Below are 54,355 nucleotides of genomic sequence, written 5' to 3'. Positions count from 1 at the left end.
CGCGGAGCGGCTGCAATAGCTCGACCTGTACAGCAGCGAAGTACCGTGACCGTGGCTGTCGTTGGTGCCCTTGTGCCTGACCGGCATGTGCCCCAGCTGGGGGAGTCTGGCAGCAAACCACGGTGAAACCTGGGCGTGTCGGGTCACGAGGAGCGATCCTCCTCCTTGCGCCTTCTCACCGTGCAGAGGTGAGTAGCCCGGTGATCAGAGTTGCTGTAGAACTGTGCCCGCTCGGTTGGCTGATGTGGGTGGGGTATGAGGCTGAAGGTCATTCGGACGGCTGTGAGAGCGTTGCGGCGCAGACCCACTCTGCTGTGCTTCCCTGTCCTCAGCACGGTTGCGGTCGGGCTCGTGGCACTGGTCGCGTGGGTCTTGCCGCTGCGCAGCGTCTGGGAGCGGGCGAGGCACGACCAGGCGCCGACGGCTGGGCAGTACGCAATGCTGCTCCTGGTGGTGGTGTTGGCGTCATGCGTAAGCACCTACTTCAGCGCGGCGCTGCTCCATTCCGTGCATGCCCTGCTGAGCGGCGAGCGACCTGCGGTCCGTGCTTCTCTCGGCGCGGTTCTGCGGCTGCTTCCGACACTGGTGGGCTGGAGCCTGCTCGGCAGCAGCCTGGGCTTGCTGCTGCGCATTCTCGAATCCACGGCAGGGCTGTCGTGGATCTTCGAAATGGCTGGACTCTCCTGGACGTTGCTGACCTTCTTCGTTCTTCCGGTGATCGTCGTGGAACGGAGTGGCCTGTTGACCAGTTTGCGACGATCGCTGGCTCTGGGGCGCCGAGAGCTCGGATCCTGGATCTCCGGGGGCATTCGGTTGTTCATCACGACCCTGCTGGTGCTGGCCGCCGGTGTGGTCGTCATGATCTATGCGGTCGAGTCGGACAGCGTCGCCGTTATGCTCGCGTCGGCAGGCGCAGTGCTGCTGCTGTGGCTGTTGACTGGCATCGTCGTCTCCGCTGCCACGGGCATCTATCGGATGGCGCTCTATCACCGCGCCGTCAGGGCCGGCCGGGCGGGCTGAGGTTCTCCGTTGCTCCGCCGAAGGGGAGGAAGACGGTTCGGGAGGTGAGGAGCCAGGTGGTGTCGGTCCGGCGGAAGGTGTCCTCGTAGTGGCCGACGTTGGTGGGGAGTCTGGGGGGCAGCATGCCGTCGGTGTGGCCGTCGACGCGGTATGTGGCGAAGTACGAGGTCGCGCTTGCCTGTTCGGGGGTGTGCACGGTGACCAGGATGTTGGTCGTCATCCGGCGCGAGAGGCGGTCTGCGGGTCGGGAGCCGAAGTACCTGCGCAGGGCGTCCCGGCCCTCGATCCGGCGGTTGTCGTAGGGCCATTCCCAGACGCCGTCCGGGGTGAACAGGTCGGCCACCGTGCTCGGGTCGCCCAGGTCGAGCCGTCGGAGGAACTCCACGAGCAGTCGCTCGCAGTCACGTTCGGCGAGGAGGCGTTCCATCGGATCGAGCGACTCGGTGTCCATCGCCCATTCCTAGCAGCGTGCCCCACCCGGCTGCGAACGCATTTCAGTGGGTCGGGGGCTGCGGGGTGACCAGGGGGATGAAGATGTCGTCGACGATCTGCCGCAGGACGTGGTCGGGGACCGGTTTGAGGGTCATCATCGCCTCGTTACGGAACAGGTCGAAGGGGAGGTCGACGATCCGGGGGGTGAGTCGGGCCGGGTCGATCTCGCCGCGTTCGACGGCCCGGTCGACGACCTGTCGGACGGCGGAGCCGCGTTGGCTCAGGAACGTCTCGCGCAGTTCGGACGGGGTGGGGCCGGTCTGGTTGTAGTAGCTGCCGAGCATGCTGCTGACCAGGGCCGCCATCGGGTTGCGGGCGTTGTTGGCCTGGCCGAGCAGCGCGAGCAGGTCGCTGCGGAGGGTGCCGGTGTCGGGGACGACGGGCGTGTCCGCGGCGCCGCGGTGGCGGACGGTGTCGCGCAGCAGGTCCTCACGCGTCTTCCAGCGGCGGTAGAGCACGGGCTTGCTGGTCCGGGCCCGGGCGGCGACGGTGTCGATGGTGAAGTGCTCGTAGCCCTCGGCGGTCAGCTGCTCCCACGCCGCGTCGAGGATCGCCCGTTCCAGCTCGGGGCCGCGACGGCGGGTCTGCACGGTGGCGCCGGCCTGCTCGTCGCCGTTCTCCTGGATCTCGCCCATGCCGGTATCTTCGCCGCCCTGCGGACCTGGGTTCAAACCGCCTGCCCTTCCGCTTCGGCGGAAGGGAGCGCGAGCGCGGGGACGAGAGCCGCGACCGTGATGCCGGTGGCCCACCAGAAGGCGCCCTGGAAGGCGCTGGTGGCGCCGTGGACGAGCAGGGACTGGAGGGCGACGGCGACGATGGCGATGCCGAAGGAAGTGCCGACCTGCTGGGCGATGCGGGTGTTCATGGTGGCGTGCGGGATGCCCGCCGGCGGGACGTCCCGGTAGGCGACCGCCATCGGCGGGATGAGCACGGTGCCGATTCCGAGGCCGCGGATCAGCAGTGCGGCGGCGAGCAGCCACTGGCTGGTGTGCGGACCGGCGAGTGCGAACGGCACCGTCGCCGCGGCTGCCACCAGGAAGCTGGAGACGGTGACCGGGCGGGCGCCGAAGCGGGTGACGAGCGTGCCGACGGTGAGGCGGGCGGCGAGCGAACCGATGCCCTGGGGGATGAGCAGCAGCCCGGCGTGCAGCACGCTCTCGCCGCGCAACTGCTGGTAGTAGAGCGGCAGCAGGAACATGCCGGCGTACAGGGCGGCGCCGGCGGTGAACAGGACCGCGGAGGCGCTCCCGAGCGAACGCAGCCGCAGCAGCCGGACGTCGACCACCGACGGCCGGTCGCCGGGCCGTGCGGCCCGGACGGTGAAAACGCCGAGCAGCGCGGTCCCGGCCAGCAGCGGGACGAGCACTCCGGGGTGGCCGACCCCGCCGTCCTGGGAGAGGTTCGAGAGGCCGAGCACGATTCCGGTGAGCGCCGGCGCGAGCAGGAGCAGCCCGGTCAGGTCCAGGCGCGTCCGCGGCGTGCCGGGTTCCGGGCGGTCGGCGGGCAGCAGTCGCTGCGCGAGCACCAGTCCGACCGCGATCACTGGCACGTTGACCAGGAACAGCCAGCGCCAGCTGAGCCAGTTGAGGATCACCCCGCCGAGTACCGGGCCGAGCACCGGCCCGAGCGCCAGCGGCAGGCTGATGGTGGCGATCAGTCTGCTGCTGGTACGCCCGCCGGCGGCCCGGACACCCAGGGTCTGCATCAGCGGGAAGATCAGGCCGGCGGCGAAGCCCTGCAGCACCCGGAAGCCGATCAGACTCGCGTCGTTCCAGGCCAGCGCGCACAGCACCGATCCGGCGACGAAGAGCACCAGCGCCGCCGTCCAGAGGCGTTTGCCGCCCCACCGGCTCTCCGCCCAGCCGGTCACCGGGATCGCGACGACCATGGCCAGCAGGTAGCCGGTGGTGACCCACTGGATGGTGCCGACCGTGGAGTGCAGGCTGACCGTCAGCGTGTGCAGCGCGATGGTGACCATCGTCGAGTCCAGGATCGCCGCGATCCCGCCGACGATCAGTGCGAGCACGGCGTTGCGGACCTGCGGAGTCAGCTTTTCGCTGGTCCCGGCGTCCGTGCGTTCGACCGATGTGTCAGTCACCGCGAACCCCTCTCGGCCAATTGGATACTAGTTAGTATCTTCATATGCGGAGAGGGGCTGCGTCAAGATACCTATTGGTTTCTTAAATCTGCGGAAGGGGCCCGGCTCAGCCGCGCCACCAGGTGTCGAGGGGGGTGACCGGGGCGGTCCGCTTGTGGCGGGTGGCGTGGTAGACCGACTCCACCTTCGCGGCCACTTCGGGGGTGACGTCGGCGCCTTCCAGGTAGTCGTCGAGCTGGGCGTAGGTCAGGCCGAGCGCCACCTCGTCGGGCAGTGCGGGGCGGTCGTCCTCCAGGTCGGCGGTCGGGACCTTCTTCCAGACGCTGGCCGGTGAACCCAACTCCTGCAGCAAGGCCGCACCCTGACGCTTGGTCAGTCCGGTCAGCGGGGTGAGGTCGACACCGCCGTCGCCGTACTTGGTGAAGAAGCCGGTCACCGCCTCGGCCGCGTGGTCGGTGCCGACGACGAGCAGGTTCAGCTGTCCGGCGATCGAGTACTGGATCACCATGCGCTCGCGGGCCTTGATGTTGCCGCGGACGAAGTCCCGCAGCCTGGGCTCGTTGCCGAGCAGCTCCCGCAGCCCGAGCGCCGACTCGGCGGAGACCGCGTCCGCGCTCGGCTTGACGTTCACCGTGATCGACCGGTCGGGCCGGATGAAGTCCAGGGCGATCTGGGCGTCGTGCTCGTCGGCCTGGACGCCGTAGGGCAGCCGAACGGCGACGAAGGTCGCCTCGTGGCCCTCCTCGCGCAGCTCCTCGGCGGCCAGCTGGCACAGCCTGCCGGTCAGCGTGCTGTCCTGGCCGCCACTGATCCCGAGCACATAGCCGGTGGCCGGGGTCGACCGCAGGTACTCCTTGAGGAAGTCGACCCGTTGCCGGATCTCGACCTTGGGCTCGATGGTCGTCCTGACGCCGAGTTCGGCAAGAATCTGTTCCCGTAGGTTCGCCATCTGCCCAACTCTACTGGTCAGGGTGGGTCCGCCCGCCGGCTTCCGACGGGCGGCAGCGTCTCGGTGCTCCTCGCCTCAGCGCTCCTCGCGGAACTCGACGTGGCGGCCGGCGCGCGGGTCGTACTTGCGCAGCACCGTGCGGTCGGGGTCGTTGCGGCGGTTCTTGCGGGTGACGTACGTGAAGCCGGTGCCGGCGGTGGAGCGGAGCTTGATGATCGGGCGCAGTTCGTTGCGGGCCATGGCCGTCCCTTCGTCCTTCTCGTCCTCTGGTGCTGCCGGGCGAAATGGATGTCGTTTCCATCACGCCTACGGTGTCCACAACCGGGGGACGGGTCCGGGCATTCCCGCGCATGGCCCCCGGTTTGCCGGGCACACGCCGGAGTGAACCCGGTTCCGGGTCATCAGGGCTCAATTCGGGAGGCACTGTGCTCTGGCTCGTCCTGCTCATCATCGAAGGCCTGATCATCGGCATCCTCGCCAAGATCGTGGTTCCGGGCCGCAACCCGGTCCCGGTCTGGCTGACCGTCATCATCGGTATCGCCGGTGCGCTCATCGGCAACTGGATCTCCAACTACGTGGGCGTGCGGCACACCAGCGGCATCGACTGGATCCGGCACCTGCTGCAGATCGGGGTCGCCGCGGTGTTCGTGGCGCTGGCCACGCCGACCTATACCGGTCGCGGCAGGGCCCGTCGCTGAGCTTGCGTCACCGGTAAGCGGGCACACGCCGTTCAAGGAGGAGGATGAAAATGGGTTTGGTCATTCTGGTTCTACTGCTCGCCCTGATACTCGGGGGTGCGGGTTTCGCACTGCACGTGCTCTGGTGGATCGCCCTGGTCGTCCTGGTGATCTGGGTCCTGGGATTCCTGTTCCGCGGGGCCGGGACCGGCGGCGGCCGTGGTCGCTGGTACCGATGGTGACCGGCTGAGATCCGGGCAGGAGCTGCAAGCGGGAGGGGTCCGGGGCCGAAAAGGTCCCGGACCCCTCCCTTTCGCGCGGTCCGCCGGGATCACGGACGGCGGCACTTGGGCAGGAGTTCGAAGAAATCCCACGGATGCTCAAAACCGCTGGTCAGGCCAGTCTTTGATGTCCACCGGGGGTGGTTGCACAGGGTTGCCGTCCGGTTGCGGCCCGTGTTGACCCTTTGCAGGGTGAACACGTCAGCTGTTCAACATAAGGAAAGGCATTACCCATGCACGTTTCTCGCAGGGCCAGCCTCGTGGTCGCCTCCCTCACCTGTGGCGCCCTCGCGTTCGGTGCCGCAGGAACGACCATCGCGCTCGCGGAGCAGCCCGCCAGTGGCAGCGCCGTGCACCCCGCGGCGGCGGTCCCCGACACGTCCGCGGCGCTGGCGGTGCTGTCGCAGTTCGGTGCGGTCGGGAAGGTGACCGACGCGGTCACCGCGGCGGCAGCGGCGACACCCGATCTGGCCACGGTGACCAACCTGGTCGCCACCGCCAAGACCGCTCTGGCGAGTGTGGTCGGCACGGCTGCGCCGGCTGCGAAGGCCGGGCACCGTGCGGCGACGCCCGACCCGAACGCCCTGGTCGCCCAGGCCGTGGCCCAGGTCAAGACCGTCCTGGACGATCTGGTCGCGGCCGTGACGTCCAAGGACCCGGCGAAGATCGCGGCCGCTCTGACCGCCGCCGTTCCGGCCGTGGTCAACCTGGTGGCCAGCCTGCTGCTGGGCGGTGGCCTGCCGCTGCCGACCCTGCCCGGACTGCCCCCGGTCTCCCTGCCGTCCCTCCCGGTCTCGGTTCCGTCGCTGCCCGTCGCGGCGCCGTCGCTGCCCGGGGTCCCCGGTCTCTGACGGATCCGCCCCAGTCCCGCAGCCGGGCTGACCGTGTCCTCCGGCACGGTCGGCCCGGCTGCGTCCATGGCCGGGCCGACCTGCCGTGGGCAGGCGGCGTCAAGGGCGTGTCAAGGTTCCGCCAGAGGCCGCAAGCAACGCGTCAACAGCGCGCTAGTACCGGCCTGACATGCGCTTTCCTGGCAAAGCCGGAGTGATGCCGGTACCGGTCGGGAGCCCTCCTGGCAGGTTGGGAACCAGTTGATTCCAGGGGTGCATACCTCATGCTCGACGTGCTTTTTGTCGGGGTGACGATCCTTGTGTTCGCCGTCCTCGCTCTGATCGCCAAGGCGGTGGAGAAGCTGTGAGCGCCGACAACATCGTGGGCCTTGTGGTCGCGGTGGCCCTGGTCGGCTATCTGATCGCGGCTCTCATCCTCCCGGAGAAGTTCTGACCATGAACTCTTCTCTCGCGGGCTTTCTGCAGGCCCTGGCGCTGGTCGGTGCGTTGGCACTGTCCTACCGGCCGTTGGGCGACTACATCGCCCACACGCTCACCTCCCGCAAGCATCTGCGGGTGGAGCGCGGCATCTTCAAGCTGATCGGCGTCGACGGCGACGCGGAGCAGACCTGGGGCGCCTACCTGCGCAGTGTGCTGGCTTTCTCCTTCGTGTCGGTGCTGTTCCTGTACGGCTTCCAACGGCTGCAGGAGCACCTGTGGCTTTCTCTGGGCTTTTCCGCGGTCACGCCGGCGATGGCGTGGAACACCGCGGCGTCGTTCGTGACCAACACCAACTGGCAGTCGTACTCGGGTGAGTCGACGATGGGCCATCTGGTGCAGATGGGCGGACTGGCGGTGCAGAACTTCCTGTCCGCCGCCGTCGGTATCGCGGTGGTGGCCGCGCTGATCCGCGGGTTCACCCGCAACAAGACCGACCACCTGGGCAACTTCTGGGTCGACCTGACCCGCATCGTGCTGCGCGTGCTGCTGCCGATCTCGATCGTGTTCGCGCTGGTCTTCGTGGCCGGCGGGATGGTGCAGAACCTGCACGCCGCCCAGATCGTGCACACCCTGTCCGGTGCCACCCAGTCCATCCCGGGCGGTCCGGTGGCCTCCCAGGAGGTCATCAAGGAACTGGGCACCAACGGCGGCGGCTTCTACAACGCCAACTCCGCGCACCCGTTCGAGAACCCCAACCCGTTCACCAATCTGCTGGAGATCTACCTGCTGCTGGTGATCTCCTTCGCGCTGTGCCGCACCTTCGGCAAGATGGTCGGCAGCCACAAGCAGGGCTACACCATCCTGTCGGTGATGGGGCTGTACTGGGTCGCCTCCGCTGCCCTGATCACCTTCTTCGAGCACCAGCACTCCGGCATCGCCTCGCAGATCGCCGGTGCCGCGATGGAGGGCAAGGAGGTCCGCTTCGGGATCCCCGGCTCCTCGCTGTTCGCCGCCTCCACGACTCTGACCTCCACCGGTGCGGTCAACTCGATGCACGACTCGTTCACGCCGCTGGGCGGCGGGACCGCGATCCTGAACATGATGTTCGGTGAGATCGCGCCCGGCGGCACCGGATCGGGGCTGTACGGGATCCTGATCCTCGCGGTCGTCACCGTCTTCGTGGCGGGCCTGATGGTGGGTCGTACCCCGGAGTACCTGGGCAAGAAGCTGGGTGCGCGGGAGATGAAGTTCGCCTCCCTGTACATCCTGACCACCCCGGCGATCGTGCTGTGCGGGACGGGTCTGGCGATGTCGCTGAAGGCCGGTCACGGCGGCGGGATGAACAACACCGGGCCGCACGGCTTCTCCGAGGTGCTGTACGCCTTCACCTCGGCGGCCAACAACAACGGCTCCGCCTTCGCCGGCATCACCGTCACCTCGACGCACTGGCAGACCGCACTGGGGCTGGCGATGCTGTTCGGCCGCTTCCTGCCCATGATCTTCGTCCTCGCACTGGCCGGGTCGCTGGCCAAGCAGGCACCGATCCCCGAATCCACCGGCACGCTGAAGACCAACACTCCGTTGTTCGTCGGCATGCTCTCCGGCGTGATCCTGATCGTCGTCGGTCTCACCTACTTCCCGGCTCTGGCACTCGGGCCGCTCGCGGAAGGGCTTCACTGATGTCCACCCCCACTCTCCACGACCCGGCCGTCGAGCCGGAGGCGCTGCTGCCTGCGGGTGAGACGGAACACCGGCTCTCGGCGGGTCTGCTCGACCCCAAGCAGTTGCTCACCTCCTTCCCCGACGCGATCAAGAAGCTCGACCCGCGGGTGATGGTCAAGAGCCCGGTGATGTTCGTGGTCGAGGTCGGCTCGGTGCTGACCACCATCTCCGCCATCGAGAAGCCCAGCGTGTTCGCCTGGGTGATCACCGTGTGGCTGTGGCTGACCGTGGTCTTCGCCAACCTGGCCGAGGCCGTGGCCGAAGGCCGCGGCAAGGCCCAGGCCGACACCCTGCGCCGCACCAAGACCGACACCGTCGCCCGCAAGGTCCAGGGCACTTGGGCGCCGGGCGCCACCAATGTCACCGAGGCCGAGGTCGCGGCCACCGAGTTGAAGCTGGGCGACTACGTCGTGGTCGAGGCCGGCCAGATCATCCCCGGCGACGGCGACGTCGTCGAGGGCGTGGCCTCGGTGGACGAGTCGGCCATCACCGGCGAGTCCGCGCCGGTGATCCGCGAGTCCGGCGGCGACCGCTCCGCGGTCACCGGCGGCACCAAGGTGCTCTCCGACCGCATCGTCGTCAAGATCACCTCCGAGCCCGGCAAGACCTTCATCGACCGCATGATCGCCCTGGTCGAGGGCGCGGCACGGCAGAAGACGCCCAACGAGATCGCGCTCAACATCCTGCTGGCGTCGCTGACCATCGTGTTCCTGCTGGCCGTGGTCACCCTGCAGCCGATGGCCAAGTACGCCGGCGCCGAGCAGACCATCATCGTGCTGGTCGCCCTGCTGGTCGCACTGATCCCGACCACCATCGGCGCACTGCTGTCCGCGATCGGCATCGCCGGCATGGACCGGCTGGTGCAGCGCAATGTGCTGGCCATGTCCGGACGCGCCGTCGAGGCCGCCGGCGACGTCTCCACCCTGCTGCTGGACAAGACCGGCACCATCACCTTCGGCAACCGACAGGCTGCCGAGTTCCTGCCGATCGACGATGTGACCGACCGTCAGATAGCGGACGCCGCCCAGCTCTCCTCCCTCGCGGACGAGACGCCGGAGGGCCGTTCCATCGTCGTGCTGGCGAAGGAGAAGTACGGCCTGCGCGAGCGCGTCCAGGGCGAGCTGACGCACGCCACCTGGATCGAGTTCACCGCCCAGACCCGCATGTCGGGTGTGGACCTGGACGAGCCCTCCGGGGTGCACGCGGTGCGCAAGGGCGCGGCCGGATCGGTCGCCGCCTGGGTGCGCGAGAACGGCGGAACCACCGGCCAGGAACTGGAGATCGCCGTCGAGCGCATCTCCAACCGTGGCGGCACCCCGCTGGTGGTGGCCGAGAAGCGCGGCAGCGAGCCTGCCCGTGCCCTGGGCGTCATCTACCTCAAGGACGTGGTGAAGCCGGGGATCAAGCAGCGGTTCGAGGACCTGCGGGCGATGGGCATCCGCACCGTCATGATCACCGGGGACAACCCGCTGACGGCCGCCGCGATCGCGGAGGAGGCCGGCGTCGACGACTTCCTCGCCGAGGCCACCCCCGAGGACAAGATGGCCCTGATCAAGAAGGAGCAGGCCGGCGGCAAGCTGGTCGCCATGACCGGGGACGGCACCAACGACGCCCCGGCCCTGGCCCAGGCCGACGTCGGCGTGGCCATGAACACCGGCACCTCGGCCGCCAAGGAGGCCGGGAACATGGTGGACCTGGACTCCAACCCCACCAAGCTGATCGAGATCGTCGAGATCGGCAAGCAGCTCCTGATCACCCGCGGCGCGCTGACCACGTTCTCCATCGCCAACGACGTGGCCAAGTACTTCGCGATCATCCCGGCCATGTTCGCCTCGGTCTACCCGGGCCTGCGGCACCTGAACATCATGGCCCTGGACAGCCCCAAGTCCGCGATCACCTCCGCGATCATCTTCAACGCCCTGATCATCATCGGCCTGATCCCGCTGGCCCTGCGCGGAGTGCGCTACAAGCCCTCCTCCGCCCAGTCCCTGCTCCGCCGCAACCTGGGCATCTACGGCATCGGCGGCCTGATCCTGCCCTTCGTCGGCATCAAGGCGATCGACCTGATCGTGCAGTTCATCCCCGGACTGCACTGAGAGAGTGTGACGACATCATGGCCAAGCCCCTCCCCACCGCACTGCGCAACCATCTGACCGGTCTGCGGCTGCTGCTGCTGTTCACCGTCCTGTGCGGCCTCGCGTACCCGCTGCTGGTCACCGGGATCTCCCAGGTCGCCTTCTCCAGCCAGGCCAACGGCTCCCTGGTCAAGGGCAAGGACGGCACCGTGGTCGGCTCCTCGCTGATCGGACAGAACTTCACCACCACCTCGGCCGACGGCAAGACCGTCAGCCCCGACCCCAAGCTGTTCCAGTCCCGGCCCTCGGCCGCGGGCGCCGACGGCTACGACCCCACCGCCTCGGCCGGCAGCAACAAGGGCACCAACGACGCCGGCCTGGCCACCACCTACACCCAGCTCAAGGCCGCCATCGCCAAGTTCAACGACGTCAGCCAGAGCCAGGTGCCCCCGGACGCGATCACCGAGTCCGGCTCCGGACTGGACCCCGACATCAGCCCGGCCTACGCCGCCATCCAGGTCAACCGGGTCGCCCAGGCCCGCGGCCTGACCGACGCCCAGGTCCAGGCCCTGGTCGCCAAGTACACCCAGAGCCGCACCCTCGGCTTCCTCGGCGAACCCCGCGTGGACGTCCTCAACCTCAACATCGCCCTCACCAAGATCGGCTGATCCTCGGCAGTGCTGACGGCGACGGCCGGCTGAGGCGGATCAGTCGGTCATCGCCATCCGGTCGATGCCCTCGCCGCCCGGGGAGAGCGTGAAGGTGAGGGTGGACGGGCCGTTGTAGCCGCCGTCGGTGCCGATCGTCACGATCAGCACCGACGGCGGCTGCGTGCTCCGCCGGTGGACCGTCAGCCGGCCGTTCAGGCCGAGGAACTCGCGGTCGCTCCAGCCGCGAACCTGATCACGGCCGACGAACACCCGGCCCCAGTCGTCCACGACGCCGTCGGCGCCGAAGAGTTCGGCGAAGGCGTCGGAGTCCCCTCGGTCGACCGCGTCCAGGAGACGGCGCACGGGGGTCGGCAGGAGCGCGTCGGGCGGGTGGCCGGGGCTGCTGTTCATGCCACCCAGCCTCGCCGAAAGCGCCGTTGCCCGCCCCGGTCCCAGGACCGGGGCGGGCAACGGACTTTCGTCCTCAGCCGCTGGTCGCAGCCGAGCGCCGGGCCTCCAGCACGAAGCATCCGTGGCCGAGCGCCCGGACGTGTACCAGGGCGACCTCGGGGTCGGCGAAGAGCGCGTGCAGTGCGGCGTCCGGGTCGCCCTCGGGGACCGCTTCGACCAGTTCGCCGCGCAGGATGTGCCCGGCCGCGTCATAGGCGCGGAACACCCGCCGGTCGTGCATGTGGAGAGGGTAGCGTCCGCCCGGCTCGGGGCCCTCGCAGTCGTCCGGGTCGGCGTGGATGAAGATCGGACCGCGCTCGTCGTAGGCCCCGGGGTCGGCTCCGGGGGTCGCGGCGGCCCAGCGGTGCAGCGGACCGTAGGAGACCAGGGCGATCGGCTCACCAGGGTTGCTGTAGCGCAGGCAGCAGCGCAGCGGGCTGCCGCCCGCGTCGTCGGCGAACGGGCGCATCGCCCGGCCCAGGTCGTCGGCGACGCGCAACTCGGCGAGGACGTCGGGGGCGATGGCGTGGACGGTGTAGTCGGTACTGAGCGTCGTTGCTGTGGTCATGCTTCCAGGGTCGGTCGGATCCGCGGCGAGGACCGGCGGGAATCGGACAGGGCGTTCGGACCGGTCGGCACCGGCTCAGACCACTGCCTCCAGTACCTGGCACAGGGTGTCCAGGGCCCCGGTGAAGGCGTGCTCGGCCGGTGTCCCGTAGCCGACGACCAGGCCGTCCCCTGCTTCGGGGCGGGGGACGGCGGGGTGCCGGAAGGAGTCCAGGCCCTGTACGGCCAGGCTCAGCCAGTCGGCGCTGCGCAGGGCCTGCTGCTCCGTCCCCGGGGGCAGTCGCAGCACTACGTGCAGTCCGGCGGCGATGCCGCTGACCCGGACCGAGGGGACCTTTTCGGCGAGCGCCGCGACCAGCCGGTCGCGGCGCCGGCGGTAGCGCAGCCGCATCGCCCGCAGATGGCGGTCGTAGCCGCCGGAGGTGATGAACTCGGCCAGGGTCAGCTGGTCCAGCACGCTGGGATGCCGCTCGTCGGCCTGCTTGGCCGTCACCACCCGCTCCACCAGGTGTCCGGGCAGCGCCATCCAGCCAAGCCGGAGTGCGGGGGCGAGGCTCTTGCTGGCGGTGCCGAGGTAGACCACGCGTTCGGGGTCCAGGCCCTGGAGCGCGCCCACCGGCTGGCGATCGTAGCGGAACTCCCCGTCGTAGTCGTCCTCCAGTACCAGGCCGCCGGTGGACCTGGCCCAGTCGACCGCGGCCGCGCGCCGGTCCGGGTGCAGCGGCACCCCGGTGGGGAACTGGTGCGCGGGGGTGAGTAGCACCGCGCCGTGGTGTCGACGAGTCGTCAATTGCGTTGTATCGGCACCATGGTGATCTACCGTCAGGGGGACGCTGGTGAGCCCGCCGGCGACGGCCAGATCGCGGTGGACGTCCAGGCCGTAGGACTCCATGGCGAGCGTGCGCACGCCGTCGGCGCGCAGGACGCGGCTCAGCAGCGAGAGTCCCTGGGTGAATCCCGAGCAGACCACCAGCTGCTCCGGGGTGGTGCGCACGCCGCGGGCCCGGGACAGGTACTCCGCCAGCGCCTCGCGGAGCGGCTGGCAGCCGCGCGGGTCCCCGTAGCCGAACATCTCGTTGGACGCCGTCGCCAGCGCCCGGCGGGCGGCGGCGAGCCAGGCCGTGCGGGGGAACGCGGAGAGGTCGGGGGAGCCGGCGTAGAGGCTGGTGGAGGTGTGGAAGGGGGCGAAGGGTCCCAGCGGGGCCGGGGGCCGGACCGGCTTCGCCGACCGCTTCCCGCGACGTCCGCCGTCCGGGCCGGCCACCCGTCGGGCCACCCGGGTGCCGGACCCCTGGCGGGCCGTGAGCCAGCCCTCGGCCACCAGCTCGCCGTAGGCGTCCGCGACGGTGTTGCGGGCCACCCCGAGGTCGGTGGCCAGCGAGCGCGACGGCGGCAGCCGGGTCCCGGGAGCGAGCCGCTCGCTGCGGACGGCCTCCCGCAGCGCGTCGGTGAGCGAGGCGCGGACGCCGCCGGGGCCGCCGAGGTCCAGATCGAGGTGGAGGTCGACGGTGCCGGGCTGATTGGCCCACTGATCTGCCATGGAAATGGACCATACTCCTGCGCTACTTGCCTCGTAGGTTGGTGTCCGTGACCACGATTGACACGTCCGACAGCCAGGGAGCCCACATGTCCGGCCAGCGCATGAACCTCGCCAAGCTCGCCCCCGAGGTCTACCAGGCGATGGTCGCCCTCGACCGCGCCGCCAGCCGGGGCGTGGACCCGGTCCTCGCCGAGCTCATCAAGATCCGCTCCTCGCAGCTCAACCACTGCGCCTTCTGCCTCGACATGCACACCCGCGACGCCCGCAAGGGCGGCGAGACGGAGGAGCGGATCTACCTCCTCAGCGCCTGGGAGGAGGCCGGTCCGGTCTTCACCGAGAAGGAGCAGGCCGCGCTCGCCCTCACCGAGGCCGTCACCGTCATCACCGACGGCTTCGTCCCGGACGAGGTCTACGCCCGCGCCGCCAAGCACTTCGAGGAGGCGGAGCTGGCCCAGGTCATCGCGCTGATCCTCACCATCAACTCCTGGAACCGGATCGCGGTGACCACCCGGATGCAGCCGACCCTGGGCCGCTGAGGATCAGCGGGCCGCCGGAGCGGCGGAGGTGGCGGGGGCCGCGACGGTGGGGAGCGGCTCCACGCCGACCTCGGTGACGACCGGGCCCTGGGCGGCGGGTGTCGACGAGGTCTGCGCGATGCCCGCGCCCACCAGGACCAGCAGCCCGCCGACGATCTGCGGCAGCGCCAGGTGCTCCCCGAGCAGGACCCAGGCCAGCACCGTGCCGACCACCGCCTCCAGGCAGGCGACGACCCCGGCGACCTGCGCCGACAGATGGCTGACCGCCGCCACCCCGGTCACATAGGCCACCACGGTCGCGACCACGATCACCCAGCCGAGCAGCAGCAGCGCCGGGACCTGCCGTCCGCCCATGGAGACGTCGTGGCCGAAGACCGACCAGTCGATGTTCCACGGGCGGGAGGCGACGGTGAAGACGATCGCACCGACCAGCAGCCCGTAGGCGCTCAGCGCGATGGCGTCCACCGGCTTCTCGGCCTCCGGGCCGTCGGCGGAGCTGTTCGCGGCCCCCGCGCCGACGCCTTCCGCCAGGACGAAGTAGGCGACCTGGCAGAAGGCCGCGCCCAGCCCCAGCGCCACGCCCCAGGGGTTGAGCCCGCCGAGCCCGCTCCAGATCTGCACCACGCAGCACAGCCCCAGCACGGCGAGCAGCGCACCCAGCGCGGCCCTGCGGCCGACCTTGCGGCGCTGGACGAAGCGGATGTAGCCGAGCAGCAGCGGCGGGCCCAGGTACTCGATCAGCAGTGCCACGCCGACCGGGATCAGCGCCAGCGAGGCGAAGGACAGGCCCTGGCAGCCGGCCACCGCGAACAGCCCGAAGCCGAGGACCAGCCCGGGGCGGCGGCGCGGCAGGTCGCGGTGCTTGACCAGGACCGGCAGCAGGATCAGCACGGCGCCGGTGGCCCGCAGCCACACCACGTCCATGGGGCTGAGGCCGGCCTCCATCAGTGGTTTGGCCGCCGTCCCCGAGCCGCCGAAGGCGCAGGCGGAGATGAGGATGAGGACCAGGCCGGTGAGCCGGTGCGGGGTGCGGGCGGTGCTGGGCATTGGGCCATTCTGGCAGCGGGCGGCTCGCCTCCGACAGGGGTTTAGTGGCAGGACGGTGCTGTACAGGTTGTACGGGGTGTACAGCGGTGGCGATCCCTACAGCTCAGGACGACAGCTCAGGACGACAGCTCGGGACGACCGTTCAGGTCACCGCCCCCGCCGAGGCCGTGAAGCGCTGCTCGCGCCAGACGCCCGACTCCAGAACCTCCCGCAGCGCCGTCGCCGCGTCCAGGACGTCACGGTGGCTCAGGTAGAGCGGGGTGAAGCCGAAGCGCAGCACGTCCGGGGCGCGGAAGTCGCCGATCACGCCGCGTTCGATCAGCGCCTGCATCACGGCGTAGGCGTGCGGGTGCCGCAGCGAGACCTGGCTGCCGCGGCGCGACGGCTCGGCGGGGGTGAGCGAGGGGAGGCCGAGGGGTGCGGTGAGCTCCAGGAAGAGCGAGGTCAGGCTGAGGCTCTTGGCGCGCAGCGCGGTGAGGTCGACCTCGTCCCAGAGGTCCAGTGCCGCCTGCAGGCCGGCCATGCTCAGCAGCGGCGGGGTGCCGGTGAGGAAGCGTCCGATGCCGTCGGCCGGGCGGTAGCCGGGTTCGAAGGCGAAGGGGTCGGCATGGCCGAACCAGCCGGTGAGCGGCTGTTCGGCGGCGTCGTGGTGGCGGGCGGCGGCGTAGAGGAAGGCGGGGGAGCCGGGGCCGCCGTTGAGGTACTTGTAGCTGCAGCCGACCGCGAAGTCCGCACCGGTGGCGTCCAGTTCGACCGGCAGCGCGCCGACCGAGTGGCACAGGTCCCAGACCACCAGCGCGCCGTGCCGGTGCGCGAGTTCGGTGATGCCGGCCATGTCGCGCAGCTCGCCGGTGCGGTAGTCGACGTGGGAGAGCAGCAGCACGGCGGTGTCGTCGGCGAGCAGGTCGGCCAGCGAGTCCGTGGTCCAGCCGTCGCGGTCCAGCAGCCTGCGGTCGCGGGCGGCAACGCCGACGCCCTCGGTGAGGTAGAGATCGGTGGGGAAGCTGCCCAGCTCGGCGACCAGGACCCGACGGTCCGGACGCAGCCGCCGGGCCGCCGTCAGCACCTTGAAGAGGTTCACCGAGGTCGAGTCGCAGACCACGGTCTGCCCGGGCGCGGCCCCGACCAGCGGGGCGATCCGGTCGCCCAGGCCGCGCGGCAGGTCGTACCAGCCGGCCTCGTTCCAGCTGCGGATCAGGCCCTCGCCCCACTCCTGCCGCACCAGCCGGGCGATCCGCTCGGAGGTGTGCGCGGGGAGCGCGCCGAGGGAGTTGCCGTCCAGGTAGAGCACGCCCTCGGGGAGGGTGAACCGGGAGCGGAAGCCGCGCAGCGGGTCGGCGGCGTCGAGGGCGGCGATGTCCGTGGCCTCGGCATCCGGGCCGATGGCGTCCGGGCCGATGGCGTCCGGGCCGATGACGTCCGGGTCGGCGATGTCGACGGTGGCGTCCGGGCGGTCAGAGGTCATTGCGGGCGCTCCAGAGCTCGGGGAAGACATCCTGGTCGGCAGCCTTGCGCAGCCAGCTGAGTCCGCTGGAGCCGCCGGTGCCGGGCTTGGCACCCATGGTCCGCTTCACCGAGGCGAGATGCCGCTGCCGCCAGCGGGTGACGCGTTCGGCGACGTCCAGCAGCAGCTCGCCGAGGAGTGCGAGGTCGCGGTGGTGCGTGCCGTCGTCGCCGCCCCGGTAGACCTCGGTCCAGCCCGCGGCGTCGGCGGTCAGTCCGCGCCGCCCCAGCAGCGCGGCGACGTCGTCGTAGAGCGAGGGGCCGTGCAGCGTCGCCGCGAGCTCGGCGTGCACCCGGGGGTGGCCCGCGTAGAGCTCCAGCAGCCGCTCGTGCTTGTTGCCGAGCAGGAACTCCAGGTGCAGGTAGGCGTACGACTGGAAGCCGCTGGCCTCGCCCAGGTACGGGCGGAAGGCGCTGAACTCGACCGGCGTCATGGTCGCCAGCAGGTCCCAGGAGCCGACCAGGACGTCCTGGACGCCGAGCCCGCGCCGCAGCGCGGCGGTGGCGGCCGGCAGGTCGTCGGCGCGCAGCGCCTGCTGGGCCAGCGTCCACTCCTGGCGGAGCTGGGCGAACAGCAGCTCCATCACCTGGGTGGCGACGATGAAGGTGCGCTCGCCGGGCTCCTTGCTGCGCGGGTGCTGGAGCGAGTGCAGCTCGTCGATGCCGGCGTAGGCCGTGTACGGGGTGGTGGGCTCGCCGAAGTCGAGCCGGGGGGAGGTGGTGGGGGTTGCCATCGGGGTGCCTCCGTCGCTTGCTTCCGGTCCGGCTGCGCTGCAGGCTCGCTCGCCTCTGTCATTCTGCGCGGCGGAGGGCCCTCGCTGAATGGCCGACGGATGCCCGTTGGGCCGTTCTGCCTACCATGGGGAAGGTGGACACCCCCATCGGGTTGCCGATCGACAGGCGGACAGGAGGCGACCGGTATGGACGCCGTGGACCGGCGGCTGCTGGCCGAGCTGCAGCAGGACGCCAGGCTGTCCTTCAACGAGCTCTCGCGCCGGGTCAACCTGTCCTCGCCGGCCGTCGCCGAACGGGTGCGCAGGCTGGAGGCGGCGGGGGTGCTGACGGGGTATCACGCGCAGGTCGACCTGGTCCGGGCCGGCCGGCCGGTCAGCGCCCTGGTCCAGGTGCAGTGCTACGGACCGCGCTGCGTACTGCGCGACCCGGCCGTCGCCGACTGGCCGGAAGTACTGCAATTGCACCGGGTGACCGGAGGAGCCTGCTGCGTGCTGATGGTGGCGGTAGCTTCGATGGCGGAGTTCGAATCGCTCATCGACCGACTGGCCGAGTACGGGCAGCCCTCCAGCACCATGATCCTGTCCAGTCCGGTGCTGTGGCGGCCCGTCGAACCGGCCTGACCAGCTGGCCCGAAGGAGTTACGGCATGAGTGAGGTGCTGAACCGCCCGTCCCCGCCGCCCGACCACACCGCGCACTACGGCTCGCACCGGGAACAGGTCGTCGACCTGCGGATGCCCAAGGAAGGACCGGCCAACGGCACCCTGGTGGTGCTGATCCACGGCGGCTTCTGGCGCGCCGCCTACGACCGGACCCACACCGGCCCGCTGGCCGACGCGCTGGCCGCGGCCGGCTATACCCTCGCCGTCCCGGAGTACCGGCGGGTCGGCTCCTTCGGCGGGGGCTGGCCGGGGACCTTCGACGACCTCTCGGTGTTCCTGGAGATGCTGCCGCTGATCAGCACCGCCCACGGCATCAGGACCAAGCGCACGGTGCTGGTCGGGCACTCGGCCGGCGGCCACCTCGCGCTGTGGGCCGCGGCCCGGCACCGGCTGCCGGCCGGCTCCAACTGGCGGACCGACTGGCGTCCTGACGCGGTGGTCGCGCTGGCCGGATGCTCCTCGCTGGCGCTCACCGACGTCTGGGAGCTGAGCCGGGGCGCGGCGGCGGAGCTGCTCGGCGGCGGCGTCAACGACGTCCCCGAGCGCTACGCGCTGGCCGATCCGGGCGCGCTGCTGCCCCTGGGCGTCCCGGTGACGCTGCTGCACGGGACCATGGACGACGACGTCCCGGTCGACATGAGCCGCGAGTTCGCGGGGCTGGCCCAGCGGTCCGGAGATCCGGTGCGGCTGGTGGAGCTGCCCGGGATGGACCACTTCGGGCTCATCGATCCGCTGTCCACGGCCTGGCCGCACCTGCTGGAGGCCATCGACGACGGGGGCTGACTGCGGGCCGACGATCCGACATTCCCATAACCGGATGTACGAACAGCGGCTGGGACTACCCCGATTGGGTGTCGAACATGTGCACTCGATCAGGGAATAGCCCTCCCCATTCCCGTCCGCCACCCTGGAATCGCAGGTCACACGCTTTCTGGGGAGGCAGCAGCAGATGACGGACGAGCAGACGGCTCTCGGCACAGCAGCAGCGAAGAACCTGGCGACCACCACCAAGACCGCCCCGCAGATGCAGGGCATCACGTCCCGGTGGTTGCTGAAGATGCTGCCGTGGGTGCAGGTCGCCGGCGGCACCTACCGGGTCAACCGGCGCCTCACCTACGCCACCGGACGGGGGCGGATCAGCTTCGCGCAGACCGGCGCGGAGGTACGGATCGTCCCCCCGACCCTGGCCGAACTGCCGGTCCTGCGGGGGTTCCAGGACCAGACATTGCTCATCGAGCTGGCCGGCCGCTTCGAGCAGCGCGAGTTCGAGCCGGGCGAGGTGGTCGCCGAACTCGGCGCACCGGTCGACCACGTCCTGGTCGTCGCGCACGGCAAGATCCGCAAACTGGGGGACGGCAAGTTCGGCGACCACGACGCGGTCCTCGGCACCCTCGCCAACGGCGACCACTTCGGCGACGAGTCGCTCACCGGCGAGGCCACCGAATGGCCCTGGACCGCGAAGGCGGCCACCGCCGGCACGCTGCTGGTGCTGCCCAGGGAGGCCTTCGCCGACCTGGTCGGCCGCTCCGCGGCGCTGCAGGCCCAGGTCGACGGCTACATCGCCGAGTCCTCCTGGGCCCAGGACAAGCACGGCCAGGCCGCCATCGACCTGGCCGCCGGGCACGAGGGCGAGGAGCAGCTCCCGGGCACCTATGTCGACTACGAACTCGCGCCGCGCGAGTACGAGTTGAGCGTCGCGCAGACCGTGCTGCAGGTCCACAGCCGCGTCGCCGACCTCTACAACCAGCCGATGAACCAGATCGAGCAGCAGCTCAAGCTCACGGTGGAGGCCCTGCGCGAACGCCAGGAGCACGAGCTGATCAACAACCCGGACTTCGGGCTGCTCCACAACGCCGAGCACGAGCAGCGGATCCACACCCACGGCGGCCCGCCCACCCCCGACGACATGGACGAGCTGCTCTCCCGCCGCCGCGGCTCGCAGTTCTTCCTGGCCCACCCGCGCGCCATCGCCGCGTTCGGACGCGAGTGCAGCAAGCGCGGGCTCTACCCGGACTCCGTGGACGTCGGCGGGCACCGGATCCCGTCCTGGCGCGGGGTGCCGATCTTCCCCTGCGGCAAGATCCCGGTGAACGGCGGCCACACCAGCTCGATCCTGGTGCTGCGCACCGGCGAGGACAACCAGGGCGTGGTCGGCCTGCACCAGACCGGCATCCCGGACGAGTACGAGCCCGGCCTGTCGGTGCGGTTCATGGGGATCAACGAGAAGGCCATCATCCAGTACCTGGTCAGCACCTACTTCTCGGCCGCGGTGCTGGTCCCGGACGCGCTCGGGGTGCTGGAGAACGTCGAGGTCGCCCATCCGCGCGACTGAGCGCCCGGCGTCAACCGTCCGCGCGAGCTCAGCCGAGAGAACCAGGAGCGTGGCCATTTGAGCTGGTCAGACGTGGCGATCTTCGTCGGATCGCTGGTGCTTGCCGCACTCGTGCTGTGGGTGCTGCAGCTCTTCGTCCCGCACCCCCGCCGGGAGTTGCACAACGATGTCGCCGGCTTCATCTTCGCCGGCGTCGGGGTGATCTACGCGGTCCTGCTGGCCTTCGTGGTCATCTCCGTCTGGGAGAACGTGGACGCGGCCCGGCAGACCACCTTCAAGGAGGCGGACGCGCTGGCCGGCGTGTACTGGATCTCCCGCGACCTGCCGCTGCCGATCGGCGCCACGATCGAGCACGACACCCTGGACTACGCCCACACGGTCCAGGACACCGAGTGGCCCCTGATGGGGTCGCACCGGAGCAGTCCCCAGGCCACCCAGGAGGTCTATGCCATCCGTGCCGCGGTGAACTCCTTCCAGCCGACCACCCCGCAGCAGGAGGTCCTCTACGAGCACGCGGTGACCCATGTCGAGGACCTGGCCACGGAGCGGCGGGCGAGGCTGACGGAAGTGGAGGACTCGGTCCCGCCCATCCTGTGGGGCGCGCTGATCCTGGGCGCGGTGGTGACCATCGGCTTCACCTATCTGTTCGGCCTGTCCAACACCCTGGTCCACACCCTGATGGTGCTGTCGCTGACAGCGCTGGTGGTCGGATCACTGATCCTGGTGAAGGAGATGAACTACCCCTTCCTCGGCGTCACCAAGGTCGAGCCGACGGCCTTCCAGGTCTTCCTGGACCGGCTGCCGGCGCCCCGATGACCTGCGGTGGCGCCCCGATCGCCCACTAGGACGGAATCTGACCTAGTTGGTCCGTAGCGTGGGGGCTACCAACTTCCCAGAAGAGAAAGCGGTGGCCCCCATGCCTGTACTCGTTTCCGCGGAGACCGACGAGCGTGCCGCACTGCTCCAGTTCGTGGAGGCCCAGCGCGGCGCGCTCCGCCGCGCCGTGGGCGGTCTGACCGAGGAGCAGGCCTCCTCCCGCCCCACGGTGAGCGAACTGACGGTGGCCGGAGTGCTCAAGCACTGCGCCGAGATGGAGAGCAACTGGGTCCGGGTGATCCTGGCCGGCCGGCCGTCGCTCCGGCAGCGGGACCAGTCCAACTGGGGCGACAGCTTCCGACTGGTCGACGGCGAGACCGTGGACGACGTGCTGGCCCTCCAGGAGGCCGTCACCGCCGAGACCGCCGAGATCATCGCCGCCCTGCCGGACCTCGACGTCGAGGTCCCGCTGCCGGAGGCGCCGTGGTTCCCGCAGGGCTCGCACCGCTCGGCCCGCTGGATCCTGCTGCACCTGGTCGAGGAGCTGGCCCGGCACGCCGGCCACGCCGACATCCTCCGCGAGTCGGTCGACGGGGCCACCGCGTTCGCCCTGCTGGGCTGGTAGTTCCGGCCCACCCGAACCTTCCTCCACGAAGAGCCACCCCTCCCGTTCCGGGCCGGGGTGGCTCTTCGTGCTTCCGGTGCCGCAGAAGCTCTGTAACGTCCGCCCGGCCCCTCCGCGTCATAGGTGCAGAGAACGGAACGGCAACCACTCCACCCGGGGGCTCAGTGAAACAGGCACAGATCGACGAGTACCTGGACTTCGCGACCGCGCGCAGCGGACACCTCTACCGGACGGCGTGCCTGCTGGCCGGCGGGGACAGCCATCTGGCCGAGGACCTGGTGCAGGAGACGCTGGGGCGGCTGTACGTGCACTGGCGCCGGGTCTCCGGCGCCGACAACCCGGCCGCGTACGCGCACACCGTGCTGGTGCGGGCGTTCCTCAGCCACCGGCGCCGCCGCAGCAGCGGCGAGCGCCCCACCGGGTACCTGCCGGACGGGGCCGACGGGGCGTCAGCGGCAGCGGGGCAGGGGGACCCGGCGCTCCGGCTCACCCTGCTGAGCGCGCTCCAGCAACTCACGGTCCGGGACCGCGCCGTGGTGGTGCTCCGCTACTGGGAGGACCGCAGCGTCGAGGAGACCGCGACCGCGCTGCGGCTCAGCGCCGGCGTCGTCCGCACCCAGAGCTCCAGGGCGCTCAAGCAGCTGCGCCAGATCCTCGGCACCAGCCTCGGCGACCTCGCACACCGCTAGCCGGCTCCTGCTCACTCACCTCATCATCACCCAATCGAGAGGGTGGCCCTGCCATGCCCTTTGAAGACGAACTCACCGAAGCACTCAACGACACCGCCCACAGCTTCCAGCCGGATCTGACCTCCCTGGTGAACGCCGGAGTGGGCGACGGCCGCCGGCGCAACCGCCGCCGCCGCGCGCTGGGCGTGCTCGGCACCGTCACCGCGCTCGCGGTGGTCGGCGTCGGCGGGACCTTCGCGTCCGGTGCGCTGTCCAGCGACCAGGGCACCGGGAAGTCCGCCGGCCACAGCGTGGCGACCGGCAAGCCGGCCAAGGTCCAGGTCGCCGACGCGGCGCCGGTCAGTGCCCAGGAGATGGTCGCCAAGCTGGAGTCGCTGCTCCCGCACGGGACCTTCAGCCGGGCGGCCGGGACCGGGACCGAGGAGGGCGGCGGCAGCAAGGGCGGCGGCGCGGGTGCGTACCTGGTCTTCCAGGACGGCCACGGCGCGGTGCAGGTCAGCGTCAACGTCGAGCACCACTACGCCAGTGCGGCGGACGCCTCGGGTCAGCTCAGCTGCCCGAGCAAGATCGATTCTCCGTACGACGTCTGCTCGGTCAAGCGCAACGCCGACGGCTCGGTGCTGGTCGTCCACCAGAGCCACGAGTACACCAACGACCCCGGCAGCACCAAGGAGTGGTTCGCCGTCCTCACCCGCAGGGACGGCTCCCAGGTCACCTTCGACGAGTTGAACTCGGACCAGGAGAAGGGCGCCGCGGCGACCAGGACCGATCCGCCGCTGTCGCCGGCCGCGATGGCCGCGCTGGTCGGGAGCGACACCTGGGCACCGGTGATCGCGGCGCTGCCCGCGCCCGCCTCCCAGCCCGGCAGCGGCTCGGGTTCGGGCTCGGGTTCGGCCGATCCGGGCAGCGGGGCGCAGGTGCTGGCGAAGCTCAGGTCGCTTCTGCCGAGCGGGGTCGGCGTCTCGCAGACGCGGACCGACAGCGGCTTCGCCGAGGTGCTGCTGACGGACGGCAAGGGGTCGGGCTTCCTGACCGTCTCGGTGGTGCCCGAGTCGGCTCCGGTCACCAAGCCGGGACAGAGCGGGCCTCCGGCCGCCGACCCGTTCGCGGGGGCGACCAGGCTGTCCGACGGCTCGCTGCTGCTGGTCAAGCAGCAGCAGTCGGAGAAGGGCCCGGCCGGGGTGCTGCAGTGGAGCGCCTACCTGAAGACGGCGAAGGGCACCGTCGTCTACGTCGACGAGTACAACGACAAGGCCTACCAGACGCCCAAGGACCGGGCCGTGCCGGTGCTGACGGTCGCTCAGCTCAAGCAGCTCGTCACCAGTCCGGTCTGGGGCGGCTGACCCCGGCGGCCGCCGCCGAGCGGGTACGTACCGGGCATCCCGTCGGCTGTGCCAAGCTGGCGGGATGTCGACGATCCGTTCGTACCGCCCTGCCGATCTCGAAGCCCTGTACGACGTCTGTATCCGTACCGGGCACAACGGCGGTGACGCCACCGGGCTCTACCAGGATCCGCGGATCCTGCCCGACATCTTCACCGGGCCCTATCTGGCGCTGCGGCCGGAGCTGGCGTTCGTACTGGCGGACGAGGAGGACCGGGCGGTCGGCTACATCATCGGCGCGGCCGACACCCCGGCGTTCGTCGACGACTTCCGGCGGGACTGGCTGCCCACGGTGGCCGGGCGCTACCCGGAGGGCAGCGGTGCCGGGCGGGACGCCCAGCGGATCAGGGAGCTGCACCATCCGGAGTGGATGTGGCACGAGGAACTCGCCGAGTATCCGGCGCACCTGCACATAGACCTGCTCCCCGAGGCCCAGGGCAAGGGCGCGGGGCGGGCCCTGATGGGCACCTACCTGGCCGCGCTGCGGGACCGCGGGGTGCGGCGGGTGCACCTGGGGATGAGCGCGGCGAACCACGGTGCCAGGGCGTTCTACGACCGGCTGGGGTTCCGTGAACTGCACCGCACGGGGGATGGCGGAGGGGTGACGCTGGGTCGCGAAACGGACTGAGGGATCAGCGGCTGCGGCCCGCCAACTACGGTCCGCACTGAACCCCTAGAGGCTGACGCCGAAGTCGCGGGCGATGCCCGACAGCCCCGAGGCGTACCCCTGGCCGATCGCGCGGAACTTCCACTCCGCGCCGTTGCGGTAGATCTCGCCGAAGACCATCGCGGTCTCGGTCGCGGCGTCCTCGGAGAGGTCGTAGCGGGCGATCTCGGCGTCGCCGTTCTGGTTCACGACGCGGATGAAGGCGTTGCGGACCTGGCCGAAGTTCTGGCTGCGGTTCTCGGCGTCGTAGATGGAGACCGGGAACACCAGCTTGTCGGCCTCGGCCGGGAGGCCGGCCAGGTTCACCTTGATCTGCTCGTCGTCGCCCTCGCCCTGGCCGGTGAGGTTGTCACCGGCGTGGACCACGGTCTGGTCCGGGGTGGCGGTGTTGTTGAAGAACACGAAGTGCTTGTCCGAGAGGACCTTCCCGGAGGCGTCGAGAACGATCGCGCTGGCGTCCAGGTCGAAGTCGGTCCCGGTGGTGGTGCGAACATCCCAGCCCAGGCCCACGGTGATCGCCGTGAGACCGGGTGCCTCCTTGGTGAGGGAGACGTTTCCGCCCTTGGACAGGCTTACCGGCATGGTGGGGCCCCTTCCTGTTCCTGCTTCTCGTTGGAGTCGCTCTCTGCCGGTAAGAACGTGGGGGGAGCCTCTTACGGTTCCCGCTCTACGGCAGCCGGGGAAAGCGGGCCTGGACCTCCCAGACCGTGGCGTTGTCGGCCAGGCCCTCGTGCAGGTCGCACAGGTCGGCGATCAGGTCCTGCAGGAAGTCCCGTGCCTCCCGGCGCAGTTCCGGGTGGCGGACGGTGAGCGGCGGGCCGTCCACCCAGTCGGCGCGGATCTCCACCCAGTTGAAGCGGCGGCTGAACCGCAGCAGGTCGGCCGACTCGGTGAAGTCCAGCTCGCTGCTCTGCAGGGCGGAGCCGCGGCCGCCGGTGGGGTCGCGGTCGATCTCCTCGACGATGTCGCACAGCGCCCAGGCGAAGTCCAGCACCGGGACCCATCCCCAGGCTGTGGACAGGTCGGTGCGGCCCTCGCCCTGGATGTGGACGTCGCCGCAGAACAGGTCGTGCCGCAGGGCGCGGGCGCCGACGCTGCGGTAGTCGGTCTGCGGGGGGTCGGGGAAGCGGGTGGACAGCGAGTAGCCGAGGTCGATCACCGGACGATGGTCGCACGGTGCGGTCCGGGGGATTTAAGCCCTGGCGGAGCCGGGCGGGAAGCGGGGATCATGGGGGCATGTCCCTTCCCGTCCGCGTCCGTGGCTCGGTCGTCGTTCCCGACGCCGAGCTCCAGTGGCGTTTCTCGCGTTCCTCGGGCCCGGGCGGCCAGCATGTGAACACCTCCGACACCCAGGTGGAGCTGCGCTTCGACATCGCCGCCTCGGCGGCGCTGCCGCAGGTGTGGAAGGAGCGGGCGCTGGAGCGCCTGGCCGGACGCCTGGTGGACGAGGGCGTGCTGGTGGTGCGGGCCTCCGAGCACCGCTCGCAGTGGCGCAACCGGGAGGCCGCCGCGGTGCGGCTCGGGGCGCTGCTGAGCGATGCGGTGGCCCCGCCGCCGCGGGCGCGCCGGGCGACCCGGCCCAGCCGCGGTGTGGTGGAGCGCAGGCTCACCGACAAGAAGCGGCGGGCGGACGTGAAGCGGGGGCGTTCGGGCCGGTTCGACTGACGCCGGGTCAGCTCGGCCGCCGGGTCAGTCCAGTCGGCGGTACTGCCCGTGGAAGTAGACCAGCGGGCCGCCGTCGTGGTGCGCGATCCGCGCGTCCAGCACCCGGCCGATCAGCAGGACGTGGTCGCCGGCGGATATCCGCTGCTCGGTGCGGCACTCCACGGTCGCCAGCGCCCCGTCCACCAGCGGGGCCCCGCTCGCCGGGCCGCGGTGGTGCGGCAGGTCGGCGAAGAGCAGCCGGTCGCTGATCCGGCCCTTCATGGCGAAGCGGGCCGCGGTCTGCCGCTGCTCGGCGGCCAGGACGGAGACCGCCCAGTGGTCGACCCTGGTGAGCGCCTCCTCCATCCGGGAGTCCTCCCGCACGGACACCAGGACCAGGGGCGGTTCCAGGGAGACCGAGAGGAAGGCGGTGGCGGTCATCCCGATGTCCTCGCCGCGCGGCCCGTCGTCGGGGTCGTGGGCGGCCAGCAGGACCACGCCGGAGGCCAGCTGGCCCAGGGCGGCCCGGAAGGCCTCAGAGGTGGCCTCCACGGCTTCCGCGGCCGGTGCGGCGGCGGAGGCGGGGGCGGCGGGACGGTGCGGCGAGGGGGTTGCGGCTTGGTACACGCTACGCACGGTATCTTCGCCCGACCGCGGTCCGCATCGGACCTGGGACCGAGCCCGCCCCCGGGCGAAGGTCCTAGGCGGGCCGGGAGCGGGTCTCTGCCGTCGTGAAGTGACGGAACAGACAGAGGAGTGTGGGGGAAACGCGCGTTTTCACCCTTAGGAGTGAACACTTAGGCCTTGGCGGCGGGATGATGCCTTCAGTTCTTGGCACGCCCGTCCGAGGTAGAGGGAGGGGCCCGGGTGCGTATTGGCACGGTTTGCCCAGGATGAACTGGTTATCGGGACTGGCGAGTTGTGTGAGTTGGGTCACAAGTGACGTTCATTTGCTGACCCAGCGTGCCGATTGATGTGCTCCCTGTGATTCAGTTTGTTTGGCAATCGGACCATAGGCATGACAGGCACCACGCGGGGCCGGCTCTGCGCAGTCGTACTACTGAGACGTCATCAGGACGTACCGTCAGGTCGCATGTCACGGAGGGAGTGCGTGATGGACACCGAGTCCGAGCCGTACGTCCGACTCGCGACCCTGCGCACCCTGCACCGCGTCATCGCCGACCTCAACGCCGCCCGCAGCCTGGCCGGAACCCTCCAGGCGGTGGTCGAGGGGGCCGTGAACGGCCTCGGCTTCGAGGCCGCCGTGGTCAACCTGGTCCGTCCGGACGGGGACCTGGTGATCGCCGCCGTCTGGGACGGCGCCGCCGAGGAGAACACCGAGGGCGGGATCGACAGCCTGCTCGGCCAGGTCGGCTCCCGCGAGTCCTGGAACCGGCTGCTCAACGTCGGCGAGGTCTGGGGCTCCCTGGTCTTCGTCCCGCACGAGCGCAGCTGGGCCTGCAACCCCGACATCCCGACCTGGGGCGGCATCTCCGGGGGCGAGCTCGCCCCGGTCGAGTCCGCCTCCTTCGACCCCTGGCACCCCGACGACGTGCTGCTGGCCCCGATGTACAGCCTCGGCGGCGAACTGCTGGGAGTGCTGTCGGTGGACCGTCCGCGCAACGGGCGCAGACCCGGGCAGTGGACCCGGGAGTCCCTGGAGATGTTCAGCCAGCAGGCCGGGATCGCGATCGGCAACGCCCGGCTGCGGGCCGAGATGCAGCGGGCGCTGATCCGGCTGGAACGCGAGCAGCACACGCTCCGGGCCAGCGAGGAGAGCTTCCGCCAGGCCTTCGAGTACGCGCCCAGCGGGATGGCCATCACCGAGCTGCACGGCGCCCAGCGCGGCAAGCTCACCCGGGTCAACGACGCCCTGTGCCGGCTGCTCGGCCGGCCCAGGGCCTCGCTGCAGCGGCAGGGCTTCGAGGACCTGGTGCACCCCGAGGACGAGGGCCTGCTGCGCCGGGTCTCCGCCGAGAACGGCCGCGCCGAGGTGCGGCTGGCCCGGCGGGACGGCGGCTACCAGTGGGTCTACCTGCGCAACTCGGTGGTCGCCGACACCGAGGAGGGGGCCCGCTTCCTGCTCACCCATGTCGAGGACATCGAGGACCGCAAGCGCCATGAGCTGCAGCTGGTGCACCGGGCCAGCCACGACGCGCTGACCGGCCTGCCGAACGCGGCCGAGCTCAAGGCCCGGCTGCGGGTGCGGCTGTGCGAGCACCCGCAGGAGCCGGACGTGCGCGCGGTGGCCGGCGCGGCCGGCGGCCCGGAGGACCACGGCTACCAGCTGGCGAGCTACGGCGGCAGCCCCTACGAGGGCGGCTTCGACCACGTCCACGCGGTGCTGCCGGAGGATCCCGCGGCCGAGGCGCGCGGCGGGCGCGGGCTCGCGGTGCTCTTCTGCGACCTGGACGGCTTCAAGTCGATCAACGACCGTTTCGGCCACGGCGCGGGCGACGCGGTGCTGATCGAGGTGGCCCGGCGGCTGCAGCACGTGGTCCGTGAGGGCGACACCGTGGCCAGGCTCGGCGGCGACGAGTTCGTGGTGCTGGCCGACGGCCTGGGCCGGGACGAGGCCAAGGACCTGGCCGGGCGGCTGCGCACCGCGATCATCCCGCCGATGCGGGTGGACGGGCGCGCGGTCCGGGTCGGTGTGAGCCTCGGCATCGGCTGGGCCGGCTGCGGGATGTCCATCGACGAAGTGCTGCACACCGCCGACGAGCGGATGTACCTGGAGAAGCGGGCCAGGGCCGGGGCCGCGAGTGGCGGAAACCGTTCGCACCGGCGCGCGGGCTGACCCGGGGGCGCGGGCGGCGGACGGCACTTCCGGTCCTCCGGCGCTTACCTGCGTGTCGCCCGAGCCGGGTAGTGTGCACGGGATAGGGCGTGCCCGCCGACCCCGGCGGGCGGGTGTGACGCCTGGTGTCGATCATGTAGCGTGACCCTTCCTCCGCTCGTGCGGGAGCGGATGGTCTTCCACTGCTGGGGAGTTGATATCTCGATGTCGCCCGAGAACCAAGGCGTGCCCGAGGACGACGACCCGTTCGCCTACCTGTACCGGGGCGAGGGGGCCGACGGCGGCGCCGCGCAGGAGACCGCGCCGCTCCCCGGCGTGCCGCGCACCTCGTACCAGCACGCCACCCAGGTCGGCCGGACCCAGTACGGCCAGCCGCGCCCGCAGCAGGGCCCCGGCCAGGGCCAGGTGCCGGGCCAGGCCGGCTACCCGGGCCCGGGCCAGTCGGCCTACGAGGACCAGCCGACCGCGCAGTACCGGGCACCGTCCCAGGCCCCCGGCGGCTACCAGCCGCAGCAGCCCGGATACCAGCAGCAGCCCGGCTACCAGTCCGCCGAGCCCGGGTACCAGCCCCCGCCGCCCGGCGGCCGGGCCGGTGCCCGCTCCGGCGGCCGCAGCGGCGGTCGCGGAGTGATGTACGGCACCGTCGCGGTGGTCGTGGCCGTGGCGATCGGCATCGGTGTCGCGGTCTTCAGCAACCAGGGCAAGCCGGTCGGTGCCACCGCCGGCGCCGGCACCAGCGCGGCCGCCTCCACCGGGGCGTCCGGCCAGGGCTCGGACAGCGCCTCGGCGTCCGCCTCCGCCTCGGCCACCGGCGCGCTGCCGGCCCCGACCGACGCCGACAAGCTGACGCTGGGCGGCGGCGCCGCGGTGATGAACAACCACAAGGGGGCGGCCTCCTCGGACGGCGGCTTCGTGCCGCTCACCGCCCAGGGCCAGAGCATCACCTGGACCGTCACCATCCCCACCGACGGCCAGTACTACCTGTGGGTGCACTTCGCCAACGCCGGCGCCGACAGCGCGGCCACGGTCACCGTCAACGGCACGGCGAACACCTCGCCGATGAACCTGTCGAACTTCACCAAGGCCACCGACTGGGACAAGGCCTGGCAGTCCTCCTGGACCCAGGTGGACCTGAAGGCCGGCAGCAACTCCATCGTGATCAGCGACAGCGGCGCCGGCCAGGGCAATGTGAACATCGACCAGCTCGGGGTGACCAAGGACAAGACCCGTCCCTGGTCGTAGCCCCCGCACCGTCCTGCGCCGAAGCCCCCGCGGTCGTCTCCGCGGGGGCTTCGGCGTGGAACGGGGGCGTGGAACGGCGGGCGGCGGATCAGACCTGGGCCGGGGACTGGAACCGCTCCGCGCCGACCACCCACTCGCCCCGGCGCATCACCGCCACCAGTTCGTGGGCGTCGTCCAGCACCACCAGGTCGGCGTCCTTGCCGGTCTCGATCGAGCCGACCCGGTCGGCCACCCCGAGCAGCCGGGCCGGATTCAGCGACAGCACCTGGGCCGCGCGGACCAGTGAGAGGCCGTTCAGCGCCACCGCGCGGCGGAAGGCCACGTCCAGGGTGAGCGTGCTGCCCGCGATGGAGCCGCCCTCGACCAGCCGGGCCACCCCGTCCTCCACCCGGACCTGGAGCGGGCCGAGCGGGTAGAGCCCGTCGCCGAAGCCGGCCGCCGACATGGCGTCGGTGATCAGCGCCACCCGGTCCAGGCCCGCGCCGGTCATGGCCAGGTCGACGACGGCGGGGTGCAGGTGCACGCCGTCGCCGATCAGCTCGACGGTGATCCGCTCGTCCTCCAGCAGCGCCACGATCGGGCCGGGCGCGCGGTGGCCGATCGCCGGCATCGCGTTGAACAGGTGGGTGGCCACCGTGGCGCCGGCCTCGATGCCCTCCAGCACCTTGTCGTAGTTGGCGTCGGTGTGACCGATGGCCGCGATCACGCCCAGCTCCTTGAGCAGCCGGATCGACTCGATGCCGCCGTCCAGCTCGGGGGCCAGGGTGACCATCTTCGCGGTGCCGCGGGCGGCGTCCACCAGCTTGCGCACCAGCGCCGGGTCGGGGTCGCGCAGCAGGTCGGGCTGGTGCGCCCCGCAGCGGTTGATGCTGATGAAGGGGCCCTCGAAGTGCAGCCCCGCCAGCAGCCCGTCCTCGACCAGCTCACTGAGCACCGAGGCCTGCCGGCAGACCTCGTCGATCTCCCCGGTGACCATGCTGGCGAGGGTGGTGGTGGTGCCGTGCTCCAGGTGGGTACGGGCCGCGACCAGGGCCTCCTCGGCGATGCCGGAGGCGTAGGAGGCGCCGCCGCCGCCGTGGACGTGGATGTCCACGAAGCCGGGGACCACGGTGAGGCCGCCGAGGTCAAGCGGAGGTGCTGCTCCGACCGGGGGAGCCGGGCTGCCGTCGGCGGTGCCGGCGTCGGCGTCGGCGCTGCCGACCTCGACGCTGCGGACATCGACGATCTGACCGTTCTCGATGGTCAGCCGTCCGCTGTCGACGACGCCGGTGGGCAGGACGAGCCTGGCCCCCGTCAGCACAGTGCGGTCCGCGTTGCTCACGCGGTCACCTCCAGTGAGAGCAGATCCCAGGCGAGCAGCCCTGCGCCCAGGCATCCGGCGGTGTCTTTGAGCATCGCCGGTACGAGCGTGGGGGGCACCTGGAACGTGATCCGTTCCTGGAGCGCCGCACGCAGGGGTGTGAACAACGTTTCACCGGCTTCGGCCAGCCCGCCACCGAGGATCACGGTGCGGGGGTCGAGCAGGCTCTGCACCACGATCAGGCCGTCCGCGAGGGCGGCGATCGCGTCGGCCCACACCTGCTGGGCGCGCTCGTCCCCGGCCTCGACGGCGCGGGCGCAGTCGGCGGCGTCGGCCTCCGGGTCGCCGCTCGCCGCGGCCCAGGCCCGGGTGACGGCGGCGGCGGAGGCCAGGGTCTCCAGACAGCCGCGGGCCCCGCAACCGCAGGGCGGCCCGTCGGGACGGATCACGATGTGGCCGATCTCCCCGGCGTTGCCGTGGGCGCCGGCGTCGATCCGTCCGCCGATCCCGTAGCCGCCGGCTATCCCGGTGCCCAGGGCGACGAAGAAGAACCGGTCCGCGCCCCGCCCCGCCCCGATCCGGCCCTCGGCGAAGGCCCCGGTGCGGACGTCGTGCCCGAGCACCACCGGCAGCGGCTCGCCGTGGTCGGACAGCCGCTCGCCGAGCAACTGCCGCAGCGGCAGGTCGCGCCAGCCCAGGTTGGCGGAGAACAGGGCGATGCCGTGCTCCTCGTCGATGGTCCCGGGGACGGCGACGCCGGCGGCCGAGGCGGCGGTGCCGTAACGGCGCAGCCCCTCGTCGCGCAGGTGCGCGGCGAAGTCCAGGATGCCGGCGACGACCGCGTCGGTGCCCTGCTCCCTGCCGGTCGGACGGCGCTCCACATGGAGCAGGGTGCCGTCCTGGGCGACGAGCGCGGCTTTCATGCCGGTCCCGCCGACATCGAGTGCGATGACGTGCTTCACGGGGGACAGTGTCCCTTTCCAAGGGAGTAGAGGTCTAGTCCAGTTTGCTGATTGGTCTGGTCCAACCAGCAACTGGGCCGGAATCGGTGGATTTGTTGCCGTGCCACTACCGAGCGTCACGCAGCAGTGACACCGTCCTGAGCTGCGGGGATGTCGATCGACCCTGCTCTGTGGTCTAGACCAAGTGGAATCGCAGGTCACCGGCCCAGCGATTCCGCAAGGCTGTTCCACAAAATTCATCGGGAGAACCTGCGCGATCGTCACTGTAGGACATCTGGATGCCCCCAAAGGCAGGGTGACTGACGGATATTCAGACCTTTTGTCCGAATAGTCGTTGCGCAGGCTGCAACGAAGTCCAGCGATTCGGTAAATGGTGTAGACCTCTTGCGCGACGCGTGGCCAGACTGACCGTCACAACGGGGACGGCAGATCTCGAGGCACCACTGCCGACCTTGGACTCACATTCGGACCCGGCCAGGACCGGGTTCGCATCTGCGAAGGCGGTAGTTCCAGTGAAGCGTCGTTTGCTTGCTCTCTCTGCGCTCGGTGTTGCGGGCGTGATGGCCCTCACGGCCTGTAGCAGCAGTGGTTCGAAGTCGTCCGGGTCGAGCTCCAGCGGCAACGTCACCCTCAAGCTGCTCGCTCCCGACTACGGCACGCCCGGTGGCCCGGACAGCTCCCAGAAGTACTGGCAGGGCATCGTCGACGACTTCCACAAGGCGAACCCGACCATCACCGTCCAGGTGCAGATCGTCGCCTGGACCAACTGGGACCAGGTCGCCACCCAGCTGCAGAACAAGCAGTACCCGGACATCCTGCTCGGCGACGCGCCGCAGGAGCTGGCCGCGAGCAACCTGCTGTACCCGCTCACCGACGTGATGTCGGCCAGCACCATCAGCAACCTGATCCCGGTCTTCGCCAAGCAGGAGGAGACCGACGGCGTCGCCTACGGCGCCCCGTTCACCACCAGCTCCCGCGCGCTCTTCTACAACAAGAAGCTGTTCGCCGCGGCCAAGATCGCCTCCCCGCCGAAGACCTGGGCCGACATCCAGACCGACGCCGCCAAGATCAAGGCGCTGGGCAACGGCACCATCGGCTACGGCCTGCCGCTCGGCCCCGAGGAGGCCCAGGCCGAGGCCTACCTGTGGATGCTGGGCAACGGCGGCGGCTACGTCGACTCCTCCGGCAAGTACGACATCAACTCGGCGAACAACATCGAGACCTTCAACTTCCTGACCTCGATGGTCAAGGCCGGCGACACCGAGCCCAGCCCGGCGACCGTGAACCGCACCAAGGACATCTGGGCCGGGTTCGCCGACGGCACCGTCGGCATGGCCGGCGGCTCCGGCGCGCTGATCCCGTCCATCACCAAGGCCGGCAAGCTGACCAAGGACGACTACGGCGTCGTCACCATGCCCGGCAAGACCGGCCCGCTGACCCAGGCCCTCGCGGTCCACGACGACATCACCGCCTTCAAGTCCGGCGGCCACGCGGCCCAGATCAAGCAGTTCCTGGACTTCGCCTACGCCGACAAGTACCAGATCCAGTTCGACAACGAGTACTCGCTGCTGCCCGCCACGACCAGCGCGTCGCAGTCGCTCTCGGCCTCGGACCCGGTCGCGGCCGGCTTCCTGGCGACCGTCCCCAACGCGGTGGTCTACCCGACCAACTCCAACTGGGACACCCTCAAGTCGAAGATCCAGCAGACCATCGGCACCGCGGCCCAGGGCACCGACCCCAGCAAGGTCCTCGGCGCGCTGCAGACCTTCGCCACCGCCAACAACTAGTCCATCCGCACGAAGTCAATCCGCACTGCCGGCGGCCGGCGCAGCGAGTCCTCTCGCTGCGCCGGCCTCCGGCGCGCACCGCATGGAGAAGACCATGACGCAAACGACTCATGCCGGCGTGCGGGGGTCGGCTCCCGACCCGGGCGGCGCACCCCGGCGACCGCGCCGCAAGGGTGGGCTGGTACGGGCACTGGCACCGCTGCCCTGGATCGGTCCGGCCACCGGCCTGATCCTCTTCGTGGTGATCTGGCCGGTCATCGCGATGTTCCAGACCTCCCGCGAGCACTACTCCTCCCTGGGCGTGCTGGTCGGGTCCGCTGGCTGGAACAACTTCACCAGACTCTTCGACGAGGCCGACCTCGGCGGAGTCGTCGTGCGCACGGTCGTCTGGGTCGTGGCCGTGGTCGGGGCGACGGTGCTGATCTCGCTGGGCGTCGCCCAGCTGTTCAACAAGGAGTTCCCGGGCCGCCGCTTCGCCCGCTGGGCCCTGATCGCCCCCTGGGCCGCGTCCGTGGTGATGACCTCGATCATCTTCAAGTGGATGCTGGACCCCAACAACGGCGTCGTCTACGTGCTGCTGAAGCAGCTCGGCCTGGTGAAGAACTTCAACACCAACGACACCAACTGGCTCGGCGACCCGACCACCGCCTTCTGGTGCGCGGTCTTCGTCGCGGTCTTCGTCTCCATCCCGTTCACCACCTACGCCCTGCTGGCCGGCCTGCAGGCGGTCCCCTCCGACGTCTACGAGGCGGCGAAGCTCGACGGGGCCAACCCGCTGCGGACGTACTGGTCGGTCACCCTTCCGCTGCTGCGCCCCGCGCTGCTGGTTGCGGCGCTCATCAACGTGATGAACGTCTTCAACTCCTTCCCGATCATCTGGGAGTTGAGCGGCGGCGGCCCCGGCAGCCAGTCGGCCACCACCACCATCTTCATGTACCAGCTCAAGCAGTCGAGCATCGGCGAGGCCGCGGCGATGTCGGTGGTCAACTTCGGCTTCATCATCGTGATCGTCCTGCTGTTCCTGCGGGCGTCCAAGTGGAACTCCGCGGAGGACTGACATGACCACCCAGAGCATCGCCGCGCCCGCGCGGTCCCGCCGGAGGCCCGCAGAGCGCCGCAACCTGCCGCGGCTCAGGACGGTCGTCCTGGCCGGCAGCGCCTATGTGATCGGCCTCGTCTTCCTGCTGCCGTACATCGAGATGGTCATCACCGCGCTGCGGCCGGCCGGTGAGATCAAGGACCGCGACTACCTGCCGCACCACTTCGACTTCTCCAACTTCACCAACATCTGGTCCACCGGGCTCGGCACCAACCTGTCGGTCAGCCTGGAGATCGCGGTCGGCTCCACCGCGCTGGTGCTGCTGGTGGCGATCCCGGCCGCCTACTACACCGCCCGGCGCGACTTCCGCGGCAAGAAGGTCTTCCTGCTGCTGGTGCTGATCACCCAGATGTTCCAGCCGACCGCGATGATCGTCGGCATCTACCGCGAGTTCCTCACCTTCAACATGATCGACTCGGTCTGGGCGCTGATCCTGGTGAACGCCGGGTTCAACATGGCCTTCGCGGTGTGGATCCTGAACGCCTACTTCGGCGCGATCCCCAAGGAGATCGAGGAGGCCGCGGTCGTCGACGGCTGCAGCCGGATCGGCGCGATGTTCCGGGTGATCATCCCGCTGGCGATGCCCGGCATCGTCACCGCGCTGATCTTCACCTTCATCGCCGCGTGGAACGAGTTCATCGTCGCCCTGACGCTGATCTCCTCGCTCAACAAGCAGCCGCTGACGGTCAAGACCTCGGACTACATCGGCCAGTACTCCACCGACTGGCAGCACCTGTTCGCCGGCTCGGTGATCGCCACCATTCCGGTGATCATCCTGTTCGCCCTGATCGAGGGCAAGGTCGTCTCCGGCCTCACCTCCGGCTCGGTGAAGTAGCCCTTCCGGGCAGGCAGCACGAAGCGCGGGTCCCGGTGGTTCCCGGGGCCCGCGCTTCCGCCGTTCCAGGTTTTCGTCCCCCGGTCAGCCGAGGGTGATGTGGTACGCCTTCCGCAGGGTCTCGTGGACCGTCCACACCGTCCGGTCGCCCTCGCGCAGCACGCAGGCGTCGCCGGGGCCGACGTCGAAGGTGTCGCCGCCCTCGACGGCGATCGTCGCCCGGCCGCTGACGACCACGAACAGCTCGTTCGCCTCGGTGTCGCTCACCGTGCCCGGGGTGATCTGCCAGATCCCGCGGATCTGCCGCCCGTCCTCGGACTCCCACAGGACCTTGCCGGAGACCTCGGGGCTGCCCGCGATGATCTGCGACGGGTCGAGCGGATCGGGCTCCAGATCGGCGTCCGGGATGTGTACGGCGAAGCTCATGCTGGTCATGGCCTCGACGCTAGCCTCCGGGGGCGGCGGCCGGGCAGCAGCAGTGTGTGTCGTACCCGGACGGCAGAATGACAGGTCGTATCGTCATACGGAGCGGAAGGGCTGGGCGGGTGGACGAACTCACCGATCGGGACCGCGCCGTCCTGGCGCTGGAGGCTCGCGCCTGGCGGACGCCGGGGGCGAAGGAAGCGGCGATACGGGAGCAGCTGGGGCTGGCGCCGGTGCGGTACTACCAGCTGCTGAACGGTCTGCTGGACCGTCCGGAGGCGCTGGCCCATGACCCGGTGCTGGTCAACCGGTTGCGGAGGTTGCGGGAGGCGCGGAGGGCCCGGCGTTAGCGGTCGGGTGCACCTGAGTGCGTGGTTGTTCGCGCAGTTCCCCGCGCCCCTGAGGTCTGCAGCTGGCCCAGTTGCACATGCTCAGGGGCGCGGGGAACTGCGCGACAAGCCATCCACTACGTAGGGTCGGACACATGGCTCTCCCCGAACCCACGTTCCCCGCCGGCGAAGCCGGTCTCACTGCGATCAGGAAGAACCCGGCCCGCGCCGTGGCGGCCTTCGACTTCGACGGCACCCTCGCCCCGATCGTCGCCGACCCCGAGCAGGCCCGCGCCCACCCCGGCGTGGTCCCCGTGCTCGCGCGCCTCGCGCCCCGCCTCGCCGCGGTGGCCGTGGTGACCGGCCGCCCCGCGGCCACCGCCGTGGAGTACGGCGGGTTCGCCGGCGTCCCCGGCCTGGAGCACCTGACCGTGCTGGGCCAGTACGGCCTGCAGCGCTGGGACGCCGCCACCGGCCGGCTCACCACCCCCGACCCGCTGCCCGGGATCGCCCTGCTCCGCGAGGAGCTCCCCGGACTGCTGGGCGGCCAGGCCGGCGTCTGGTTGGAGACTGGTGTCTTTGTAGAAGACAAGGGCCACGCCCTCGCCGTGCACACCCGCCGCACCGCCGACCCCGACGCCGCCCTCGCCGCCCTGGACGCGCCGCTGCGCGCTGCCGCCGCCCGGCACGGGCTCGCGGTGGAGCCCGGGCGGATGGTGCTGGAGCTGCGTCCTCCGGGGATGGACAAGGGCGTGGCCCTCACCACGTTCCTGCGCGAGCAGGACGCCGCCTCGGTGCTGTTCGCCGGCGACGACCTGGGCGACCTGGCCGCCTATGACGCGGTCGACGCGCTGCGCGCCGCGGGTACGGTCGACGGCCTACTGGTGTGCAGTGCGCCCACGACCGGTGAGCCCCCGGTCCGGGCCCTCGCCGACCGGGCCGACCTGGTGGTGCCGGGCCCCGAGGGTGTCGTCGCGCTCCTGGAGGCGCTGGCCGACGCCCTCGGATGCTGACCGGCATCAACGGTTCGTAGTCTGACCATCCGTCAACGAAGGGCTTTTTGCCGGATAACGGTGGCATTTCGAGCCATGCGGCCGGTCCCCCGAGGCGCTACCTTCCCTGTGACGCATGGGGGTAGCGACAATGGATTGGACCGTACCCGGATACCGGCACACCCGGGAACTGGGATCAGGAGCGAGCGGGCGCGTCGTGCTGGCGCTGCACGAGGAGACCGGCACGCCGGTCGCCATCAAGTACCTGGGGGAGGAGCTGCGGCTCGACCCGGACTTCCTGGAGGAGTTCCGCGGCGAGGCGCGACTGCTGGGCGACCTGGACACGCCGCACGTGGTGCGGCTGTGGGAGTACGTGGAGGGGGCGCAGGGCGCCGCCATCGTGATGGAGCTGGTCGACGGCATCGCCCTGCGGGCGCTGCTGCGGCAGGCCGGGGCGACCGGACCGGAAGCCGCCCTGGTGGTGCTCAAGGGCTCGCTGCTGGGCCTGGCGGCCGCGCATGCGATGGGGGTGGTGCACCGGGACTACAAGCCTGAGAACGTCCTGGTCGACGCTGACGGATCGTCCAAACTGGTCGACTTCGGCATCGCCGTGCGCAACGGCGACGCCGGCGGCATCGCCGGCACCCCGCCCTACATGGCACCCGAGCAGTGGGCCGGCGATCCGGCCTCCGCAGCGGCCGACGTCTATGCCGCGACGGCCACCTTCTTCGAGTGCCTGACCGGCCACCGGCCCTACCCGGGCACGGAGTTCGCCGAGCTGGTGGTGCAGCACACCGAGGCGCCCATCCCGGACGAGGAGGCACCCGAACCGGTCCGTCCGCTGATCCGGCGCGGCCTGGCCAAGACCGCGGGGGAACGGCCGGACAGCGCGGCGGAGTTCGTCGCCGAGCTGGAGGCGGTCGCGGGGACGGCCTACGGCGAGGACTGGGAGGAGCGGGGCCAGCGCAAGCTCGCTGCGCTCGCGGCGCTGCTGCCCTTGCTGTTCCCCTCTGCGGGGGGCCTGCCGGACGGCACCACGGCGCTGGCCAAGACCACGCTGGGCGAGGGGCCCGGCGCCGGGGCGGGAGCGGGGTTCGGCGGGGGGCTCGGTGGCCGGATCATCCGCAAGCGGGTGCTGGTCGCGGGTCTGGCGGGCGGCATCGTTCTGGGCCTCCTCGGCGGGGGCTACGCCTCCGGCGTCATAGGCGGGACCACCACCACGGTGGCCGACCCGGCCCCGATCGTCGTCACCAGCGTCTCGCCCTCCGCCCCACCGGTGACCGTCACCCTTCCCCCCGGCACCCCCACCCCATCGGCTTCGGCCTCTGCATCACCCTCACTCTCGGCCTCGGCCTCTGCAACCTCGCCCCAGGGCGGGACACCCACTACTCCGCCCCCGACCACCGCCCCACCGACCACAGCAACCCCGACCACAGCCAAACCCACCACAGCCGCCCCGACCACGGCAGCCCCAACCACCACCAAGCCGACCACGGCACCACCTACTACGGCGCCGCCCACGACCACCCCGCCCAGCAGTTCAGCCCCGCCCGCAGTCCAGGTGCTGTCGCTCACCATCGACGTCTGGAGCCTCTCGGGAACCACCGCCACACTCGTCGCCAACGTCAAGACCAGCGGCACCGGAGCGGTCACCCTGACGGGAGTCGGGTACCAGAGTTCGGCGGCCACGCTCGAAGGGGCCAAGGCCGTCGGTAGTCAGTCGGTGACCATTTCCGGGAAGACGTCCTATGTCCGGATCACCGTGGGCACGTTCAACTTTCCGTACAACTGCGGCTACGCGGGCGTGACGCTCAGCAGCAGCCCCGCCGCAGCCAACGGCAGTCCCTCCCAATTCGAAGCGGAGACGTGCATCGGATGAGCATCTTCGACGAACCCCAGGACGCGCCCCCGCCGGAGAACCGTACGGTGAACCTTGGCGGGTTCGGTGCTCCTCCGCCCGATACCGGGACGGTGCACCTCGGTGGGGGCTATGCGCCTGCGCCGGGGTACGAGGCGCCGCCTTCGGTGTTCGCGCCGGTCCCCCCTCCGGAGGAGCAGGCGTCGGCGGAGAGCCTGATCCGGTTCGGGCCCGGGGTGCCCGACCCCAGGACCGCGCGGACCATCGACGTCTGGCAGGGAAACGCTCCCGGGCCGGAGGCCGCTCCGCACCACGGGCGGTCCGAGGAGAAGCGACGCCATCCCGGGCGCTACATCCTGGCGGGGCTGGTGCTGCTCGCGGTCATCGGGTTCCTGCTCTGGCAGCACTTCGCCACCCCGGTGTCGATCAGCTCGGTGACGGTCGCCGCGGACAAGGCCAATCTGACCTGCGGCCAGACGGAGCTGGTCACCGCCACCCTGCACACCAACGGCGGGTCCGGAAAGGTCCACTACCAGTGGGTCCGCAGCGACGGCACGGTCAGCGGGACGCTGACCCAGTCCGTCCCGTCCGGCGTGCACCAGGTGCAGCTCCCGCTGCGCTGGACCGTCACCGGGCAGGGCAACTTCCAGGGGACGGCGACCGTCAAGATCCTCTCGCCCGGTTCGGCCACCGGCACCGCCGTCTTCAACTACTCCTGCAGCTGATCACCCGCCAGGGCCCGGTACTGCTCCAGGAACCAGGCCGACGGCGGCAGCGCCGTGCCCGCCTCGGCCAGCCGCTTGCAGCGGTCGGCCCGCTCCGCCGCGGGCATGGTGAGCGCGGTGTGCAGCGCCTCCGCGGTGGCGATGACGTCGTACGGGTTGACGGTCACCGCGTCCTCGCCCAGTTCCTCGTAGGCGCCGGCCTCCCGGGACAGCACCAGGGCGCAGCCGTCGTCGGAGACCACCGGGAGCTCCTTGGCGACCAGGTTCATCCCGTCCCTGATCGGGTTGACCAGGGCCACGTCGGCGAGCCGGTAGGCGGCGAGCGAGCGGGCGAAGTCGTCGTCGACCGCGAGCAGCACCGGCTGCCAGTCGGGGGTGCCGAACTCGTCGTTGATCTCCTGGGCGACCCGCAGCACCGAGGCGGTGTACTCGCGGTACTCCGGCAGGTCGTGCCGTGAGGGGTAGGCGAAGGCGATGTGGACGACCCGGTCCAGCCATTCCGGACGGGTGTGCAGCAGGTGCCGGTAGGCGTGCAGGCCGCGGACGATGTTCTTGGACAGCTCGGTGCGGTCGACCCTGACGATGGTGCGCCGGTCGCCGACGGCCTCGCGCAGGGCAGCCAGCCGGGAGTCGACGTCGGGCCGGTGGGCGCGCTCGCGCAGGAAGTCGCCGTCGGCGCCCAGCGGGTGCACGCCGAGCCGGGTGGTGCGGCCCTCGTGGGTGACCGTCAGCGCGCTCCGGTCGACCTCGGCGCCGAGGACCGCCTCGCAGCAGTCGGCGAAGGCCGAGGCCCAGCGGCGGGTGAGGAACCCGGCCTGGTCCGCGCCGAGGATGCCGACCAGCACGTCCCTGGCGATGTCGTCGGGCAGCAGCCGGTAGTAGTCCGGCGGGGCCCACGGGGTGTGCGAGAAGTGGCCGATCCGCAGGTCCGGGCGCAGCTCCCGGAGCAGCCGGGGTGTCAGTGACAGGTGGTAGTCCTGGACCAGCACGGTCGCCCCCGGCGCCGCGGCCTCGGCCAGGGCCTCGGCGAAGGCCCGGTTGTAGGCCTCGTAGGAGGCCCACTCGCGACGGAAGGAGGAGCCGAAGACCGGCGTGGTCGGGGTGTTGTAGATCAGGTGGTGGACGAACCACAGGGTGGAGTTGGCGATGCCGTTGTAGGCGCGGGCGAAGGTGCCGGCGTCGATGTCCAGCATGCGGACCGAGGGGTCGCCCAGCTTGCCCTGCCGGGTCGCGGCGCGGTCGCCCTCGGTGAGCGCGGCGCAGACCCAGACCGACTCGATCTCGTCGCCGATGGCGCTGAGGCCGGAGACCAGCCCGCCACCGCCGCGGCGGGGCGTGAGCGTGCCGTCGTCCTCCACGGTGAAGGAGATCGGCCCCCGGTTGGAGGCGAGCAGGACCCGGGCCTGCGGCGGTGTGGACGGACTTGCGTTGACCATGGTGCAGAGCCTTGCCTGTGCGGAGCGGGGTCAAACGTCCGGGCCGGTCAGCGTGGCAATCGGCGGACGTTCGGTGGTCGGGAGGTCGACCGTGGTCGGGGTGAAGCCGGACGCGGTGCGGGTGAACTGGGTGAGGGTCGGCGTGGCCAGGTCGTCGGTGGCCTTGATCCGGTTGCTGCGGGCCAGCCGGTCCAGGGCGGTCAGCTGGATGCTGGCCGCCATCCGGCCCAGGGCCAGCGCGTCCTGGTGCCGGTGGTGCCGCACGCCCACGTCCACCTGGGCCAGCGCGTCCAGGCCGGCCAGCTCCAGGGCGTCCACCAGCAGGCCCAGCTCCACCCCGTAGCCGGTGGGGAAGGGCAGCCGCTCCAGCAGGCTGCGCCGGGCCGCGTACTCGCCGCCGAGCGGCTGGACGAAGCCGGCCAGCAGCGGCCAGTAGAGGTTCAGCAGCGGGCGGGCGACCAGCTCGGTGACCCGGCCGCCGCCGGCCGGGATGCTGCCGGTGTCGGTCTCCAGCGGCCGGTCGTACATCGCCTTGACGAAGGCCACGTCCGGGTCGGTGAGCAGCGGTCCGATGATCCCGGAGACGAAGGCGGGGTCGAACTCGCGCAGGTCGGCGTCGATGAAGCAGACCAGGTCGCCGCTGGTCACCAGCAGTGAGCGCCAGAGCACCTCGCCCTTGCCGGGCACGGCGGGCAGCTCGGGGAGCACCGAGTCCCGGTGCACCACCGTCGCCCCGGCGTCGGCCGCGGCCTGCGCGGTGCGGTCGGTGGATCCGGAGTCGACCACGACCAGCTCGTCCACCAGCGGCACGGCCTCCATCAGCTCGCGGCGGATCGCGGCGACGATCCCGCCGACGGTGGCCTCCTCGTCCAGCGCGGGCAGCACCACGCTGACGGTGGTGCCGCCGGCCTGCTTGGCGGCCAGCAGGTCCGGCAGCGGTCGGTCGGCGGCCGTCCAGGAGCGGCGGCGCAGCCAGTCGGCGACCTCGTCAAGCACAGGACTCCTCGGGTGGTGGCACCGGAACTCCGGTGGTGCCGGGTGTCTCGCCTCGCGGACAGCCAGTGATCGGTGGGCGGGGCTTCGGTTACAGTCTTGGGGACGACACGTTGCCGCCGCACGGCGGGTCTAACCGTTGTCACCACAAATGCCTTCCGGGCAGCGTCCGCAGCGAGCTGCGGAGCCCGGATCGCCATAGAGCTCATCCAGAGGGACTGAGGGAACGGCCCGTTGAAGTCCCGGCAACCCTCCTGCCAGCAAAGCCGCAGCTCAAGCTGTTGAGGCCCTGGTGGGGAAGGTGCCAATTCCGTCCTGCGGCGAGACGCGCCGCGGGGAAGATGAGGAGAGAGGGCCTCGCCATCATGGCTGCTGTAACCACCGAGTCCGTTGTGACCGCCGAATCCTTCGGACCCGCCGTCGCGCTGTCCTGCCGGGAGTGCGGCGCGCGTACCGCACTCGCTCCGGACTTCGCCTGTATCGAGTGCTTCGGACCCCTCGAGGTGGCCTACGAGCTGCCCACCGGTGACCCCGAGGCACTGCGCGCCCGCATCGAGGCGGGCCCCACCAACATCTGGCGCTACGCGCCGCTGCTGCCGGTCCCCGCCGACGTCGCCTCCCGGCCCAACCTGAACCCCGGCTGGACCAAGCTGGTCAAGGCCGACAACCTGGCCCGCGAGCTGGGCGTCACCGGCGGCCTGTACGTCAAGGACGACTCCGGCAACCCCACCCACTCCTTCAAGGACCGGGTGGTCGCGATCGCCGTCGAGGCGGCCCGCACCTTCGGCTTCACCACCCTCTCCTGCTCCTCCACCGGCAACCTGGCCGGCGCGGTCGGCGCGGCCGCCGCCAGGACCGGGCTGCGCTCGTGCGTGTTCATCCCGCACGACCTGGAGCAGGGCAAGATCGTGATGGCTGCGGTGTACGGCGGCGAGCTGGTCGGCATCGAGGGCAACTACGACGACGTGAACCGCTTCTGCTCGGAGCTGATCGGCGACCCGGCCGGCGAGGGCTGGGGCTTCGTCAACGTCAACCTGCGCCCCTACTACGGCGAGGGCTCCAAGACCCTGGCGTACGAGATCTGCGAGCAGCTGGGCTGGCGGCTGCCGGACCAGATCGTGATCCCGATCGCCTCGGGCTCGCAGCTGACGAAGATCGACAAGGGGCTCAAGGAGCTGATCGCCCTCGGCCTGGTCGAGGACAAGCCGTACAAGATCTTCGGGGCCCAGGCCGAGGGCTGCTCCCCGGTCTCGGTGGCCTTCAAGGCCGGCCATGACGTGATCCGGCCGCAGAAGCCCGACACCATCGCCAAGTCGCTGGCCATCGGCAACCCGGCCGATGGCCCCTACGTCCTGGACATCTGCCGGCGCACCGGCGGCGCGGTCGAGGATGTGAACGACGAGCAGGTGGTGGACGCGATCAAGCTGCTGGCCCGCACCGAGGGCATCTTCGCCGAGACCGCCGGCGGGGTGACGGTCGGCGTGCTGCAGAAGCTGATCAAGAACGGGCTGCTCGACCCGACCGCCGAGACCGTGGTCCTCAACACCGGCGACGGTCTGAAGACCCTGGACGCGGTGGAGCCCACCACCGGCCTGTCCGCCACCATCCGTCCCACCCTTGACTCGTTCCGAGAGGCTGGCCTCGCATGAGTGTCTCCGTCCGCATTCCGACGATCCTCCGCACCTACACCGGCGGTGCCGCCGAGGTCGCGGCCGAGGGTGCCACCCTCGCCGCGGTCATCGACGACCTGGAGGCCAACCACACCGGCATCCGCGGCCGGATCCTCGACGACAGCGGCAAGCTGCGCCGCTTTGTGAACGTGTATGTGAACGAGGACGACGTGCGCTTTGCCGACGGCCTGGAAACGGCCACTCCGGACGGCGCCGGGGTCTCGATCATTCCCGCCGTCGCGGGTGGCTGAAATTCGCCGCAGTAATCGCGGGCAGGCCGGGGCGTCCCTTCGGGGGCGTCCCGGCTTTCGCTTTGTCACCTCCCCTCGTGGTGCGCCCCGTCGAGGGCCGGCCGTGCCCCGGTGCGGTGCGGTGGTCCGGGAGAGGTAGAGTGGCTTCCGGTTACCCCTGTTGCTGAGCGGCCAATCCCCACCTGTCCCGTTGACTGAGACAGCGGTGGGCGCAGAGCTGTCACTGGGGCGTCAGAAATTCTTAAGCGAAATGACACATAGGTCCACTATGTCCGGGTCATTTTGCGGACCTTTGTTGCGATAACAATCGCTCCGCCCGTTAAGGCCTCCCAAGAATTCCCTCACTTATGCCCTGTTGCTGAGGGCACCCGAGTGGATACATTCAGCGTCGGTCGAAGCGTTGCGGGTTGCGCGGCGCCTTCGGTCCGGTCCGCGGAGTGCGGTCCGTGAAAGGGCCAGTAATAGGGGAGTTTGGAATGGCTCAGGGCACCGTCAAGTGGTTCAACGCGGAGAAGGGGTACGGCTTCATCGCGGTCGACGGTGGTGCGGACGTGTTCGTCCACTACAGCGCGATCCAGATGGACGGGTACCGGTCGCTCGAAGAGGGCCAGCGGGTCGAGTTCGAGATCTCGCAGGGTCAGAAGGGTCCGCAGGCGGACATGGTCCGCGTGGTGTGACCGCTCGGTGAGCGATCGCTGACTAGTGACAGGACCGGCCGAGCCTCGTTCCGAACGAAGCACAACGCAGGTCTTCCGGTAGGCCCGTACCCCTCGGGGTGCGGGCCTACCGGCGTCCGGGGTCCCCGGCAGGCGGCTGTCTGATCACCCATCTGCTTGCACTCAAGGGGGCAGAGTGCTAATCATTGGCGTTAGCACTCTGAGGTAGAGAGTGACAACGGGCCGGGTAGGTGAGGCCCCGGACGCGGCGGGAAGTGACCGCCGCAGGCCGGGTCCGTCCGTCGCGGGCGCCAGCGCGGTCCACACGCAGCCACCCTGTCCGGGAGGACCACTTCCATGGCCAAGATCATTGCGTTCGACGAGGAAGCTCGTCGCGGCCTTGAGCGCGGGATGAACCAGCTCGCCGACGCTGTCAAGGTCACGCTCGGCCCCAAGGGCCGCAACGTCGTCCTGGAGAAGAAGTGGGGCGCCCCCACGATCACCAACGACGGTGTCTCCATCGCCAAGGAGATCGAGCTCGAGGACCCGTACGAGAAGATCGGTGCCGAGCTCGTCAAGGAGGTCGCCAAGAAGACGGACGACGTCGCGGGCGACGGCACCACCACCGCCACCGTGCTCGCCCAGGCCCTCGTCCGCGAGGGTCTGCGCAACGTAGCCGCCGGCGCCAACCCGATGGCTCTGAAGCGCGGCATCGAGAAGGCCGTCGAGGCCGTCTCCGCGCAGCTGCTGGAGCTGGCGAAGGACGTGGAGACCAAGGAGCAGATCGCCTCCACCGCCTCCATCTCCGCCGCCGACCCGCAGATCGGCGAGCTCATCGCCGAGGCGATGGACAAGGTCGGCAAGGAAGGCGTCATCACCGTCGAGGAGTCGCAGACCTTCGGCCTGGAGCTCGAGCTCACCGAGGGCATGCGCTTCGACAAGGGCTTCATCTCCGCCTACTTCGCCACCGACCTGGAGCGTATGGAGACCTCGTTCGAGGACCCGTACATCCTGATCGCCAACTCCAAGATCGGCGGGGTCAAGGACCTGCTCCCGATCCTGGAGAAGGTCATGCAGTCCGGCAAGCCGCTGCTGATCATCGCCGAGGACGTCGAGGGCGAGGCCCTGTCGACCCTGGTCGTCAACAAGATCCGCGGCACCTTCAAGTCCGTCGCCGTCAAGGCCCCGGGCTTCGGCGACCGCCGCAAGGCCATGCTCGGCGACATCGCCATCCTCACCGGCGGCACGGTCATCTCCGAGGAGGTCGGCCTCAAGCTGGAGAACGCCGGTCTGGAGCTGCTGGGCCGCGCCCGCAAGGTCGTCATCACCAAGGACGAGACCACCATTGTCGACGGTGGCGGCGAGAGCGACCAGGTCGCCGGCCGGGTCAACCAGATCCGCGCCGAGATCGAGAACAGCGACTCGGACTACGACCGCGAGAAGCTCCAGGAGCGCCTGGCGAAGCTCGCGGGCGGCGTGGCCGTCATCAAGGCCGGCGCCGCGACCGAGGTCGAGCTCAAGGAGCGCAAGCACCGCATCGAGGACGCCGTCCGCAACGCGAAGGCCGCTGTCGAGGAGGGCATCGTCGCCGGTGGTGGCGTTGCGCTGCTGCAGGCCGGGATCATCTTCGACAAGCTGGAGCTGGAGGGCGACGAGGCCACTGGCGCCAACATCGTCAAGGTCGCCCTTGAGGCCCCGATCAAGCAGATCGCCTTCAACGCCGGCCTCGAGGGCGGCGTCGTGGTGGAGAAGGTGCGCAACCTTCCGGCCGGCCACGGCCTGAACGCTGCCACCGGCGAGTACGTGGACCTGATCGCGGCCGGCATCATCGACCCGGCCAAGGTCACCCGCTCCGCCCTGCAGAACGCGGCCTCCATCGCCGCGCTCTTCCTCACCACCGAGGCCGTCATCGCCGACAAGCCCGAGAAGGCCGGTGCCCCCGCGGGCGGCGGCATGCCGGGTGGCGACATGGACTTCTGATCCTCCGGATCAGTCGTTCCAACCTGTTCGAACTGCGAGGCGGTCCTCCCCGGTCAAGGGGAGGGCCGCCTCGCGGCATCATGGGGGTATGGATGCCGAGACCGTCGAGACCGCACTGCACAGCGCCCGGGCCGGGGTGCTGCGCGACCTGACCACCCGCGACATCGCCGATGCCGGGGTGGTCTCGCTGCTGGAGGACGCGGTGGCGCAGCGGCGCTGGTGGGTGGAGCAGTGGCCGGACGGCGCGGAGTTCCTGCTGGGGCTGGTCGCCCAGGACATCCAGGACGCCCTGCTGGACTCCTACGGGCGTTGGCCGCTGTGCGGGTCCTGCGCGGTGGAGGGCGAGCTCCAGGCGCTCAGTGTGGAGCCGGAGCTCGGTCCTGACCCGCACTGGGTCTGCGAGAAGGAGGGCATCGTGGTCGCCCCTGTCGGGAGCCTGGGTCCGGCATGATCCTGATCGATCCGCCGGCGGTGCCGGGGCACGGGCGCATGTGGTCGCACCTGGTCAGTGACAGCTCGCTGGAGGAGCTGCATGAGTTCGCGCGGGCGCTGGGGGTGCCGGAGCGGGGGTTCGAGCGGGATCACTACGACGTGCCCGAGCGGTTGTACGCGGCGGCGGTGGCGGCAGGGGCGGAGGCTGTGAGCAGTCGTGAGCTGGTCCGGAGGTTGACGGAGGCGGGACTGCGGCGGCGTAAGCGGGCGCGGTGAGCGTTCGGGGTGGTTGCTGTTCGCGCAGTTCCCCGCGCCCCTATGGGCATGTGCAACTGAGCCAGTTGCAGGCCCCTGGGGGCGCGGGGAACTGCGCGACAAGCCAGCTACGGACGTAGAGCGCTCAGCTCCCACAGGAGGTTGCTCCTGGCCGCGACGGCGTATACGGACTGCGCAGCAGGGGTGCGGTAGAGGCGAGGGAGAGCGAGGAGTTGCTCCAGGACCGCCGCGCGACCTTCGCGGAAGGCGTCGTCGGGGACGAAGGCGTACTCCTCGCGGACGGCCGCCGCGTACGCGGCGTAGGCCGCGGGTGTGCCGCCCAGAACCGCCAGGTCCGCATCGCAGAGGACGGCGCCGTTACGGTCGCCCGCGGCCGCCTCGTGGGTGGCGGTCAACCGGACCAGTCGGGCCGTCTCCGCGGTGACCGTAGCCGGAACCCCTGCCTCCGTCAGCACCCGTTCGGCGAGCCTCGCGCTGCGCTCCTCGTTCTCGGACCGCTCCGGCGCGTAGACGGCGTCGTGGAACCAGGCGGCGAGACGGACCGCGTCGGGGTCCTCCGCCTCGTCCGCGAGCTCGTCGGCGACGTCCAGGACGGCGGCCAGATGGCGCAGCGTGTGGTACTTCCGCTGGGGCTCGGACCAGCGGCGGAGGAGTTCGTCGCCGAAGGGTGCGGAGGCCGCCGACCCGGGGGCGGCGACCCGTCCGAGCAGGGCGGTCCAGCGGTCCAGCAGTGCCGCGGCTAGCGCGGTGTCGGGGTGCGGGGGCGTCGGCATGAGGCCATTGTTGACCAGAGTGGTCGTGGAGTTCATGCGATCAAGGGACGATCAGGACTCGCCGTGCGGCGGCCGGATATGGCAGGCTTAGCAATATGTCTAGACCAATCTTCGAGGTTATCGCCACGTCCGCGCAGGATGCGGTGGCAGCGGCTGCCGGTGGTGCCGACCGCCTGGAGTTGGCCGGTGACATGGCGGCCGACGGACTGACCCCTTCCGTCGAGGAGTTCGCCCGGATTCGTGCCGCTGTGCACATCCCGCTGAGGGTGATGCTGCGCGACGGGGACGGCTTCCTGCCGCGCGATCTGGACGCCCTCACGCGCAAGGCCGAGGCGCTGCGCGCCGAGGGCGCGGAGGAGTTCGTGCTGGGCTTCCTGACCCCCGAGGGGACGGTCGACCTGGACGCCGTGCGGACGGTCCTCGAAGCGATCCCCGGCTGCAGCTGGACGTTCCACCGGGCCCTGGACAACGCGGCGGACCGGGAGGCGGTCCGGGCCGCGATCGACGGGCTGCCGGGGCTGGACACGGTGCTGACCGCAGGGGCGGCGACCGGGGTCGCCAACGGGCTCGGGGTGCTGGCGGCGGAGGTCGCCAGGGCCGGGGAGCCGGGGTACCGGCCGCGGATCCTGGTGGGCGGGGGGCTCAAGGCCGAGCATGTGCCGGGGCTGCTGGCGCAGGGGATCGACGGGTTCCACGTGGGTGGGATGGTCCGTAGCGGGGGGTGGGACACGCCGGTGGACACCGGGTTGGTGCAGGAGTGGCGGCGGTTGGTGGACTCCGAGGCGCACGCGGCGGCCTGACGGGGACCACCGGGGGTGGGGGAACCGCGCGGTTCGGCGTGCACCTGAGTGCATGGTTTGTCGCGCAGTTCCCCGCGCCCCTGTCGTGGCTGCCCGTCAGCTGATGAGTGCGGCCGGGAGTGGGCGGGTGTGGAGGACGGTCAGGCCTGAGACCGGGCGGGTGAGGCAGACGTAGAGGCGGCGGAGGCCGGTGCGGGGGTCGGGCTCGGCGTCGACGATGGCGGCCGGCTCGTCCAGGACGACGTAGTCGTACTCCAGGCCCTTGGCCAGGGAGGCCGGGACCAGGGTGAGCCGGGAGTCGGCGGAGGTCTCGGTGCCGGGGTCCAGGTAGGGCATCCCGGCGGCGTCCAGCGCTGCGGCCAGCAGCGGGATGCGGTGGTCCGCGGCGATCAGGCCGATCGAGCCCTCCTGGCGGAGCGTCTCGCGGCAGGCGGCGACCACGGCGTCGGTGAGGGCGGCCGGGGTGGAGGAGACGGTGGCGTCCAGGGCTGCGGCGTCGTCCATTGCCGCAGCGGGCGCCGGGATGTGGCGGACCGTCAGCGCGCCGTGCGACTCGCGGACCGAGTCGGCCGGCTCCAGGTCGGGGGCGATGCCGGGCAGCAGCCGGGAGGCGTAGCGGATCACCTCGCTGGGGACGCGGAAGGTCTTGGTCAGCGCCTCGATCCTGGAGCCCGGCTTGCCCAGGTGCTCCAGCGCCTCGGCCCAGGTCCCGGTGGCCCACGGGGTGGTGCCCTGGGCGATGTCGCCGAGGACGGTCGCCGACCCGGTGGTGCAGCGGCGGCCGACGGCGCGGTACTGCATCGGGGAGAGGTCCTGGGCCTCGTCCAGCACCACGTGGCCGAGCGAGTGGGTGCGCTCGACCAGGTCGCGGGCCTCGTCGACCAGGACCGCGTCGGCGAGCGACCAGGGCGCGGACTTCACACTGCGCGGGGGCTTGGCCCAGAGCACGGTCCGCTGCTCCTCGGGGGAGAGGACGCCGTCGGCGCACTCGGCCAGGAAGTCGGCGTCGGAGAGCAGCCGGAAGACCAGCTTGGCCGGGTCGACGACCGGCCAGACGGCCTTGACCGCGGCCTTCACCGCGGGGTTGCGGGCCACCGCGTCCTGGACCCGGTCGTCGGGCGCCTCACCGCCGTTCTCCATCTTCACCAGGACGGCGTGCGCGATCCGCTGCGGCAGCGCGGCCAGCGCCGCGCCGTAGCGGATGTCACGGTCCATCAACTCCTGTACCAGCTCCTCCAGCTCGTAGGCCGGGATGCGCCAGCGGCGGGAGCCGCGGACCACCACGCAGGGCTCGGTGGGCATCCGGACGCCGGAGCGGACCGCGCGCTGGAGCACCCGCGCCATCCGGGCGTCGCCCTTGACGATGGCGGCGTCGGCCGGGTCGGTGCCGGTTACCGCGACCTGGGAGACCAGCTCCTCCACGGTGGCCTGGGCCACGTCCAGCTCGCCCAGGGCGGGCAGCACCTGCTCGATGTAGTGCAGGAAGGAGCGGTTGGGGCCGATCACCAGGGTGCCGGTACGGGCCAGCCGCTCCCGGTGCGCGTAGAGCAGGTAGGCGACGCGGTGCAGGCCGACGGCGGTCTTGCCGGTACCGGGCGCCCCCTGGACGCAGACGGTGCCGTGGACGTCGGCACGGACGATCTCGTCCTGCTCGGGCTGGATGGTGGCGACGATGTCGCGCATCGGGCCGACACGGGGACGTTCGATCTCGGCCGTGAGCAGCGCGCTGGCCTGCTCCACCTCGTCGGCGTCGGTGAGGTGCTCGTCCTCGTATGCGGTGAGGTCGCCGCCGGTGTAGCCGAAGCGGCGGCGCAGCCCCACGTCCATCGGGTCCTTGCGGCTGGCCCGGTAGAAGGGCTGGGAGACCGGGGCGCGCCAGTCGATGACCATGGGGTCGCCGTCGGCGTCGTGCACGTGGCGGCGCCCGATGTAGAACTGCTCCCCCTCGGCGCCCTCGGCCTGGTCCATCCCCGGCGCGTGCAGGTAGTCCAGGCGGCCGAAGAACAGCGGGGTGTGGGCGAGGTCGGCGAGGGCCTTGATCCGGTCGGACATCTCGCGCTGGAGGATCGCCGCGTTCACCCAGTTCCCGGTGACGTCGGCGAGGTCCAGCGACTCCACGTCGGCACGCATGGCGCGCAGCGCTGCGCGGGAGCCGGCGAGGTGGTCGCGTTCGCGCTGCAGGGGGTCGGATGACGGAACGGGGGTGTGATCGCTGTGGAGCGAGGGCACGGTGAAGCCTTCCCGGCTGCGGGACACCGGGGGGTGCCCGGCGCGCAGCGGTCTCAAGGGTCGGTGATATTGAGTTCGGAAGCCGCCCGGTACCGGCCGGGCGGCGCACTCCCTGGGCACTCCGGGGTCGGAGGGGGAGGCGGCAGAGCGGACATGCTAGACCCACGGCCGGGTCGAACGCCAACGAATTAATGAGGCGGCTCAGGGAGAACCCTGACTCCAGGGGGAGGCCGGGTACCCCGTTCGGAGGACATGCCCCGCCCCCGGGGATCGCCCTGCGGTCCGACGACCGGGCGGAGCGGGAAACCTACGGTTGAAGCATGGCTACCGCACAGATCTCCCCGAAGGCCGTGGCCGGCCCGAGCGCCCGCCACGGCAGTACCCCGATCACCTCCGACCAGCACCGCGACCGCCGGCACCGGCCGCTGCGCAGCGCTCTGCGCGGCACCGGGATCTTCCTCGACACCGCCTGGCGGGTGGTGCTGCTCGGCCGCGAGGGTTTGTGACCGTTCGGTCACCGCTGTCACAGCCGTGTCACCGGAGCAACCAGGGGCCTCCCGGACTGCGTATAAAGATCACGTGAGGCCGGGACCACAGCGGGGAAAGTTCCGCATCCGGCCTGCTGGTGGGGGTTCTGATGAAGGTTCAGCTGCGTACTCGGCGGGTTGCTGCGACGGTCGGCATGGCGCTGGCGGCGGGGGTGGCACTGACTGCCTGCCAGGGGAGCGCGACCGGCAGTGTGACGGCCGGGGGCGCCGCCGGGAGCGGCGGGGCGTCGGCCTCGGCGGTGGCGAGCGCGGGCGGCGGTTCCACCGGGGGCAGCGGCTCCAGTGGCAGCTCCACCGGGGGCGGCACCTCCGCTCCGTCGGCGGTGCCGACCAGCGGTGGTTCGGGCGGCAGCGGTTCCGGCGGCACCACGACCACCTCGGTGACCAGCACCAGCTGCAAGACCTCCGACCTGGGCTTCTCCTTCGGCCCCGACAGCGGCGCGCAGTCGGTGGGCAGCCAGGGCGGGATCGGCGTGGTGCTCACCAACCGGGGCGGCAGCAGCTGCACCCTGCACGGTTTCCCGGGGGTCGACATCGTCAGCAAGAGCGGCACGCACTGGTCGCTGGCCCGGCAGTCCAAGAGCGTCGGCACGGTGACGCTGAAGCCGGGCGCCACCGCCTCCTTCGAGATCACCTACCTGCCGTTCGACTCCGCCAACTCCGGCGGCTCGGTGGCGTTCAACGCCGCGAGCCTGCTGGTCACCCCGCCCGGTGAGACCCACTCCGCCACGCTGAAGTGGGACTTCGCCGATGTGATGGACCAGAGCGGCGCCACCCACCCCGGCAGCTACGTCGGCCCGGTCGTGGCCGGCAACGGCAGCTGACGGACGGTCAGCTGGTCGGGGGTCAGACGTCGTCCCCCGCCAGCACGTCGTCCGCGTCGACGATCCGGTAGGCGTAGCCCTGCTCGGCCAGGAAGCGCTGGCGGTGCGCCGCGAAGTCCTGGTCGATGGTGTCGCGGGCGACCACCGAGTAGAAGTGCGCGGTGTGCCCGTCCGCCTTGGGGCGGAGCACCCGGCCCAGCCGCTGGGCCTCCTCCTGGCGGGAGCCGAAGGTCCCGGAGACCTGGATGGCGATGGTGGCCTCGGGCAGGTCGATGGAGAAGTTGGCGACCTTGGAGACCACCAGCACGGTGATCTCGCCGTTGCGGAAGGCGTCGAAGAGCTTCTCCCGCTGCGGGTTGCTGGTCTCGCCCTTGATCACCGGGGCGTCCAGGGCCTCGCCCAGCTCGTCCAGCTGGTCGATGTACTGCCCGATGACCAGGGTGGGGATGCCGCGGTGCTTCTCCACCAGGGCCTGGGTGACCCTGCGCTTGGACGCGGTGGTGGCGCAGAAGCGGTAGCGCTCCTCGGGCTCGGCGGTGGCGTAGGCGAGCCGCTCGCTGTCGGTCAGGGTGACCCTGACCTCGACGCAGTCGGCCGGGGCGATGTAGCCCTGGGCCTCGATCTCCTTCCAGGGGGCGTCGAAGCGCTTGGGGCCGATCAGTGAGAACACGTCGCCCTCGCGGCCGTCCTCGCGGACCAGGGTGGCGGTC

Annotated in this window: 60 protein-coding genes and 1 riboswitch (2 of these 61 running past the window's edge); of the genes, 37 read left to right on the top strand and 23 right to left on the bottom strand. The window is 70.8% G+C overall.

Translation table 11 applies throughout. The features are described 5' to 3' along the window. Both ABUW04_RS27080 and ABUW04_RS27075 read left to right on the top strand, forming a co-directional pair. Nucleotides 1-19, top strand: partial view of a protein NO VEIN domain-containing protein gene (locus ABUW04_RS27080; RefSeq protein ID WP_380566909.1) — the 3' portion only. 371 nt of this gene lie to the left of the window's left edge; only the last 19 of its 390 coding nucleotides appear in the window; its start codon lies beyond the left edge, outside the window; it ends in the stop codon at nt 17-19. Between the two features lie 332 nt (nt 20-351). Next, nucleotides 352-1,020 carry a DUF6159 family protein gene (locus tag ABUW04_RS27075; protein WP_380566908.1) on the top strand — a complete coding sequence of 223 codons (669 nt, stop codon included), beginning with the start codon at nt 352-354 and terminating at the stop codon, nt 1,018-1,020. Here the strand turns inward: ABUW04_RS27075 and ABUW04_RS27070 are convergent. The 5 genes from ABUW04_RS27070 to rpmG all read right to left on the bottom strand — a co-directional run bounded on the left by ABUW04_RS27070 (nt 998) and on the right by rpmG (nt 4,799). Then, nucleotides 998-1,471 (bottom strand): nuclear transport factor 2 family protein, encoded by a 474-nt coding sequence (locus ABUW04_RS27070; RefSeq protein WP_380566907.1) that lies wholly within the window; start codon nt 1,469-1,471, stop codon nt 998-1,000. The two genes, ABUW04_RS27075 and ABUW04_RS27070, sit on opposite strands and share 23 nt — an antisense overlap. A 43-nt stretch (nt 1,472-1,514) precedes the next feature. After that, entirely contained in the window at nt 1,515-2,147 is a 633-nt protein-coding gene (locus tag ABUW04_RS27065) for a TetR/AcrR family transcriptional regulator (protein ID WP_380566906.1), read from the bottom strand. Between the two features lie 32 nt (nt 2,148-2,179). Beyond that, complete coding sequence (locus ABUW04_RS27060) at nt 2,180-3,610, bottom strand: MDR family MFS transporter (RefSeq protein ID WP_380566905.1); 1,431 nt, start codon at nt 3,608-3,610, stop codon at nt 2,180-2,182. A 106-nt stretch (nt 3,611-3,716) separates the two neighbouring features. Further along, a complete protein-coding gene (gene nadE, locus ABUW04_RS27055) occupies nt 3,717-4,559 on the bottom strand; it encodes an ammonia-dependent NAD(+) synthetase (protein ID WP_380566904.1) in 843 nt (280 codons plus the stop codon). Between the two features lie 75 nt (nt 4,560-4,634). Beyond that, the gene (gene rpmG / locus ABUW04_RS27050; protein WP_030255668.1) at nt 4,635-4,799 is read right to left on the bottom strand and encodes a 50S ribosomal protein L33; all 165 of its coding nucleotides are present in this window, start codon (nt 4,797-4,799) and stop codon (nt 4,635-4,637) included. A gap of 185 nt (nt 4,800-4,984) precedes the next feature. Here rpmG and ABUW04_RS27045 point away from each other — a divergent pair, with 185 nt between their 5' ends. The 7 genes from ABUW04_RS27045 to kdpC all read left to right on the top strand — a co-directional run bounded on the left by ABUW04_RS27045 (nt 4,985) and on the right by kdpC (nt 11,253). Further along, a complete protein-coding gene (locus ABUW04_RS27045; RefSeq protein WP_380566903.1) occupies nt 4,985-5,257 on the top strand; it encodes a GlsB/YeaQ/YmgE family stress response membrane protein in 273 nt (90 codons plus the stop codon). A 50-nt stretch (nt 5,258-5,307) separates the two neighbouring features. Beyond that, nucleotides 5,308-5,478: a hypothetical protein gene (locus ABUW04_RS27040; protein WP_030255664.1), complete on the top strand. Its 171-nt coding sequence runs from the start codon at nt 5,308-5,310 to the stop codon at nt 5,476-5,478. Between the two features lie 272 nt (nt 5,479-5,750). Beyond that, nucleotides 5,751-6,368 (top strand): hypothetical protein, encoded by a 618-nt coding sequence (locus tag ABUW04_RS27035; RefSeq protein ID WP_051725448.1) that lies wholly within the window; start codon nt 5,751-5,753, stop codon nt 6,366-6,368. A 343-nt stretch (nt 6,369-6,711) separates the two neighbouring features. Continuing rightward, nucleotides 6,712-6,801 carry a K(+)-transporting ATPase subunit F gene (gene kdpF, locus ABUW04_RS27030; RefSeq protein WP_037595652.1) on the top strand — a complete coding sequence of 30 codons (90 nt, stop codon included), beginning with the start codon at nt 6,712-6,714 and terminating at the stop codon, nt 6,799-6,801. Nucleotides 6,802-6,803: 2 nt separating this feature from the next. Then, a complete protein-coding gene (gene kdpA / locus ABUW04_RS27025; RefSeq protein WP_380566902.1) occupies nt 6,804-8,468 on the top strand; it encodes a potassium-transporting ATPase subunit KdpA in 1,665 nt (554 codons plus the stop codon). After that, nucleotides 8,468-10,606 (top strand): potassium-transporting ATPase subunit KdpB, encoded by a 2,139-nt coding sequence (kdpB, locus tag ABUW04_RS27020; RefSeq protein WP_380566901.1) that lies wholly within the window; start codon nt 8,468-8,470, stop codon nt 10,604-10,606. Before kdpA ends, kdpB begins: the two co-directional genes overlap by 1 nt. A gap of 17 nt (nt 10,607-10,623) precedes the next feature. Further along, the gene (kdpC, locus tag ABUW04_RS27015; RefSeq protein WP_380566900.1) at nt 10,624-11,253 is read left to right on the top strand and encodes a potassium-transporting ATPase subunit KdpC; all 630 of its coding nucleotides are present in this window, start codon (nt 10,624-10,626) and stop codon (nt 11,251-11,253) included. Nucleotides 11,254-11,292: 39 nt separating this feature from the next. Here the strand turns inward: kdpC and ABUW04_RS27010 are convergent, their stop codons facing one another. The 3 genes from ABUW04_RS27010 to pdxR all read right to left on the bottom strand — a co-directional run bounded on the left by ABUW04_RS27010 (nt 11,293) and on the right by pdxR (nt 13,792). Continuing rightward, entirely contained in the window at nt 11,293-11,646 is a 354-nt protein-coding gene (locus ABUW04_RS27010) for a nuclear transport factor 2 family protein (RefSeq protein WP_380566899.1), read from the bottom strand. 73 nt (nt 11,647-11,719) lie between these two features. Then, complete coding sequence (locus ABUW04_RS27005) at nt 11,720-12,253, bottom strand: DUF1203 domain-containing protein (protein ID WP_380566898.1); 534 nt, start codon at nt 12,251-12,253, stop codon at nt 11,720-11,722. 75 nt (nt 12,254-12,328) lie between these two features. After that, nucleotides 12,329-13,792 carry a MocR-like pyridoxine biosynthesis transcription factor PdxR gene (pdxR, locus tag ABUW04_RS27000; protein ID WP_380566897.1) on the bottom strand — a complete coding sequence of 488 codons (1,464 nt, stop codon included), beginning with the start codon at nt 13,790-13,792 and terminating at the stop codon, nt 12,329-12,331. 47 nt (nt 13,793-13,839) lie between these two features. Here pdxR and ABUW04_RS26995 point away from each other — a divergent pair, with 47 nt between their 5' ends. Then, nucleotides 13,840-14,328 carry a carboxymuconolactone decarboxylase family protein gene (locus tag ABUW04_RS26995; protein ID WP_380566896.1) on the top strand — a complete coding sequence of 163 codons (489 nt, stop codon included), beginning with the start codon at nt 13,840-13,842 and terminating at the stop codon, nt 14,326-14,328. 3 nt (nt 14,329-14,331) lie between these two features. Here the strand turns inward: ABUW04_RS26995 and ABUW04_RS26990 are convergent, their stop codons facing one another. The 3 genes from ABUW04_RS26990 to ABUW04_RS26980 form a co-directional block, all read right to left on the bottom strand. Further along, a complete protein-coding gene (locus ABUW04_RS26990; protein WP_380566895.1) occupies nt 14,332-15,375 on the bottom strand; it encodes an EamA family transporter in 1,044 nt (347 codons plus the stop codon). Nucleotides 15,376-15,517: 142 nt separating this feature from the next. Next, complete coding sequence (gene kynU / locus ABUW04_RS26985) at nt 15,518-16,840, bottom strand: kynureninase (protein ID WP_380566894.1); 1,323 nt, start codon at nt 16,838-16,840, stop codon at nt 15,518-15,520. Then, the gene (locus ABUW04_RS26980) at nt 16,830-17,612 is read right to left on the bottom strand and encodes a tryptophan 2,3-dioxygenase (RefSeq protein ID WP_030255632.1); all 783 of its coding nucleotides are present in this window, start codon (nt 17,610-17,612) and stop codon (nt 16,830-16,832) included. Before ABUW04_RS26980 ends, kynU begins: the two co-directional genes overlap by 11 nt. 186 nt (nt 17,613-17,798) lie before the next feature. Between ABUW04_RS26980 and ABUW04_RS26975 the strand changes: the two genes are divergently transcribed. From ABUW04_RS26975 to ABUW04_RS26940, 8 genes are all read left to right on the top strand, one after another. Beyond that, nucleotides 17,799-18,233: an Lrp/AsnC family transcriptional regulator gene (locus ABUW04_RS26975; RefSeq protein ID WP_030255629.1), complete on the top strand. Its 435-nt coding sequence runs from the start codon at nt 17,799-17,801 to the stop codon at nt 18,231-18,233. Nucleotides 18,234-18,258: 25 nt separating this feature from the next. Then, complete coding sequence (locus ABUW04_RS26970; RefSeq protein WP_030255626.1) at nt 18,259-19,056, top strand: alpha/beta hydrolase; 798 nt, start codon at nt 18,259-18,261, stop codon at nt 19,054-19,056. A 166-nt stretch (nt 19,057-19,222) separates the two neighbouring features. Further along, the gene (locus ABUW04_RS26965) at nt 19,223-20,605 is read left to right on the top strand and encodes a family 2B encapsulin nanocompartment shell protein (protein WP_380566893.1); all 1,383 of its coding nucleotides are present in this window, start codon (nt 19,223-19,225) and stop codon (nt 20,603-20,605) included. Nucleotides 20,606-20,662: 57 nt separating this feature from the next. Further along, nucleotides 20,663-21,421 carry a bestrophin-like domain gene (locus ABUW04_RS26960; protein WP_030255621.1) on the top strand — a complete coding sequence of 253 codons (759 nt, stop codon included), beginning with the start codon at nt 20,663-20,665 and terminating at the stop codon, nt 21,419-21,421. Between the two features lie 100 nt (nt 21,422-21,521). Beyond that, on the top strand, nt 21,522-22,046 hold the full coding sequence (locus ABUW04_RS26955) for a DinB family protein (protein ID WP_380566892.1): 525 nt from the start codon (nt 21,522-21,524) through the stop codon (nt 22,044-22,046). Nucleotides 22,047-22,210: 164 nt separating this feature from the next. Then, a complete protein-coding gene (locus ABUW04_RS26950) occupies nt 22,211-22,735 on the top strand; it encodes a SigE family RNA polymerase sigma factor (protein WP_030255616.1) in 525 nt (174 codons plus the stop codon). A 53-nt stretch (nt 22,736-22,788) separates the two neighbouring features. Next, nucleotides 22,789-24,078, top strand: coding sequence for a hypothetical protein (locus tag ABUW04_RS26945; protein ID WP_380566891.1), 1,290 nt, complete (start codon nt 22,789-22,791; stop codon nt 24,076-24,078). Nucleotides 24,079-24,142: 64 nt separating this feature from the next. Next, nucleotides 24,143-24,745, top strand: a complete 603-nt coding sequence (locus tag ABUW04_RS26940) for a GNAT family N-acetyltransferase (protein WP_380566890.1) — start codon at nt 24,143-24,145, stop codon at nt 24,743-24,745. A 45-nt stretch (nt 24,746-24,790) separates the two neighbouring features. On the opposite strand, the gene ABUW04_RS26935 is transcribed toward ABUW04_RS26940, so the two are convergent. Together ABUW04_RS26935 and ABUW04_RS26930 are read right to left on the bottom strand one after the other, a co-directional pair. Continuing rightward, entirely contained in the window at nt 24,791-25,366 is a 576-nt protein-coding gene (locus tag ABUW04_RS26935; RefSeq protein ID WP_030255608.1) for a TerD family protein, read from the bottom strand. A gap of 85 nt (nt 25,367-25,451) precedes the next feature. Next, nucleotides 25,452-25,943, bottom strand: coding sequence for a hypothetical protein (locus tag ABUW04_RS26930; RefSeq protein ID WP_030255607.1), 492 nt, complete (start codon nt 25,941-25,943; stop codon nt 25,452-25,454). 77 nt (nt 25,944-26,020) lie between these two features. Here ABUW04_RS26930 and arfB point away from each other — a divergent pair, with 77 nt between their 5' ends. Continuing rightward, complete coding sequence (arfB, locus tag ABUW04_RS26925) at nt 26,021-26,449, top strand: alternative ribosome rescue aminoacyl-tRNA hydrolase ArfB (RefSeq protein ID WP_030255605.1); 429 nt, start codon at nt 26,021-26,023, stop codon at nt 26,447-26,449. A gap of 24 nt (nt 26,450-26,473) precedes the next feature. On the opposite strand, the gene ABUW04_RS26920 is transcribed toward arfB, so the two are convergent. Next, nucleotides 26,474-27,055, bottom strand: a complete 582-nt coding sequence (locus ABUW04_RS26920) for a flavin reductase family protein (protein ID WP_380566889.1) — start codon at nt 27,053-27,055, stop codon at nt 26,474-26,476. A 487-nt stretch (nt 27,056-27,542) separates the two neighbouring features. On the opposite strand from ABUW04_RS26920, the gene ABUW04_RS26915 reads away from it, so the two are divergent. Beyond that, nucleotides 27,543-29,225, top strand: coding sequence for a diguanylate cyclase domain-containing protein (locus ABUW04_RS26915; protein WP_030255602.1), 1,683 nt, complete (start codon nt 27,543-27,545; stop codon nt 29,223-29,225). A gap of 204 nt (nt 29,226-29,429) precedes the next feature. After that, complete coding sequence (locus ABUW04_RS26910) at nt 29,430-30,467, top strand: CBM35 domain-containing protein (protein ID WP_030255600.1); 1,038 nt, start codon at nt 29,430-29,432, stop codon at nt 30,465-30,467. 88 nt (nt 30,468-30,555) lie between these two features. On the opposite strand, the gene nagA is transcribed toward ABUW04_RS26910, so the two are convergent. Both nagA and ABUW04_RS26900 read right to left on the bottom strand, forming a co-directional pair. Next, nucleotides 30,556-31,842 carry an N-acetylglucosamine-6-phosphate deacetylase gene (nagA, locus tag ABUW04_RS26905; RefSeq protein ID WP_380566888.1) on the bottom strand — a complete coding sequence of 429 codons (1,287 nt, stop codon included), beginning with the start codon at nt 31,840-31,842 and terminating at the stop codon, nt 30,556-30,558. Continuing rightward, a complete protein-coding gene (locus ABUW04_RS26900; RefSeq protein WP_030255596.1) occupies nt 31,785-32,729 on the bottom strand; it encodes an ROK family protein in 945 nt (314 codons plus the stop codon). Before ABUW04_RS26900 ends, nagA begins: the two co-directional genes overlap by 58 nt. A gap of 560 nt (nt 32,730-33,289) precedes the next feature. Here ABUW04_RS26900 and ABUW04_RS26895 point away from each other — a divergent pair. From ABUW04_RS26895 to ABUW04_RS26885, 3 genes are all read left to right on the top strand, one after another. Next, nucleotides 33,290-34,516, top strand: a complete 1,227-nt coding sequence (locus ABUW04_RS26895) for an extracellular solute-binding protein (RefSeq protein WP_037595645.1) — start codon at nt 33,290-33,292, stop codon at nt 34,514-34,516. A 94-nt stretch (nt 34,517-34,610) separates the two neighbouring features. Then, nucleotides 34,611-35,573, top strand: a complete 963-nt coding sequence (locus tag ABUW04_RS26890; protein WP_051725445.1) for a carbohydrate ABC transporter permease — start codon at nt 34,611-34,613, stop codon at nt 35,571-35,573. A 1-nt stretch (nt 35,574) separates the two neighbouring features. Further along, nucleotides 35,575-36,450 (top strand): carbohydrate ABC transporter permease, encoded by an 876-nt coding sequence (locus tag ABUW04_RS26885; RefSeq protein ID WP_030255591.1) that lies wholly within the window; start codon nt 35,575-35,577, stop codon nt 36,448-36,450. 84 nt (nt 36,451-36,534) lie between these two features. Here the strand turns inward: ABUW04_RS26885 and ABUW04_RS26880 are convergent, their stop codons facing one another. Further along, nucleotides 36,535-36,885 (bottom strand): cupin domain-containing protein, encoded by a 351-nt coding sequence (locus tag ABUW04_RS26880; protein ID WP_030255588.1) that lies wholly within the window; start codon nt 36,883-36,885, stop codon nt 36,535-36,537. A gap of 110 nt (nt 36,886-36,995) precedes the next feature. Between ABUW04_RS26880 and ABUW04_RS26875 the strand changes: the two genes are divergently transcribed. The 4 genes from ABUW04_RS26875 to ABUW04_RS26860 all read left to right on the top strand — a co-directional run bounded on the left by ABUW04_RS26875 (nt 36,996) and on the right by ABUW04_RS26860 (nt 40,777). After that, nucleotides 36,996-37,223 (top strand): DUF3263 domain-containing protein, encoded by a 228-nt coding sequence (locus ABUW04_RS26875; RefSeq protein ID WP_030255585.1) that lies wholly within the window; start codon nt 36,996-36,998, stop codon nt 37,221-37,223. 134 nt (nt 37,224-37,357) lie between these two features. Next, nucleotides 37,358-38,215, top strand: coding sequence for a trehalose-phosphatase (gene otsB / locus ABUW04_RS26870; RefSeq protein ID WP_030255582.1), 858 nt, complete (start codon nt 37,358-37,360; stop codon nt 38,213-38,215). Nucleotides 38,216-38,345: 130 nt separating this feature from the next. After that, a complete protein-coding gene (locus ABUW04_RS26865; RefSeq protein ID WP_380566887.1) occupies nt 38,346-40,073 on the top strand; it encodes a serine/threonine-protein kinase in 1,728 nt (575 codons plus the stop codon). Next, a complete protein-coding gene (locus ABUW04_RS26860; RefSeq protein WP_380566886.1) occupies nt 40,070-40,777 on the top strand; it encodes a hypothetical protein in 708 nt (235 codons plus the stop codon). The genes ABUW04_RS26865 and ABUW04_RS26860 overlap by 4 nt, the downstream gene beginning before the upstream one ends. On the opposite strand, the gene ABUW04_RS26855 is transcribed toward ABUW04_RS26860, so the two are convergent. Together ABUW04_RS26855 and ABUW04_RS26850 are read right to left on the bottom strand one after the other, a co-directional pair. After that, nucleotides 40,762-42,213 (bottom strand): alpha,alpha-trehalose-phosphate synthase (UDP-forming), encoded by a 1,452-nt coding sequence (locus ABUW04_RS26855; protein WP_380566885.1) that lies wholly within the window; start codon nt 42,211-42,213, stop codon nt 40,762-40,764. The two genes, ABUW04_RS26860 and ABUW04_RS26855, sit on opposite strands and share 16 nt — an antisense overlap. Before the next feature lie 30 nt (nt 42,214-42,243). Next, nucleotides 42,244-43,209 (bottom strand): glucosyl-3-phosphoglycerate synthase, encoded by a 966-nt coding sequence (locus tag ABUW04_RS26850; protein WP_030255572.1) that lies wholly within the window; start codon nt 43,207-43,209, stop codon nt 42,244-42,246. A gap of 199 nt (nt 43,210-43,408) precedes the next feature. Further along, a riboswitch (SAM riboswitch) is annotated at nt 43,409-43,554 on the top strand. A gap of 17 nt (nt 43,555-43,571) precedes the next feature. Between ABUW04_RS26850 and thrC the strand changes: the two genes are divergently transcribed. From thrC to ABUW04_RS26820, 6 genes are all read left to right on the top strand, one after another. Next, nucleotides 43,572-44,855, top strand: coding sequence for a threonine synthase (gene thrC / locus ABUW04_RS26845; RefSeq protein ID WP_380566884.1), 1,284 nt, complete (start codon nt 43,572-43,574; stop codon nt 44,853-44,855). After that, nucleotides 44,852-45,127 (top strand): MoaD/ThiS family protein, encoded by a 276-nt coding sequence (locus ABUW04_RS26840; RefSeq protein ID WP_030255566.1) that lies wholly within the window; start codon nt 44,852-44,854, stop codon nt 45,125-45,127. Before thrC ends, ABUW04_RS26840 begins: the two co-directional genes overlap by 4 nt. A gap of 476 nt (nt 45,128-45,603) precedes the next feature. Further along, complete coding sequence (locus ABUW04_RS26835) at nt 45,604-45,804, top strand: cold-shock protein (RefSeq protein ID WP_030255564.1); 201 nt, start codon at nt 45,604-45,606, stop codon at nt 45,802-45,804. Between the two features lie 336 nt (nt 45,805-46,140). After that, the gene (gene groL, locus ABUW04_RS26830) at nt 46,141-47,763 is read left to right on the top strand and encodes a chaperonin GroEL (RefSeq protein WP_380566883.1); all 1,623 of its coding nucleotides are present in this window, start codon (nt 46,141-46,143) and stop codon (nt 47,761-47,763) included. Nucleotides 47,764-47,851: 88 nt separating this feature from the next. Beyond that, nucleotides 47,852-48,214, top strand: a complete 363-nt coding sequence (locus tag ABUW04_RS26825; protein WP_380566881.1) for a hypothetical protein — start codon at nt 47,852-47,854, stop codon at nt 48,212-48,214. After that, nucleotides 48,211-48,471: a DUF4031 domain-containing protein gene (locus ABUW04_RS26820; protein ID WP_380566880.1), complete on the top strand. Its 261-nt coding sequence runs from the start codon at nt 48,211-48,213 to the stop codon at nt 48,469-48,471. Before ABUW04_RS26825 ends, ABUW04_RS26820 begins: the two co-directional genes overlap by 4 nt. A 107-nt stretch (nt 48,472-48,578) precedes the next feature. Here the strand turns inward: ABUW04_RS26820 and ABUW04_RS26815 are convergent, their stop codons facing one another. Beyond that, nucleotides 48,579-49,244: an HD domain-containing protein gene (locus tag ABUW04_RS26815; RefSeq protein ID WP_380566879.1), complete on the bottom strand. Its 666-nt coding sequence runs from the start codon at nt 49,242-49,244 to the stop codon at nt 48,579-48,581. 95 nt (nt 49,245-49,339) lie between these two features. Between ABUW04_RS26815 and ABUW04_RS26810 the strand changes: the two genes are divergently transcribed. Then, complete coding sequence (locus ABUW04_RS26810; RefSeq protein ID WP_030255553.1) at nt 49,340-50,044, top strand: copper homeostasis protein CutC; 705 nt, start codon at nt 49,340-49,342, stop codon at nt 50,042-50,044. A 96-nt stretch (nt 50,045-50,140) separates the two neighbouring features. Here ABUW04_RS26810 and ABUW04_RS26805 read toward each other — a convergent pair whose 3' ends face one another. Then, nucleotides 50,141-52,273: a HelD family protein gene (locus ABUW04_RS26805; RefSeq protein ID WP_380566975.1), complete on the bottom strand. Its 2,133-nt coding sequence runs from the start codon at nt 52,271-52,273 to the stop codon at nt 50,141-50,143. 320 nt (nt 52,274-52,593) lie between these two features. On the opposite strand from ABUW04_RS26805, the gene ABUW04_RS26800 reads away from it, so the two are divergent. Continuing rightward, a complete protein-coding gene (locus ABUW04_RS26800) occupies nt 52,594-52,779 on the top strand; it encodes a hypothetical protein (RefSeq protein WP_380566877.1) in 186 nt (61 codons plus the stop codon). Between the two features lie 139 nt (nt 52,780-52,918). Here the strand turns inward: ABUW04_RS26800 and ABUW04_RS26795 are convergent, their stop codons facing one another. Beyond that, nucleotides 52,919-53,212 (bottom strand): hypothetical protein, encoded by a 294-nt coding sequence (locus ABUW04_RS26795; RefSeq protein WP_380566876.1) that lies wholly within the window; start codon nt 53,210-53,212, stop codon nt 52,919-52,921. Here ABUW04_RS26795 and ABUW04_RS26790 point away from each other — a divergent pair. Beyond that, nucleotides 53,202-53,645: a DUF4232 domain-containing protein gene (locus ABUW04_RS26790; protein ID WP_380566875.1), complete on the top strand. Its 444-nt coding sequence runs from the start codon at nt 53,202-53,204 to the stop codon at nt 53,643-53,645. The genes ABUW04_RS26795 and ABUW04_RS26790 overlap by 11 nt on opposite strands. Before the next feature lie 22 nt (nt 53,646-53,667). Here ABUW04_RS26790 and ABUW04_RS26785 read toward each other — a convergent pair whose 3' ends face one another. Continuing rightward, nucleotides 53,668-54,355, bottom strand: partial view of a DNA repair helicase XPB gene (locus tag ABUW04_RS26785; RefSeq protein ID WP_030255546.1) — the final stretch only. The gene runs 965 nt beyond the window's last position; only the last 688 of its 1,653 coding nucleotides appear in the window; the start codon falls outside the window, past its right edge — the gene reads right to left on this strand; it ends in the stop codon at nt 53,668-53,670.

It is taken from the genome of Streptacidiphilus jeojiensis (genome assembly GCF_042510965.1).
GTDB lineage: Bacteria > Actinomycetota > Actinomycetes > Streptomycetales > Streptomycetaceae > Streptacidiphilus > Streptacidiphilus jeojiensis.
The sequence above is the reverse complement of the archived record's forward strand: the minus strand, read 5'-3'. Positions and strand labels throughout refer to the sequence as shown.

Coding starts and splice junctions, on each gene's coding strand:
- ABUW04_RS27070 (WP_380566907.1), bottom strand. CDS start 1,471: ATGGACACCGAGTCGCTCGATCCGATGGAACGCCTCCTCGCCGAACGT.
- ABUW04_RS27065 (WP_380566906.1), bottom strand. CDS start 2,147: ATGGGCGAGATCCAGGAGAACGGCGACGAGCAGGCCGGCGCCACCGTG.
- nadE (WP_380566904.1), bottom strand. CDS start 4,559: ATGGCGAACCTACGGGAACAGATTCTTGCCGAACTCGGCGTCAGGACG.
- rpmG (WP_030255668.1), bottom strand. CDS start 4,799: ATGGCCCGCAACGAACTGCGCCCGATCATCAAGCTCCGCTCCACCGCC.
- ABUW04_RS27040 (WP_030255664.1), top strand. CDS start 5,308: ATGGGTTTGGTCATTCTGGTTCTACTGCTCGCCCTGATACTCGGGGGT.
- ABUW04_RS27035 (WP_051725448.1), top strand. CDS start 5,751: ATGCACGTTTCTCGCAGGGCCAGCCTCGTGGTCGCCTCCCTCACCTGT.
- kdpA (WP_380566902.1), top strand. CDS start 6,804: ATGAACTCTTCTCTCGCGGGCTTTCTGCAGGCCCTGGCGCTGGTCGGT.
- kdpB (WP_380566901.1), top strand. CDS start 8,468: ATGTCCACCCCCACTCTCCACGACCCGGCCGTCGAGCCGGAGGCGCTG.
- kdpC (WP_380566900.1), top strand. CDS start 10,624: ATGGCCAAGCCCCTCCCCACCGCACTGCGCAACCATCTGACCGGTCTG.
- ABUW04_RS27010 (WP_380566899.1), bottom strand. CDS start 11,646: ATGAACAGCAGCCCCGGCCACCCGCCCGACGCGCTCCTGCCGACCCCC.
- ABUW04_RS27005 (WP_380566898.1), bottom strand. CDS start 12,253: ATGACCACAGCAACGACGCTCAGTACCGACTACACCGTCCACGCCATC.
- pdxR (WP_380566897.1), bottom strand. CDS start 13,792: ATGGCAGATCAGTGGGCCAATCAGCCCGGCACCGTCGACCTCCACCTC.
- ABUW04_RS26990 (WP_380566895.1), bottom strand. CDS start 15,375: ATGCCCAGCACCGCCCGCACCCCGCACCGGCTCACCGGCCTGGTCCTC.
- kynU (WP_380566894.1), bottom strand. CDS start 16,840: ATGACCTCTGACCGCCCGGACGCCACCGTCGACATCGCCGACCCGGAC.
- ABUW04_RS26980 (WP_030255632.1), bottom strand. CDS start 17,612: ATGGCAACCCCCACCACCTCCCCCCGGCTCGACTTCGGCGAGCCCACC.
- ABUW04_RS26975 (WP_030255629.1), top strand. CDS start 17,799: ATGGACGCCGTGGACCGGCGGCTGCTGGCCGAGCTGCAGCAGGACGCC.
- ABUW04_RS26970 (WP_030255626.1), top strand. CDS start 18,259: ATGAGTGAGGTGCTGAACCGCCCGTCCCCGCCGCCCGACCACACCGCG.
- ABUW04_RS26965 (WP_380566893.1), top strand. CDS start 19,223: ATGACGGACGAGCAGACGGCTCTCGGCACAGCAGCAGCGAAGAACCTG.
- ABUW04_RS26955 (WP_380566892.1), top strand. CDS start 21,522: ATGCCTGTACTCGTTTCCGCGGAGACCGACGAGCGTGCCGCACTGCTC.
- ABUW04_RS26945 (WP_380566891.1), top strand. CDS start 22,789: ATGCCCTTTGAAGACGAACTCACCGAAGCACTCAACGACACCGCCCAC.
- ABUW04_RS26940 (WP_380566890.1), top strand. CDS start 24,143: ATGTCGACGATCCGTTCGTACCGCCCTGCCGATCTCGAAGCCCTGTAC.
- ABUW04_RS26935 (WP_030255608.1), bottom strand. CDS start 25,366: ATGCCGGTAAGCCTGTCCAAGGGCGGAAACGTCTCCCTCACCAAGGAG.
- arfB (WP_030255605.1), top strand. CDS start 26,021: ATGTCCCTTCCCGTCCGCGTCCGTGGCTCGGTCGTCGTTCCCGACGCC.
- ABUW04_RS26915 (WP_030255602.1), top strand. CDS start 27,543: ATGGACACCGAGTCCGAGCCGTACGTCCGACTCGCGACCCTGCGCACC.
- ABUW04_RS26910 (WP_030255600.1), top strand. CDS start 29,430: ATGTCGCCCGAGAACCAAGGCGTGCCCGAGGACGACGACCCGTTCGCC.
- nagA (WP_380566888.1), bottom strand. CDS start 31,842: ATGCCTGGGCGCAGGGCTGCTCGCCTGGGATCTGCTCTCACTGGAGGT.
- ABUW04_RS26895 (WP_037595645.1), top strand. CDS start 33,290: ATGGCCCTCACGGCCTGTAGCAGCAGTGGTTCGAAGTCGTCCGGGTCG.
- ABUW04_RS26890 (WP_051725445.1), top strand. CDS start 34,611: ATGACGCAAACGACTCATGCCGGCGTGCGGGGGTCGGCTCCCGACCCG.
- ABUW04_RS26885 (WP_030255591.1), top strand. CDS start 35,575: ATGACCACCCAGAGCATCGCCGCGCCCGCGCGGTCCCGCCGGAGGCCC.
- ABUW04_RS26880 (WP_030255588.1), bottom strand. CDS start 36,885: ATGACCAGCATGAGCTTCGCCGTACACATCCCGGACGCCGATCTGGAG.
- otsB (WP_030255582.1), top strand. CDS start 37,358: ATGGCTCTCCCCGAACCCACGTTCCCCGCCGGCGAAGCCGGTCTCACT.
- ABUW04_RS26865 (WP_380566887.1), top strand. CDS start 38,346: ATGGATTGGACCGTACCCGGATACCGGCACACCCGGGAACTGGGATCA.
- ABUW04_RS26860 (WP_380566886.1), top strand. CDS start 40,070: ATGAGCATCTTCGACGAACCCCAGGACGCGCCCCCGCCGGAGAACCGT.
- ABUW04_RS26855 (WP_380566885.1), bottom strand. CDS start 42,213: ATGGTCAACGCAAGTCCGTCCACACCGCCGCAGGCCCGGGTCCTGCTC.
- thrC (WP_380566884.1), top strand. CDS start 43,572: ATGGCTGCTGTAACCACCGAGTCCGTTGTGACCGCCGAATCCTTCGGA.
- ABUW04_RS26840 (WP_030255566.1), top strand. CDS start 44,852: ATGAGTGTCTCCGTCCGCATTCCGACGATCCTCCGCACCTACACCGGC.
- ABUW04_RS26835 (WP_030255564.1), top strand. CDS start 45,604: ATGGCTCAGGGCACCGTCAAGTGGTTCAACGCGGAGAAGGGGTACGGC.
- groL (WP_380566883.1), top strand. CDS start 46,141: ATGGCCAAGATCATTGCGTTCGACGAGGAAGCTCGTCGCGGCCTTGAG.
- ABUW04_RS26825 (WP_380566881.1), top strand. CDS start 47,852: ATGGATGCCGAGACCGTCGAGACCGCACTGCACAGCGCCCGGGCCGGG.
- ABUW04_RS26820 (WP_380566880.1), top strand. CDS start 48,211: ATGATCCTGATCGATCCGCCGGCGGTGCCGGGGCACGGGCGCATGTGG.
- ABUW04_RS26815 (WP_380566879.1), bottom strand. CDS start 49,244: ATGCCGACGCCCCCGCACCCCGACACCGCGCTAGCCGCGGCACTGCTG.
- ABUW04_RS26810 (WP_030255553.1), top strand. CDS start 49,340: ATGTCTAGACCAATCTTCGAGGTTATCGCCACGTCCGCGCAGGATGCG.
- ABUW04_RS26800 (WP_380566877.1), top strand. CDS start 52,594: ATGGCTACCGCACAGATCTCCCCGAAGGCCGTGGCCGGCCCGAGCGCC.